This is a genomic window from Halorhabdus amylolytica (genome assembly GCF_004944975.1).
In the GTDB taxonomy this organism is placed as follows: Archaea; Halobacteriota; Halobacteria; order Halobacteriales; family Haloarculaceae; genus Halorhabdus; species Halorhabdus amylolytica.
In genome coordinates this window covers 1-54003 of record NZ_SPQG01000009.1, presented here as the reverse complement: position 1 = coordinate 54003, position 54003 = coordinate 1, and the positions used below count along the sequence as shown (strand labels likewise).

The following is a 54003-nucleotide window of genomic DNA, read 5'->3' as shown; positions in this document are numbered from 1 at the left end:
AGGCGCTGGTAGATCTCTTCGACCTCCTCGACGCTGAGGCCGACGAAGTCGGCCATCTCGAACGGTGAGACCCCCGAGTACAGCGCCATCAATACCTGGCTCTCGGTCTCGCTGAGTTCGTACTCGCCGTCGCGTGCGTCGACGATCCGTTCGAAGAGCGTCCGGAGGACCGACGTGTGGCGCTCGGTCCCGGAAAGATAGGTCTCGACGCTCCGTCCCTCGGCGTCGGTGTGTTCGATCTCGACGACCCGACGTTGGGTGTCCATGACTGTCCGGGACTCGACCTCGACGGTCCCCACGTCATCGAGCGTACAGGAGACCTGTCGTCCATCGGGATACTGCAGGGTAAACGATTCGTCGTCGAGGAGAAAACGTGCCTTCGTCCACTCTGCGTCGTCCTGAACGACGCCGCCGACGACGGCCGGGTGGCGGACAAGCAACACGGCGCCGGCGATGTTAGCCCGGCAGTACGCCAGGGTGACGTCCTCGGAGTCAGGGGTCGAGACGACGATCACGTTCGATCCGATCCGGAGCGGAATCGACCCCGCTACGTCGTCGACGAACTCCGCCGGGTCGTCCGGGATGGTGACTTTTCCGTGCGGGATCGAGCGGTTCGATCCGTCCGCGGCCAACACCAGTCGCTTGTCGGTCAGCACCACTCGACAGGACTGCCAGTCACTTTCGGAAACACGCTCACCGTCCCTGATGGCGTGGCGGTAATCCCCGGCCGCATCCAGCAGTTTCCGTTCCTCCTCGCTCATACCCCGTGCGTGCCCTGACGTTCGGGAGTGAGGTGCATATATGTTCTCACCGTCCACTCGTCGGGAAAAACTGCGATATACGTCACCGTGGGAACCTTTCGGCGATCGCATTGCGGTACCGCCCGGCGAGTTCACCGACGACCAACCGATCGCGTGGATCGACGCCGAGGACGGACAGAGCCCAGACGTACGCGATCAGGCCGGCGACAGTGCCGATACCTACTGCCTGAAGCCCGCCGATCGAGACCCGAACGCCGAGCATGACGGCGCTCATGACGATTCCGGCCTCCAACGGCTTGAGGAACGCCGCCTCGAACGGCCACAGTCCCTCGAAGCGCCGGAGGAGAAGTACTTGCAATCCGTTCTGGATGGCGATTGCGAGGGACGTACCCAGTGCCGCACCCGAGAGACCGAGAGTCTCGATGAACGCGTACGTCAGGAGTACGTTGAGGACGGCCAACAGCCAGTCCAGTGCCATCCGGGCGTACTGATGGTCGGTCATCATCAGCAACCACCCGGTCGCGCCGACCGCGCTCCCGACGAAGACCCCACCCAGATAGACCACCAGCGGGACGTATCCCCGGACGAACGCCTCCCCGAAGACCCCAAGCAGCGTCTGACCGTAGACGGCCTGGACAGCGAGGATCGGAACCACCGTGGTGACGATCAGTCGCGTGGCAGACGAATAGACGGCATTGAGCGTCACCATCCGATCGTTCGCGTACAGATCGGTGGCCACAGGCGGTAACAACTGGTTGAACGAGAGCAACGGGATCCACGCGATCGCGATCAACACGAGGACGACGTTGTAGATGCCGGCAGCCACGGCAGTCAGCAACGCGCCGACCAGCAGCAGGTCGATCCGGTTCTGGAAGACTTTCCCAAGGCTGCTCATCGCGACCGGCGCGGCGTGATTGTAAAAGCGTCGCCCCTCCCGGCGGGCACTGCGAAAGGTCGGCCTGATCCCAGTCACCCGGATCGTGGCCGGCACGCCGAGGACGACCAACAGCGCCGTCGCGCCCACGATAGCACCGGCAACACCGACGACCGAGTATCCCAGCGCCAGTGCCAGGAACGCGCCGCCGAGGCGTACAACCGGTCGGAGGATCTTATTGAAAAGGACCTCGCCCCTGGCCGACCCCACAGCCCGGAATACGGCAGCGGAGATCATCACCAGACCGAACAATCCCACGAGCAGGCCGAACAGCCCCATCGTCGACGGGAACGCGGGATGGGAAACAGTGAGGGCGTTTATCGTCGGGGCCGCCAGCCACACGCCGACGGCGATCAAAAGTCCGAACCCGAGGGTGGTCGCGTAGGCCAGTCCCGCGACCCGCGACTGGCCCCCGGGCTCGCCTTCGTAAGCGGGCAGGTACCGCTGGAGCGTCGGGACACTGCCGAACGTGACCAGCCGGATCAACAGCTGGGCGATCCGCCACGCGAGTGCGTAAACGCCGTAGACGGCGGGAGGCAAGCCGCGTGCGAGGACGAACTCCGTCGCCGTCGAGAGCAAGCGCTGGACGGAGACGCCTCCGGACGTCACGGCGGCACCGTGAACGATCGTGAGCAACGCCTCGCGTTCCTCGTCGGGAATCTCGTCGGTCACGGGCAACCCTACCCGACGGGAATCCGCTCCCGGAGGTAAACTGTTCGGTCCGGAACGGGACAGCCCGTGGTAGAGAACAGTTCACGCCGGGAAGATCCCATCGACGGTGACTCGAAAGGGAATTACGGCCCCCTCGCCACACCTCGCGTATGAACGTGCTTGCGTACGCCCGGGACGCGCTTTCGACGGGGCCGCTGTGTGACGCCTGTCTTGGCCGCCCCATCGGCGACCGAAGTTTCGGGCTGGGCAACGCCGAACGTGGCCGTGCGCTCCGGACGACGGTCGCGCTCGAAGACGACGAGCCCTACGAGCCGGGTGAGGCGGGGGAGTGCTGGGTCTGTGCGGGTGTCTGTGACTCCTTCGATACGTGGGCCGATCGCGTGGCCGAAGCCCTGGCCGGCGACGAGTTCGACACCTACCAGGTCGGAACGCGAGTGCCGGCCCTGCTCGAAGAGAACGAACGCCTGCTCCGGGAAGACGCCGGTCTCGACGCCGAGGCGGGCGAACCGCTCAAGCGGGAAGTCAACCGCGAGGTCGGCAAACGCGTGGGCGCCCGCGTCGAGGCCGATGTGGACTTCGAACGCCCGGACGTCCAGGTCACGCTGGATCTCGACACCGAGACCGTCGACGTCCAGATCAACTCCGCGTTCGTCTACGGCCGGTACCGCAAATTGGAGCGGGACATCCCCCAGACGGAGTGGCCATGCAAGGAGTGCAACGAGACAGGAGTGATCGACGGCGAGCCCTGTCCGGGCTGTGACGGGACGGGGTATCGCTACGACGAGAGTGTCGAGGAGCTCACTGCGCCAGTCGTCCGGGAGTCCATGGACGGCGCCGAGGCAGTCTTTCACGGCGCCGGCCGCGAGGACGTCGACGCCCTGATGCTCGGGACCGGCCGCCCGTTCGTGATCGAGGTGAAAGAGCCACGGACGCGCGACGTAGATGTCGAGAGTCTGGAGAGAGAGATCAACGACTTCGCCGACGGGAAGGCCGAGGTCGAGGGGCTCCGCGTGGCGACCCACGATATGGTCGAACGCGTCAAAGAACACGACGCGAGCAAGACCTACCGGATGACTGTCGCGTTCACGGAGCCGGTCGGGAACGAGACGCTTTCGGACGCACTCGAAGAACTCGAAGGCGAGACGATCGAACAGCGCACGCCCAACCGCGTCGCACACCGGCGTGGCGATATCGTCCGCACGCGCGAAGTCTACGAAACGAGTGGCGAACTCGACGATGATGAAGCGAGTGGCGAACTCGAAGATACCACCGACGGGGAGCGTGACGGTACCCTGGGGGACAGCGACGACGCGGCGCGAGCCACGATCGACATCCACGGCGAGGGTGGACTCTACGTGAAGGAACTCGTCTCGGGCGACGAGGGCCGGACCGAACCCAGCCTCGCCGGACTGCTCGGGGTCGACGCCGAGGTGACGGCCCTGGACGTGCTGGCCGTCGAGGGCGAAGAGGAACCGTTCGCGGACGAGACGTACTTCAGGGACGACGGCGAGGAATGACAAGCGACAGCGAGCAACCGGGCGGTGACCGATCCGATGGGCTGCGGGCGGGCGTCGACGAGGCCGGCAAGGGGCCGGTCCTGGGATCGATGTTCGCGGCCTGCGTGGTCGCCGATCCCGCTGACCTCCCCGAGGACGTCGGTGACTCGAAAGACATCGCCCCGGAGCGACGCGAGGAACTGGCGACGGCGATCCGGGAGTGTGCGGCGGCGGTCGCCGTCAGCGAGATCAGCGTCGAACGGATCGACGATCCGGAGACGGACATGAACACGCTGACCGTCGTCGCTCACGCCGAGGCCCTCGGGGCGGTCGCCCGCGACGGGTTGGCGACGTACCTCGACGCCGGGGACACGAACGCCGTCCGGTTCGAACGCCGCGTCGCCGAACGGGTCGACGCCGACCTCGACCTCAGGGCCGAACACGGCGCGGACGAGTCCTACCCGATCGTCGGCGCAGCGAGTATCCTCGCCAAGGTCGCTCGCGACGCTCACGTCGCGGAACTGGCTACCGAGTACGGCGACGTCGGCAGCGGCTATCCGGGCGACGGGACGACTCGGGAGTTCCTGGAGGACTACGTCGACGAGCAAGGACGCCTCCCGGCCTGTGCCCGGGAGACCTGGCAGACCAGCCGGGACGTGCGTCGGCAGGCCGATCAGGCTGCGCTCGTGGATTTCGAGAAGGGCGACGATCTGAATGCCCTCGACGACGAGGACGACGACCAGGCCGCGCTGGACGACTTCTGATCGGACTCGCCGAAGCGATCCGCGTTCACTTCTCTCCGACGAAGACAGTCTTCAGACGGTTACCACAATCCGGACAGCAGAACGTCTGCCACTTCTTCGGATCGAGCCCGCCCATCGTCTCCGTGCGGATCACGTCCTCGCGGGCTACTGACTGCTCGCAGGTCTCACAGTAGAACCCGTCGCTGTCGTCGGTCATCGGCGATCGTTCGTGGCCGTCCGTGAAAAGGCCGCCGGCCCGTTCCCCGGTTGCGAGACCGCCGGCCTACTCCTCCAGAACGAGGTTCCGGAGGATGTCCCCGTAGGCCGGGCGGGTAACGAGGACACCGATGAGGACGCCGACGATCGTCACGATGGCGAACCCGGTCAGGTCACCCAGCGAGAGGACCGTCAGCGGGCTCATCGCGATGATCGTCGTGACGGCGGCGACGCCGATCACCCAGAAGGCCTTCCGGAAGCGATCCTGGAAGACCCTGCCGGTGGCGATCTCACCCCGCTGGAGGATCTCGTCGGCGATTATCACGAGGTCGTCGACCCCCGTCCCGATCACGGCGATGAACCCGGCGATGTGCGAGAGGTCAAGCGCCAGTCCGATCGAGGCCGCGAATCCGAGCAACAGGTACACCTCGGCGGTCGCCGTCGCAAGCATCGGGATCGCGATTTCCTTGCGGCGATAACGAATGAAGACGACGATACTGACCGCCAGCCAGGTGACGAGCCCGGTCACCAGCGCCAGGCTCTTGAAGCGCTCGGCCAGGCTGGGCTGGAGATAGTAGGTCGTCCCCGAACTGAGGTTGACGTTCGTCGGCATGGTCCCGACCCGGAGGCTGATCGAGAGCTGGCGGGCGTCTGAGTAGTTGCCCGTCTCCATGACGAAACCCGGATTTTCAGCGAACGTCTCCTGTCGGAACTCCCGAGCGAGTCCGTCGCCGAGCGGTGCCGTGTAGATTACCTCGCCGTCCAGCGTCGTGACAAGACAGTAACTCCCGTCGCCGCCGGTCGCGGCGCCGTAGTCACAGTTGCCGACTCCTTGCGTCGAGAAGTCGAGGCGGTTCATGACGTCGGTAAAGTTCCTGGCCGCGTCGGGCTCGATACTCACCGGCACATACGGCCGCTGAACACCCTCAGACGGGTTCGCCTGCTGGGCGATGCCGGGGTTCGTGAAGTCTTCGCCGTAGAGGACCGTTTCGCTGGTCGTCTCGTTTCCGACGCGACGCTGGGCGATCACCTCGATGACACCCCGCGTCCCGATGAGCCTCTCGACCTCGGACTGGGTGGCGCCCGGCACCTCGACGACGGCGAAGTACTCCTCGCCACCGGCCGTGGAAATGACGCTCACGGTCCCGCCGGTCAGTCCACCCTCGTTTATCTTGTTCGTGAGGACATCGACAACCTCGCTACGCGTCTGCTCGGTGACGCCGTCACGGACGGTCTCGGGATCGGGATCGTAGCCGGCATCCTGGAGGGTCGCTTCGAGTTCTGCGGGACTCACGTCGCCAGAGAACACTTCGACGGTCCCTGGCGCGTTCTGATAGGGCGTCACGCTGACGTCGATCGGGTCGACGCCGAGTTTCGAGGCGAGCGAGCGTTCGAGAGCGTCGGCCTCTTCGGCAGCGATCGAGATTTCAGCCGTCACGCCGACGAACGGCGCCCGGATGCGGGTCCCGCCCGCCAGGTCGAGACCGTAGTCGAGGTTGGTGAAGTCACCGCCCGGTTGGGTCCCGTACGTCTCGTTGGCTACCCCTCCGTCGGTGCCGTTGACCAGCGTGTCGTTGACGGCCGTCGGTCCGTCGCTGGCACCGTCGCCGCCGGCCAGTAGCGATCCGAACGGGAAGAGTGCGATCGTGCTGAGGATCAACAGCGCCACGAGCATCCAGACCCGCCAGTTTTCCCTGAGGCTCAGGTCCATGGTTATCGGGCCACCCCCTCGTACTTGTACCAGCGAAGCAGGCTGACGTTCATCATATAGGTGTTCATCAGGTCGGCCGCGAGTCCGAAGACGAGTATCAGTGCGATGTCGGGCAACAGTGGAATCCCGAACAGCCGCGAGACGATGGCCATCACGATCATCGCCGACAGCGAGGTCAGCGTCATCGTCACACCGGTCCGCATTGCCCGGTAGGTACTCTCGTAGAACCCACCCCGCCGTCGAAGAATGTGGTTGTTCAACAGGATGTCCGAGTCGACGGAGTACCCGATCAACATCAGCAGTGCGGCGACCGCACCGAGCGAGAGTTTGATCCCGAAGACGTTCATCAGTGCGACGGGGATCATGATGTCGGAAAACGCCGAAGCGACGACCGCGATCGACGGCACGAACGACCGGAAAACGACGAAGATGAGGATACTCATACCGACGAACGCGGCGGCGACGCCGAGCAGTGCCGTCTGCTGTGCGCGCTCCCCGAACGCCGCCGAGCGTTCGCTGATGGAGCATATCGTCCCGCCACCGGTGGCAATACACTGTTCGCCCGTGGTGTATCCCGCGTTGCGGAGCGCCGATTCGACTGCCTCCGTCCGATCGGGCTGGACCGTGATGATATACTCCTCGCCACCGAGACCGACGGGTCTGATCTCCGCCGTTTCGCCGGCGAGTCCCTGAAGCGTGGCCTGCGTGTCCTCAGTTGCGACGTGGAACTCCGTCCCGCCCGTGAACTCGACCCCAGGCGTCACGGGTGTGCCGGTGAGGAAATACGCGCCGACGATGATTGCCAGCGCGATCCCCAGGACCGCCAGCGGAACCGCGAGCAACTGGCGGTTGGAGTACCGGGTGTAATCGACCTCCGGGACCTCGAACTCGACCATGGCCGTGGGTGTGGCACGGCCCTGAATAAGCCTTCCTAAAGCGTCCCGACCGTTCGCTCGCTACAGCCCCCGCGTCGACTTCCGGTCGAACAAGGAACCCGACGGAGTTAATTGGCGCCGCCTCATGGTTCGCCAGGGATGAACGACCTCACCACGGGACGTTCCTATGGGGACGTCCTGCTCGTGCCACAGCGCTCGCCGGTCGACAGCCGCGACGACGTCGACCTCGCGACGCGACTGACGCCCGGGATCGAACTCGATCGGCCGTTGCTCTCGGCGCCGATGGACACCGTGACCGAACGAGAAACGGCGATCGCCCTCTCGCGGGCCGGCGGCTTCGGGACGATCCACCGCTTCCTTTCGATCGACGAGCAGGCCGCCGAGATCCGTGCGGTCGTCGAGGCGGGCGAGCGCGCCGGGGCGGCCGTCGGGATCAGCGAGGGGTATCTCGAACGGACCGAGACGGCACTTTCAGCCGGTGCGGACGCGATCGTCCTGGATGTGGCCCACGCCCACCTCGAACGCTGTCTCGACGCCGTCGAGACCCTCGTTGCCGAATACGATCCCGAAAACCTCGTCGTGGGCAACGTCGCGACCGCCGACGCGGTCGAGGACCTCTACGCCGTCGGTGCGGACGCAGTGAAGGTCGGCGTCGGGCCGGGCTCCCATTGCACGACCCGGAAGGTCGCGGGCGCTGGCGTCCCGCAACTCACAGCCGTCGATCAGTGTGCCGACGCCGCCGATCCTCTCGATTTGCCGGTGATCGCCGACGGCGGGATCCGCAGTTCCGGGGACGCCGTCAAGGCCCTGATGGCCGGTGCCGACACGGTCATGATGGGAAGTCTCTTCGCCGGGACTGCGGAGTCACCCGGCGAGGTCATCGAAGTCGACGGCGAGCGCTACAAGCGATCGCGAGGGATGGCGACGACTGCCGCTGCCCAGGATCGCACCGACAAGGATACCGACGGCCCCGCGGCCGACGAGGGCGTCGAGGCGATGACGCCCTACAGCGGGCCGCTCGCGGATGTCGCCGACGGGTTCGCCGCCGGGATCCGTTCGGGGCTGAGTTACTGTGGCGGGCACACGATCGCCGAGGCTCGGGAGAACGCCGAGTTCATGGCCGTCGAGGCCAGCGCCCGCGAACGCGAGGGCGCACACTTCGACCACGACTGGGAGAGCGTCGTCGGCGACGGCACGGAGTGACTGTTCGTTTCGAGTAACTGTCCATTCCCGAAAACGCTACGGCAAGTACCGCACGCTGAGGACCCCATCGTCGGCCCGTATCTCGACGCGGTCGACGCCGAGTCGGGCGGCCCGCCGCAGGGTCGCGTCGTCTTCACGGACGTCGACGACTGCCTCCTCGGTCCGCTCCCCGGGGACCGTCAGCACGTGGAGTTCACCTTCGCCGGCCCGTTCGCGTGTGGTCACTTCGCCGACATCCTGGGCGGCGGCTATCTCTCGGGCCTGCTTCGTCGGCCGCTCGGGGCTGCGCTCGATCGGGATTTCCCGACGCTCGGAGACGGAAAGCAGTTCCCAGGTCACCTCCATCGGTGGTTCCGGCCGGATCGTCGCATCCAGCACTTCACCGACGGAGAGGTCAGGGTGGGCCGAAAGCGTGTGGACCTGCGCGTCCGTGACGTCCCGCAACACGGCCGACTCCTCGTCGGCGTTCGTGACGACGAACGTCCCCGTCTTCTCGCTCATACCTGTCGTGAGAGGCTCGATCCCCTTTGTTTCACCGATGGCGGCGGTATCGGGTCGAACTCCGCTTCACCGATAACGGCGGTCGCTTCACCGGTAGCGGCGGTGAACGAGCAGCATAACAGCCCCGGCGGCGGCCGGGACGGTCGGCCAGGCGGACTCCGGCATCGCATAGAGCAGTTCGATCACAGGTGCGAACAGCCCCTCGGCGGCCGGCCGGGTAACGGTCTCGCCGTCCAGTTCGAAGCTGGGCGGCATCGAGGCGACGAGTCCGAGATACAGCGACAGGACGAACAGGAACCCGGTGGCAGCGATCGCTCGATCGTACCGGGCGTCGGTACGGCCGTGGCGATGCCGACGGGCGACCGACAGTATCGGGGCGAGCAGCGGCACGACGGCGAACAGCGCAACGACGACGTAGAACGTCCGGGCACTCGTCAGGAGACCACCGGGATTGCCGACACTCCGTCCGATGAGCGTCACGACGCCGAGAGCGAACACCAGCGTCACGAGTCCCGCGACCACCGTGCCGACGACCACGTACAGCCGGCAAAACCGGGAACCACTCGCCCGGAACGCGTATGGGATCGCACCGAGGAATCCGCCGTAGGCGTCGTCGGCAGTCGTGTCGGTCACGACTCGTTGTTGGGAGGGGGCGGGGTTAAACCGACTGGTGTCCGGTTCGGTCTGGTCCGGCGTCGCCGTTGCGACCGGCCAGAGACGGCTGTCGCAGTCGGTGCTATAATACGGATCCGCGTCGAACGGACCCCTATCCATGGACGACCTGACCCGCTACGCGGACTTCCGGACTCGGCTACGCAGCGTCGCCCACGCTCTCGGCGTCATCATCGCGGCGTTCCTGGTCGGTGCGCTGGTCCTCCCGGTCGCCGTCCTCGTACTCGTCAACCCGTTCTATCCGCTTCGCGTCAGCGGTGGCCTCACGATAGCGGGGAACCTTCTGTTGACGATGACACAGTTCGTCGGCTTCGTGCTCGTCGCGGTTGGCTACGTCAAGTGGCAGGACGTCGACCTCTATGACCTCTCGCTTCCATCGCTTCGGGATGTCGGTTGGATGGGTGGCGGCTTCGTCCTCCTGTTCGTGGTCGCCTACGGGCTGTCGATCGTCATCACAGTGCTGGGCCTGGAGACCGCGACGAACGCCGTCGTTAAACTCGGTCAGGAGAACCCACAGTTCTTCCTGTACATGATTCCCGTCTCGCTGCTGTTCATCGGCCCCGGCGAGGAACTGGTCTTTCGCGGCGTCGTTCAGGGGCTGTTCCGGAAGGCCTACGGTGTCGTCCCGGCGGTCGTGATCACCAGCGTCCTCTTCGGCGTCGCCCACTACCTCGCCCTGGTCGGCGAGGGGCAGGTGACCTACATCGCGATCGCGACGGGGCTCGGACTGGTGCTCGGGGCCGTCTACGAGCGCACCGAGAACGTCGTCGTTCCGATCGTCATTCACGGCGCGTGGAACGCAATGCTGTTTACCGTCCAGTGGTACGCCGCGACCAATCCAGAAATGATGGAATCCCTCACCCTCCTCCGCTGAGCCCGAAAGAAGTCGATCCCGTTCCCGCGTCGTCCGACAAAAGTCTGACGTGGTTTTATGAACTGATACTGACTCTCGATACGTATGCCGACCCGTTTCTCGGTCGTTCTCGACGACGACCGGGCGCGCGAGATCGAGACCCTCGCCCGGCAGTACGATCTGACCGAGGAAGAGGTGTTGGGGCAGTTACTGAGCCTCGGACTGGACGCACTAGAAGGCGAACACAGGGACGACGAGGGACGATCACCCCGGAGCGACGATACACGGATCTAGGGGCAACGGCGACGTCACCGGCGTCGGATCGGCCCGACGAGACCGAAGCCTAAGCGCTGGACGGGTTCTTCTTCGAAAGCGGGCTCCCACAGATCGGACAGCGGTCGTGCTGTTCGTCGAACTCCCGGCCGCAGCCCTGACACTGGAAGTGCCACTCGCGTTGTTCCTCGATGCCGTCCCTGGCGATCACTTCGACGTCGATGTCGAGCTTCTCGGCGACGTTCTGCATGGCGTAGTCGTCGGTGACCAGCCGGCCGTCGAGTTCGAAGGCGGCCGCGACGAGCCTGATGTCCGTCGTCGAGAGTCCGTCCAGGTCGCCGGTCTCCCCGGCGGCCCGGCGGATCTGTTCGACGGTCTCCTCGTCGGGGATGTGCAAGTGCATCCCCGATCCCTCGAGGGCGTCGAAGCGATAGGCGCTCTCGTCTTCGAGTTCCTCGCGGACGAGCGGGATGGTCGCGATCCGGTCGTCGGTGTGATACTCGTTGATGAAAGCCGAGGCGTCGAGAACGTTCATTTAACGCTGGATGATCATGTGGTCTTTGACGGCCTGTACGCGACTGACCGGGACGTGGACACGCCCCGCCTCATCGACGTCGAAAGACGCCTCACCCAGGGACTCGTCGGGTTCGATGACGAGGTCGACGAGTTTCCCCGACTCGATGTCCATCGTGATGTTGTACAGCATACCCATCTCGGCCCCGTCCGAGCCCATGACGTCCTTCCCGGAGAGGTTCTCGGCGAGTATTTCGGCCATACCGCCGTGTACCCGGTCCTGTTACATAAACTCCACGGGCCCGTCTGACATCTGACCGTCGAACTGTCGGTCTGTTGTACTGTGCTGTCTCGTCTCCCCCAGAACTCCCCGTCCACTCACCCCTGTGCTGATCCACACCATCGCGTCACGACCGAAACGAGTCCATCGACGGGGATACGACCCATCGGAGAGAATGGAACGTCTCGATCGGCGTGGTTCGTACCATTCACTCGTCACGTCGGGTTTACACCATCCCGAACATCTAAGCGCATTGGGAGGGCGGTAAAGAGCATGCGAGTCACGATCATCGGAGCGACCGGACACATCGGGACGTATCTCGTTCCCCGACTGGTCCGTGCTGGCCACGAAGTCGTCTCGGTCAGCCGTGGAGAGAGCGATCCGTACCGAGACGACGGTGCGTGGCAGTCCGTCGAATCGGTCGAGATCGATCGCGAGAACGCGGAAGAACGTGGCGAGTTCGGTGAAGAAATCCTCGCCACCGACCCCGATGCCGTGATCGACCTCATCTGTTTCGACCGGGAGAGTGCGGAGAATCTGGTATCAGTACTCCGGGACAATATCCAACACTTCCTGCACTGTGGGACGATCTGGGTTCACGGCCATAGCGACGTCGTCCCGACGACCGAAGACAATCCCCGGACTCGTCGCCCGATCGGCGAGTATGGTCGCAAGAAAGCGGAGATAGAAGAATACCTCCTCGAAGAGGCCCGCAAGAACGACTTCCCGGCGACGATACTCCATCCCGGCCACATCGTCGGTCCCGGCTGGACGCCGCTGAATCCGGCGGGCAACTTCGATCCCGCCGTGTTCTCGAGACTTGCGGAGGGTGAGGAAGTTGCACTGCCGAACTTCGGGCTAGAGACCGTCCATCACGTCCATGCCGACGACGTGGCCCAGGGCTTCCAGCGGGCTCTAGAGAACTGGTCGGCCGCCGTCGGGGAAGCCTTCCACGTCGTCTCGCCACGGGCACTCACACTCAGAGGATACGCCGAAGCCGCGGCTGGCTGGTTCGGCCGGGAAGCCGATCTCACCTTCCTCCCCTTCGAAGAATGGGCTGGCCGTCCGGAGTACGACGAGGATGCGATCGAGGCGACTGAGGATCACATCCGCCACAGCCCGAACGTGAGCATCGAAAAAGCCCGCGAGTCCCTGGGATACGAACCACGGTACACGTCGCTGGAAGCCACCCGCGAAGCTGTCGAGGCACTGGTCGAATCGGGCGAAATCGTCATCGACGACGACAGACAGTGAACTGCCTCGGCCTATCCGCCGACAGACAGTAGATCGAACGCGTTCGCGCGGCGGGAAACGCTTAAGAAGAGGGGTAGAGATCGGTACCCATGACGTCGAACGTCCACGCGTATCCCGAACCAGTGAGTGTCGAGGACGCGACGATCGATGACGAGTTCTGGACCCCCCGGATCGAGACGGTCCGGGAGACGACGATCGACTTCGTGTACGACCGACTGGTCGAGTCAGGCCGCATCGAGAACTTCCGCGTCGCTGCTGGCCACGTCGACGGGGAGTTCCAGGGCCGGTTCTACAACGACTCGGACGTCTACAAGTGGCTCGAGGGGGCCTGTTACTTCCTCGCGACGGACGAGGATTCGGAACTGCGCAAGCGCATCGACGAAGTGGTCGACCTGCTAGTCGACGCCCAGGAGGACGACGGCTATCTCAACACCTACTTCCAGCTCGTCGAGCCGGAGATGAAGTGGACCAACCTTCACGTACTCCACGAGCTGTACTGCGCCGGTCACCTCTTCGAGGCGGCGATCGCCCACGAGGAAGCGACGGGCGAGGAGCGGTTGCTCGATGTCGCGACGGCGTTCGCCGACCACATCGACCGGCGGTTCGGACCTGACGGCAAAGACGGTGTGCCGGGTCACGAGGAGATCGAACTCGCGCTGGTCAAACTGTATCGCGTCACCGGCGAGGAGCGATATCTCGACCTCGCGCAGTACTTCGTCGACCGGCGAGGCGCCGCGGACTCGCGGCTGGCCTACGAGGTCTCCCATCCCGAGGAGATCGCGGGTGAACCGTCCGACCACGTCGTCGATGACGGCGAGTACGACGGACGCTACTTGCAAGACCACGCACCCCTCCGCGAGCAGGAGACCGTCGAGGGACACGCCGTCCGGGCGATGTACTTCTACACTGGGGCAGCCGACGTGGCGCTCGAAACCGACGACGAGGAACTGCTCGATGTCCTCGAAGGATTGTGGGAAAACATGACGACGAAGCGGATGTACGTCACCGGCGCCGTCGGCTCCTCGCACGTCGGCGAGCGGTTCACCGAGGACTACGACCTCCCCAACGACACCTCGTATGCTGAGACGTGTGCCGCCCTCGGGAGCATCCTCTGGAACCAGCGTCTGCTTCAGTTGACCGGCGAGGCGCGCTACGGCGACCTGCAGTCCCGGACGCTTTACAACGCGTTTCTGGCGGGACTCTCGCTCGACGGGCGACGGTTCTTCTATGCCAACCCACACGAGATGGGGACTGACGGTCACCCGCTCCATGACGAGGATCCCAACCGGTTCGCGGCCCAACGACAGGGCTGGTTCGAGACCGCCTGCTGTCCGACGAACGTGCCGCGACTCGTCGGGTCGCTTGGGAGTCACGTCTACGCAGTCGGCAACGCCTCGCTGTACGTCAACCACCACATCGGCAGCGAGGCGACGGTCGAACTCGGGGAGACGACCGTGACCGTCGACCAGGAGACGGCGTTCCCCTGGGACGCCGAGACGACGATTTCAGTGACGCCCGAGGAACCGTTGACGTTCGAACTCGCACTCCGGATCCCGTCGTGGTGTAGCGATGTTTCCGTGACTGTCGCGGCTTCGGACGGCGAGCGTACCGAGGAGTCCGTCGAAGCGTCCCCCGGCGAGTTCTGTCGGATCGAGCGTGAGTGGGCGCCTGGCGACGAAGTCAGGTTCGGGGCCGGGTTCCCGGTCCAGTTCCTCCGGGGGCATCCAGCACTCGAAAGCGACGCCGGCCGCGTCGCCGTCCAGCGGGGCCCGATCGTCTACTGTCTGGAAGGGACTGACAGTCCGCGGCCGCTCCACCAGGTCGAGCTCGATCCCGACGGGGACGTCGGCATCGAACACGACGACGAACTGCTCGACGGCGTCACGACGCTGGATCTCGACGCCCTCGTCCCCGAGGAGTCGTCCTGGACCGACGAAGAGCTCTACAAGCCGGATTCACAGGTTGACACGGAACCTGTGACCGTCCGTGCGATCCCCTACTACGGCTGGGCCAACCGCGGCGAGGACGAGATGCGCGTCTGGGTCGAGGCAGCGTCCCGGCGGTCGGCGGGACCGAAGTGATCGTCCCTCGTCGCCGACACCAGATCGGAGTGATCGTCCCTCGTCGCCGACACCAGATCGGAGTGATCGTCCCTCGTCGCCAACGCGGGATCGAAGTGATCGCATCCGATCGTCGATGGGGCCGGAGTCGCAGACGCAGTATCTATTAGTTCGTCGCGCTCGCTTATGAGGGACGTATGCCCGCAGGACCCAGAGCGACAGCGGAGTCAGTGCCGATCTCGGACGTTGAACTCGACGACGACTTCTGGACTCCGCGCGTCGAGACCAACCGCGAGGTGACGATCGCCCACCAGTACGATCAGCTGGAGGCGAACGGCTGTCTGGCGAACTTCCGGCGCGTCGCCAGGGGTGCCACAGCGGACGAGACGAGCGGGGGCCAGGAAGGCGATTCGTCCGGAGAGGACGGCGCTTTCGAGGGACCGATGTTCATCGACTCGGACGCCTACAAGTGGCTCGAAGCGGCGAGTTACGTCCTCGCGACGGGCGAGGAACCGGACCTTCGCGAGCGCGTCAACGAGGTGATCGAGCTGCTAGCCGACGCCCAGGAGGACGACGGCTACCTCCACACCTACTTCCAGCTCGTCGAGCCGGAGATGAAGTGGACCAACCTCGCGGTGATGCACGAACTGTACTGCGCCGGTCACCTGATCGAGGCCGCTGTTGCCCACTACCGCGCTACCGGGTCCGAGGGCTTGCTCGACGTCGCGAGGGCGTTCGCCGACCACATCGACCGGCAGTTCGGACCCGACGGGCAAAACGGCGTACCAGGTCACGAAGAGATCGAACTCGCGCTGGTCAAACTGTATCGCGTCACCGGCGAGGAGCGGTATCTCGATCTCGCCGAGTACTTCGTCGACGCGCGCGGACAGGACCCGTCGCCGCTTGCGGACGAACTCGCGAACGTCGAGGAGATCGCCGGTGCCGACTTCGTTCACCACGGTCAGACCGCCGCCGAGGGGGCCCGTAATCATTTCCTCAGGGACGGCGAGTACGACGGCAGCTACGCCCAGGACCACCTCCCCCTCCGTGAGCAGGAGACCGTCGAGGGACACGCCGTCCGGGCGATGTACTTCTATACGGGCGTGACGTCGCTCCTGCAGGAACGCGACGACGAGGAGCTGTGGACGGCGATCCAACGGCTCTGGGAGAACATGACGACGAAACGGATGTACGTGACCGGTGGCATCGGTTCCGAACACGAACACGAGGGGTTCACTGAGGACTACGACCTCCCCAACGACACCGCTTACGCCGAAACGTGCGCCGCCATCGGCAGCATCTTCTGGAACCACCGCCTGTTCGAGTTGACCGCCGAGAGGGACTACGCCGACCTGATAGAACGGACGCTGTACAACGGCTTTCTGGCAGGGGTTTCCGTCAGCGGCGACCGCTTTTTCTACGTCAATCCGCTGGAGACGACGGGCGATCACCACCGCAAGGAGTGGTTCTACGTGGCGTGCTGTCCGCCGAACGCCGCACGGTTGCTCGCCTCGCTCGAACGGTACATCTACGCGCGGGGAACCGATGGCGAGACGCTGTACGTGAACCAGTTCGTCGGGAGTTCGATCGAGACGGAACTGGGTGAGGATACCGTGGCGCTAACGCAGTCGACCGCGATGCCCTGGGAGGGCGAGACCAACATCAAGTTCACTCACGACGACCCTGGGGCATTCGAACTCCGCGTCCGAATCCCGGAGTGGGTCACGAACGTCGAGGCCACCGTCAACGGTGAGACGATCGCCGAAACGAATGTCCCGTCCGCGAGCGACGACTACCTCTCGGTCGAACGAACGTGGGAAGCAGGCGACGAGGTCGCGCTCTCGTTCTCCCAACCGGTCGAGGTGCTCGCGGCGGACCCGCGCGTCAGGGACGACGCCGGCCGCGTCGCCGTCAGGCGGGGTCCGCTCGTCTACTGCGTCGAGGACGCCGACCACTCCGTTCCGGTCGAGACACTCGCGGTGTCGGACCCCGACGACTTCGATCCCGACCCCGAGCACGACCCGGACCTCCTCGGCGGGACGACCGTTCTCCGGGGCGAGGGGACTGCTTCTGACCTGGACACGTGGACGGACTCGTTGTACCGCTCGGTCGATAGAGTCAATCGGACGGAAACGGAGATCGTCGCGATCCCCTACTTCGCCTGGGACAACCGCGAGGACGGGGCCATGACGGTCTGGATCCCGACCACGTAGATCCGAGCGCAGTCCCGAAATCACGGGTACCCTCGCGTTCCCCAATCCGTGGATTGATTTCAGGCCCCGATCAATTACCATTATGGAGTATGTCAGACTCGGCTCCACTGGCCTGGAAGTATCGCCGATCGCGCTGGGAACGTGGCGCTTCGGGATGGAACACGAAGAGACGGGGATCGTCGAGACCGGTCGCGAGGAGGCTCACGAACTCCTCGATGCCTACGCCGACCGCGGCGGGAATTTCATCGACACCGCAAACGTCTATGGCGGTGGCGACAGCGAGCGCTGGATCGGCGAGTGGCTCGCCGAGCGCGATCGTGAGCAGTTCGTGGTTGCCTCGAAGGTCTACTGGTCGGACGTCTCGCGGTTCGACGACAACCTCTCGCGGAAGAACGTCCGTGCTGAAGTCGAGGCATCTCTCGACAAACTCGGGACCGATTACCTGGACATCCTCTATTTGCATCGCTTCGACGACGAGACCCCGATCGAACGAACGCTCCGCACGATCGACGACCTCGTCAGCGAGGGGAAAGTCCATCACGTCGGCCTCTCGACGGCTGAAGCCTGGAAACTGACCAAGGGTCTCTGGAAGGCGGACGTCAACAATTACGAGGCGTTCACCGTCACCCAGCCCGAGTACTCGGCGGTGTACCGCGAGCCGATCGTCGACGAACTGGATCAACCGCCGGAACACAAAGAACCGATCGCGGAGTACCTCGACGTGTGCAGAGACCAGGATCTCGCCGTGTGCCCGTACTCGCCGCTGCACGGCGGGTTCCTCACCGGCAAGTACGAGCGCGTGGACGGCGAGATCCGGGCGCCCGACGGGTCCCGCGCCGAGATCGATCAGGCGTTCGAGAGCGACTACGTCGCGGACGCGGCGTGGAACGTCCTCGAAGAGGTTCGTGCGGTCGCCACGGAGGTCGAGGCGACGCCCGCACAGGTCTCACTGCGCTGGTTGATAGACCACGACGATCTGACAATTGTTCCGATCATCGGTGCCCGAACTATCGACCAACTCGACGAGAACCTGGGTGCGGTTGACGTCTCCCTCTCCGAGGACCAGTGGGAGCGCATCGACGCCGCAGTCGACGCCTGATCGTCTCACACAGCCGTTTTTTGTGTTCATCTCGCTGGCGATCCTCGCCACCGCGCGATCACCGTGAGGAGACCGCCAACGATCAGTGTCGGAACGCCGATGGGAAGCAACAACCCGCCGAGCGTGGCCGGAAGGCCGCCCATCGCCCGCCACCCCAGCATCCGTAGCCCGTTCGAGAGCCCCAGCAAGGCGATCCCGAAAAGCACCATGCCAGCGCTGATCCGAACCAGCGTCCGCCCTGGCGGGGCATGCCCGTCCCTTCTCGTCGATGCGACGACCAGGAGGAGGCCGGAAACGGCGAGGATGAAACCCAAAGGCAGGAAGGCCGCCCCGATTTTGGCCAGGATCCCCAGAATGACCATCCAGGTTCTCCTCGGATACTCGACCGGAACGTACCAAAGAAATGCCAAATGGAGGTGGACAACGAGGACACCGATGGCCAGCATACTCGCACCGCCGACGAGGAGCTTTCGCTCCGTACTGGAGGGCGAGAGGAATCGTTCGACGGCAAGCAATGCAACCGCACACCCCACGGCGACGACGCCGGACGCGATACCGACCATCGCGAATATCCATCGCCACCCGGCGACAAATCCCGATCCTTCGGCCCACGGCGTCGAAAGCGCGTATATCCAGCCTGCCACGGTCGCGACGCCGATCAGGAGGGCTCCGATGCCGATCGCGAGGGAAGGGCGACGTATCGATCGCATGTGATACAGAATTGAAACAACATGCTGTAAAATTTTCCGGTATTTGGTTTCAGGACAAAGGTTAGGCGAACGTGAACAGGACGACGGAACGGGCTGTAGTCGAGCATGATGAAACGGCAGAAGTGCCGACCGGGAGACTCCCAGCGGAATCACGGCGACTGACTGACAGCGTCCCAGTCGGTCACGTCCGTGACGGTCCCGATCGCCAGATCGACCTTGACCCAGTATCGGGAGCGTTCGCGGGCGGAAGATCCGATCCGGACGACCGCCTCGTCCTCGACGTAGGACGGTTCGCGATCGATCTTCACGGAGCCGTCCGATTCCTCGACACTGACGTTCACGATCTGAACGCCCTCCCCGGACGCGATCGTGTCGTTCGTCCCGTTCACGTCGAACTCGACCGTGGTGCTCTCGGACGCTTCCAGGCTCAACTTCTCGATCGGTTCGACACTGATATCGGGGGTTTCGATCGTTTCGAGGTACGACTCGACGGTTCCGTTTGTTCGGGCTATCTCGACGGCTCGCTCGCGTTCGGAACGGGTGAAGGGGCTGTCGTCGCGTTCCGCGACCGTGATCCCGCCCCCGTCCTCCGTAATCTCGATGTCGCTGACGTCCGAGAGATTCTCCATCAGTACGACGTCGCCGTCGCTGCTGGAGACGGTCACGTTGGTCCCGGTGACACTGACTTCCCCCGTCCGGTCGCCAGCCGCGAGGCGATCTCCGACTCCGAGAGCGACACCTGCGCCCGCGAGACTGACACCGATCGCCGTCAGCCCGACCAGCAGGAAGAGCCGGACTCGGGCGTCGTCGTTCATGTGTCCCCGTTGGGTGAAAACCCTCATCAGCGCTGGGGAGAAATGCGTTCGAAACACGTTTCACGGGCGTTTCAACCCTGTTTCACGCCGATTTTTGCTCGACGAATCGACGCACATTAGGGGGTCGAATCCGGAACGTCCACTCATGGATCTGCGGGCCCTCCACGGCAAGCAACTCCTCGCCGCGGTCGCCTTCGTCGCCGCCACGCTCGTGCTCGCGATTCAGCTCATCACGCCCTCGCCCGTCGTGGTCTCCGTCGGCGAGAACGGCGCGGACGTCGCGGAACTGGGCGGGTACTTCCGGTACCGCGACGTGGCGATCATCGCCGGATCGGCAACGCTTCTCGGTTCGAGCGGGACCTACCTGTTGACGAGCAGCCACCCGACCGCCGCCGGTCGAGCGGACGAACGGACTGCCGCCAGTCGGTCGATCGAACGGACCGCTGCCGACGCTTCAGCCGCGACAGTTCGAGCTGACGGGTCGGACAGCGCCTTCGAACCGAGCGACGATCTACTCGAATCGCGCCGTGCCGAGTGGGAGGAGACGGCCGAGCGACTTGCGGACAACGAACAGGAGATCTACGAAACCGTCCTCGAGGCGGACGGCGTCATGGCCCAGAGCGACATCGTCGAGACGACCGACCTCTCGAAGGCGACGGTCAGCCGGACGCTGGACAGCCTGGAGACGAAGAACCTCCTCGAACGCAAGCGCCGCGGCATGGGGAATACGGTGTTACTGCTGTGAACCGCCTCGGGGCCAAGTGGTTCGAGAATCTTCGATTCTCGTGATCTGCTCACGGCGCTTGCGCCGTTCGCAGGTTCGTGGGACTTCGTCCCACGCCCATCACGGAAATCTCCGATTTCCGGACGACCCCGAGGCACTCGGCCTGCTCAGCCTGTAGAAACGCGTTCCGAAATCCGTTTCGAACGCCCTCTCAACGGATCTCTAAGGGGCTTTTCTCACAAGGGTCGATCGGAGCGATCCGGGGACGGCCCCGACGCTCCGGAAAGACTATGCGAAACAAGCTACTCGCGCTCGCACTCGCGGTGACCCTGGCGATCGGTGCCAGCGGCGTCGTCGCCGCGGATGCGGGCTCCGCCGAGCGCTCAGGGGTACAGCTTCCCGACGAGTACGGGGTCGACGTGACTGATTCCGAAGACGTGTTGAACGACGCGGACGTCGATCGCGCGATCGCGACCGCATGGGACGACGAGGCGTTCCGCAGTTACTTCGAGACGGGTGAATACGTCCACTTCGACGTGTGGGCGCCGGGACCGGACGAGCATGTCCACGTCTCGGCCGGCCCCTCGTCCGACACGGGTGACGACCGAGTCTACGCTACGGTCGATCTGGATGCCGGCGTCGTGACAGAGGTCGACGAACCGATGACGGTCAACGCTTCCGAGATGACAACTATCGAACTTGACGGCGACGAGATCGAAGTCGTCGACACGACGGACGAAGGCGACGACGGAACGGTCGAGTTCGAGGTCACGGAAAACCAGACCGATGCCGACGTCGAGTACGACGAGAAACTCATTGCAGAGGAGTCGTTCACCGTCGGTCTGGAACTGGTCAACGACGCCTTCAGGACGGATGGGATCGCCCTGTTCGACGTGAGCAGCGTCGCCGCGTGACGTGCCCGGCTAACACTCACCAGACACTCCCGTGTCCGCCGCTCGGACACCAGGCCCGGCGGCGATACGAACCCCTTAAATGGCGAGAACGCCGAAATTCGACAACCACTTCTCAGGGTGAGACGGGATGTCCGAGGAAACACCACACGATACAGACGAGTCGTCGTCGCTCCGGACCCCGATCGTCGCGGTCCTGGGTCACGTCGACCACGGCAAGACGACGCTACTGGACACGATCCGCGGCTCGGCGGTCACCGAGGGCGAAGCCGGCGCGATCACCCAGCACATCGGTTCGACCGCGGTTCCGCTCTCCGTGATCGGCGAGATGGCCGGCGACCTCGTTGATCCCGCGGACTTCGACCTGCCCGGCCTGCTGTTCATCGATACGCCTGGCCATCACTCCTTTTCGACGCTGCGCTCTCGTGGCGGTGCTCTGGCCGACATCGCGATCGTCGTCGTCGACGTCACCGACGGGTTCCAGCCTCAGACCGAGGAGGCGTTAGATATCCTCAAGCGAACACAGACCCCCTTCGTCGTCGCGGCAAACAAGGTCGACACGATCCCGGGCTGGAACCCGAACGACGACCAGCCAATCCAGGTGACCAAGGAGCGCCAGCCCGATCGTGTGCAGTCCGATCTCGATGACCGGCTCTATGAACTCATCGGCCAGTTGAGCGACGAGGGGTTCTCGGCGGACTTCTACTGGCGCGTCCAGAATTTTCAGAACAACATCGGGGTCGTCCCGCTGTCGGCGCTGACCGGCGAGGGCGTCCCGGACCTGCTGACTGTGCTGATGGGGCTGTCCCAGCGCTACCTCAAGGAAGAGATGGCCATCGACGTGACGGGACCGGGCGCGGGCACGGTGCTGGAAGTCACTGACGAGCGCGGGTTCGGGGCGACTATCGACGCCGTCGTCTACGACGGGACGATCCGGGCGGACGATCAGATCGTCGTCGGGGGATTGGAGGAGTCGATCGTCACCGAAGTCCGTGCGCTGCTCCAGCCCCGCCCACTCGCGGAGATCCGCACCGAAAAGGAGTTCGAGAAGGTCGACTCGGTGGCGGCCGCCGCGGGGGTGAAGATCGCCGCGCCGGATCTGGACGACGCGATGGCCGGCGCGCCGGTCCGCGTCGTCCGCGACCGGCCGGTCGGGGAGGTTATCGCCGAGGTCGAGGCCGAACTCGCCGAGATTGAGGTCGGGACCGAAGAGGAGGGCGTCGTCGTCAAGGCCGACACGCTGGGTAGCCTCGAGGCGCTTTCCGGGACCCTCGCCGAGGAGGAGATCCCGATCATGCGCGCGGAGGTCGGCGACGTCGCGCCGCGTGACGTCCGCGTGGCAGAGACGGCCAACGAGCCGATCCACCGGGCGATCCTGGCGTTCGGCGTCGACATCCTCGACGACGCCGTCAGGCTGGCCGAACAGGAGGATGTCCGGATCTTCGAGCACGACGTTATATATCAGCTCGTCGAGGACTACAGCGAACACGTCACGGCGATCGAGGAGTCCCAGCAGGAACAGATCCTCGAAAACATCACTCGCCCGGCGCGCTTCCGGATACTCGAGGATCACACGTTCAGGCAGTCCGATCCCGCGGTCGTCGGCGTCGAGATCCTCTCGGGGACGATCGTGCGCAACTCCAACGTTGTCCTCTTCGAAGGGGCCGAACCCGAACGCGTCGGGGGGCTGAAGGGCATTCAGGACGAGGGCGAGGATGTCGATCAGGCCCGGGCGGGCGAGCGCGTCGCCGTCTCGATCGACGGCCCGACCGTCGGACGGGACATCGAGGAGGGCGACGAACTCTGGATCGAACTCCCGGAGAAACACGCCAAGATCTTAGAACAGGAACTCACCGAGGAGATCCCTGCCGACGAGCGCGAGGCGCTGTCGATGTATCTGGACAAACACCGGAATCGGGACCCCTTCTGGGGCAAGTAGGTGATTCTACCGGCGTTTCCAGATAGCCAGAACTATCAGCTGCTCGAACTGTCGTACATCGCGTCGAACGCCCCTTCGCCGCGGATCAACGCCTCGACCCCGTCAGTGAGTGTCACCTTGCCGAAGACGGTCGCCCGATAGTAGGTGTACAGTCCGTCCTGGCCCCGCTCGGTACGCTGTCGTTTCTCGACGAGACCGACGTCGAGCAGTTCGTTGAGGTGGTAATGGAGCGTGCTGTCGTCGACATCGAGGGCTGCTTCGAGTTCTTTCGGGCTCATCTCCCCGCCGTGGACGAGCCGATAAAGGATCCCGTAACGGGTTCGGTGGCCGACGGCGGCGTGCATGTCGAGGTACTCCTCGAGCGTGAGGACGCTATCCTCGGGCAACAGGTCCCCCGGATCGTCCGGGACATCACTGCCGGCCGTCCGCGTTTGATCCGTCGCCATCGTAGCTCCGACTACGACGGGGAAACGTTTAGTCGTTGTCGAGCCAGGATCTCTCGAATACACCGCTCTTTAAATACTTGTCCGCGAACAGGGGTATCCATGACTGCAACGATCACGCGCGACCTGCTCACCGATCGGCTCGGGGATGTGACGTACGATCGGTTTCTCTTCTATCTGATGGGGCCGTACAAGTCGTTCAACCTCAACTACGTACTCAGCGAGGAAGAACGGCGAGACATTGACATCAATGACCTTCCGGGTCCTTTGCGCCACCTCTTTCGTAACAAGGACGACATCGACGAAGCCCAGGCCCTCCTCCGACGTGTTCAGGGGAAGCTCCGGGCGGATCCGGGCGTGAATGCGTTTCTCGCGATCGACGCGGACATCGATACCGAAAATATAGATGTAGTGACACAAAGCATCGAATATACCCGGCATAGCAACGCGACGGCGTTCGTGGTACCGTTCCTCGGCCACAATTTCGGTGTCGGGGAAGAAGCCGGCAGTGTCCTCGAGAACGTCTCCGAAACACACGGCGAGCGGGTGATTTTCATCCACGAGGACGACGTGACGAGTGCGATGATCCGGTCGGCGTCGGTGCGGTGGGATCTACGGGTCGTGGCTTACGAAAGCGAAGATGAACTCGTGGGCAAACTTCGGCGATTCGCGGGTGAGATCATGCACCGTGAGCGGCGCGGAGATCTGCCTCGGCTGGAATAGGGGGTGGCAAGCTCGAAGGCGCTGTCAATGTATCTGGACAAACACCGGAATCGGGATCCCTTCTGAGGCAAGTAAAGGGCCCTCAGGGAGACTGAAGAAACTGACCCGTCCGCGAAAGAGTCGCGTTATTGGGCGGCGGGCGAGTCGTTGTTGCCCATCGCCTGCTTGACCTGGAGAGCGGCGCTGGCGGCCAGCCCCTGTGCGAGTTCCGTACACTCTCCCTCGTCGATACGGAGTTCGGCCGTCGAATCAGGCGTGTAGCCGGCACTGACGGGCGAGCCGATCGGCGGTTGGACGGCGATCATCGCCTGCGGGCCGTCGTTGCCGGTCGTGAGTTCCGAGCCGACCACGAAGTCCGCGGGGAGCAGTTCCCGCGTCCGTGCCGCGACGCGGGTAAGGTCGCTCCGGAGCGCTCGACGCTCGTCCGGCGAGAGGTCTACTTCGTTACCCGGCTGTCCGGCGAACGACGTGTTTCCGTACATTTGGATGTCTCGGTGAGTATGCGATAGTCCCTAATAAAGGCGCCGGCCGTGCCATGACTATGGTTGACACTCTCGAACGGGAAGATTCCGTTCACCGAAGCTTACCACGATCACCGAAGCCTACCATGCGGGCGAGACCGGACGGTCGTGAACGCAAACGCACTCAGACGAGGACCTGACTCCGGCCGTAGACCGCCAGAACGAGCGCTGTGGCGTACTCGGTCTCGCCCCCGTCCGGGCTCGCGGTCTCGACTTCGACGTGCTCGTCGCCGAAATCCCACTCCCGGAGGCCCGTGCCGGCCGCCAGTCCCGCCCGGACGTCCGCCCGGACACGGTCCTCGTTCGCTCCCGAGACCTCGTAGAAGATGCCCGGTCCGTCGGGTTCGCGAGTCCAGCCGATCGCCGCCGCTGCCTCGCCCGCGTCGGTCGTCGCGGCGGCCTCGACGACGTACAGACCCTGCCCTGTGGGACCCAGCTCCGGGGCCGTCCCGGCGCGCTCGATGGTCGCATCGGCGGGGATAACTGACGACAACGTCACGAGGTTGTAGTTGTGGACGCCAGCCTCGGACAGGGCCGCGTCGTAGGCGGCCGTCGGCGTCGGCCCGTGGCCCGAACCCGAAACGATCCGGATCGTTCCCATCACCGGGAAATCGGGCGAGAAGAGGGTAAAGTGCTTCGTTCGGGATCGACGGCCGGCCACAATCTTCGAGTAACAAACATTATAATGATAGATTCCCGCAAACTGGGAATTGCCAGGGGAACTAATTCGGATACTCCCACTCCTGATGGGCGAGAGACGAGTGAGCGACGATCTCGCGTCGTCTCGGGGAGCACCACTATGAAAGTCATCGATCGATCGGACCTCGATGCCCTGATCGAGGAGTTGATCGCGTCCGATCCGCGGGACGTGGTCGGGGTACAGGAGGACGGCGAACAGTACGTCTTCGATCATCTGGAATCGGCCGACGAACTCACATTGGACTACGACCTGACAGCGCTCTCTCCGAAGAAGTACGTCATGCCACAGCGGGAGACGCTGCTGACCTACGACCGGACGGACGACGAGTACGAGATGCGGGCGGAGGCTGATCCGACGGGACACATCGTCGTCGGCGTCCACCCCTACGACCTGGCGGCGATCGAGCATCTCGACAAGATATTCATCGACACCTTACAGGACGAACCGTACCGCCGCAAGCGTGAGAACTCCGTGTTGATCGGGGTGACCATGCAGGACGTGGCCGACAACTGCTTCGCCGCGAGCATGGGGACGGCCACGGTCGACTCGGGGTACGACCTCATGGTAACTGATCTCGGCGATACCTTCGCCGTCGACATCGGAACCTTCGAGGGCGACCGGTTGCTGGAGTCGACGAAAACGCGGAACGCGACTGCCGAGGAGATCGAACGTGTCGCAGAGATCGAGGCGGACCTCAAAGACGGGTTCGACCGGGAACTGGCGTTCCCGCCGGCGGAACTCCCGACGTTGCTCGAAGCCAGTTACGACGACATGGACTTCTGGGAAGATTACGCCGAGCAGTGTCTCTCCTGTGGCACCTGCAACGTGGTCTGTCCGACCTGCTTCTGTTTCAGCGTGGACATGGTCCGGGATCTCGACGGCGACAGCGGTCGCCAGGAACGCCGGTGGGACGGCTGTCTGCTGGAGGACTTCGCGACGGTCGCCCAGGGCGAGAACTTCCGTGAGGAGGTCGCTCAACGGCACCGTCACCGGTTCATGCGCAAGGGCTGGTACATCTACGAACGGTACGGCGACGTCGCCTGCGTCGGCTGTGGTCGGTGTACCCGACATTGCGTCGCCGACGTAGCCGATCCCTGTGAGGTCTACAACGAACTTCGGGAGGCCCAGCATGCGTAGCGCTGCCCGGACGCACTTCGAACACGGCGAAAGCGAGTACCAGCCGATCGAAGGACAGATCGTCTGGATCGATCGCCACACCGACGACGACAAGCTGTTCGTCATCGACCTGCCCGACGGCGTCAGTCTCGATCACGACCCCGGCCAGTTCGTCCAGCTATTCGTCCCCGGCGTCGGCGAGGCACCGTTCTCGATCGCCTCCTCGCCGACCAAAGAAGGTCCCTTCGAGTTGTGCATCCGCGCGGTTGGCAACGTGACCAACGCCATCCACGATCTAGAAGCCGGCGACGTGGTCGGCATCCGTGGCCCGTACGGTCAGGGCTTCGACATCGACGCGATCGCCGGTCAGGATCTGCTCTTTATCGCCGGCGGGATCGGCCTCGCACCGCTCCGGTCGGTGATCAACTACGCTCTGGACCGGCCCGCGGAGTTCGGCGACCTGACGACGCTGTACGGCTGTACCGAACCCGCAGAGCAACTGTTCCCGGGTGAACTCGACGAGTGGGCTGATTCGGACGTGATGGACTACCGCGAGACGGTCGACGAGGTTCCGGACAGCCAGGAGTGGGACGGCGATACGGGCGTCATCACGTCGCTCATTCCGCCCCTCGAATTCGATCCCGAGACGACAGTCGCACTCGTCTGTGGTCCGCCCGTGATGTATCGGTTCGTCATCAAGGCCTTGCGGGAGAAAGGGCTGGCCGACGACCGCATCTACCTCTCCCTGGAACGGAACATGCACTGTGGCCGCGGGCTCTGTGGGCATTGCCAGCTCAACGAACTGTACGTCTGTCTGGACGGCCCGGTGTTTCACTATCCGACCGTCCGGGACAAGGAGGAGGCCGAAGTATGAGCGACGCGAGCGCGCCATCGGTCAGCGACGGGCGACGACCGCGCGTCGCCTTCTTCGACTTCACGGGGTGTGAGGGCGATCAGTTGCAGGTGATCAATCTCGAAGACCGTCTGCTCGACCTCGTCGAGGTCGTCGAGGTCGTCAGTTTCCGCGAGGCGATGACCGAGCACGGAGACGACTACGAGATCGCCTTCGTCGAGGGCGGCGTCGCGACGGCCCACGACGAACGCCGGCTGACCCGGATCCGCGAGAACGCCGACATCGTGGTCGCGCTTGGCTCGTGTGCCGCCTTCGCGGGGATCAACGCCCTACGAAACGACCAGGAATTCGAGACCGTCAAGGAGCGGGTGTACGGCGAGGATAGCGATTCGATCACGTCCTATCCGATCGCCCGGCCGATCGACGACGTCATCGAGGTCGACTACGAGATCCCGGGTTGTCCGATCGATCGCGAGGAGTTCGTCGGGGCCGTCACGGCGCTGGTCAACGGTGCCGAGCCGTCGATCCCCAACTATCCCGTCTGCGTAGAGTGCAAGTTCGAGGAGAACACCTGTGCGTTCGAGCGCGGCGAGACTTGTCTCGGACCGATCACGCGCGGCGGCTGTTCGGCGACCTGTGTCTCGGCGGGCACCCACTGCTGGGGCTGTCGGGGCATGGTCGACGATCCCAACGAGGGCGCCTACACGGACGTTCTCGAGGACCACGGACTGACTACCGAGGAAATCATCGAGGAGTATCAACTGTACTGGAACTGGCAACGGGATTCACGAGCCGTCGCCGATGGAGGGAACCGATGAGCCACACCGTCGACGTCGAGGGAGACCTCGTCACGCGCGTCGAGGGGCACGGCTCGATCGTCGTCAACGTCGCCGAGGGCGACGTAGAGACCTGTGAATGGCACGTCGTCGAGTCACCACGGTACTTCGAGTCGATGCTCGTCGGCCGGTCGTTCAGGGAAGCCCACCACGTCACCTCGCGGATCTGTGCCATCTGTTCGGTCAGCCACACCATCGCGTCGTTGCAGGCGACCGAGGCCGCCATGGGAGTCGCTGTCTCCGAGCAGGATCGGCGACTGCGTAAGCTCGCGCTCTACGGCGAGACCCTCCAGAGTCACGTCTTGCATCTGGGCTACCTCGCGCTGCCGGATCTGGTCGGCGAGAAGTCCGTCCTGCCGCTGGCCGATACCCACCCTGACGAACTGGAGACCGTGATCGACCTCCACCGACTGGGCAACGAGCTGACCGAAGTCGTCACCGGTCGGTCAGTTCACGCCCAGCGGTTGCTCGCCGGTGGGTTCTCCCAGCTTCCCGAGGAGAGCAAACTCGAAGAACTGCTCGATCGACTCCTCAACAGCTGGGACGCGGTCGCGGAACTCGCCGACCTGCTCGCGGTACTGGCCGACGAACTCCCCGACTTCGAACGGGAGACCGAGTACATCTCGCTCACCCATCCCGAGGAGTACGCCTTCGCCGAAGGATCCATCTATTCCTCGGACGTGGGCGAGATCCCCGTTTCCGACTACCGCGACGTCGCCAACGAGTATGTCGTCGACCATTCGACGGCCAAGTTCGCCCGTCACGAACGCGATTCGTACATGGTCGGCGCGCTCGCTCGCTTCAACAACAACGCCGAGCAACTTGCCCCACGAGCGACGGAGATTGCCGATCGCTTCGGCCTGGCCGCGCCTGTCCACAATCCCTATCTGAACAACGTCGCCCAGCTCGTCGAGGTGGCCCACCTGCTCGCCGAGTCTGTCCGGCTGATCGAGGCGTTGCTTGCCGACGGGCTCGCCCCCCAGTCGGACTATCGCGTCCCCGAGATCGATCCGACTGCCGGATCGGGAATCGGTGCCATCGAGGTACCCCGTGGTGTGCTCTTTCACGAGTACGACTACGATGAGGCGGGCAAAGTGACCGCGGCCAACTGCGTCATTCCGACCAACCAGAACCACGGCAACATCCAGCGCGACATGGAAACGTTGGTGCCGACGATCGTCGATCGGGACGCCGAGGAGATCGAACACACCCTGGAAATGCTCGTGCGGGCCTACGACCCCTGTATCTCCTGTTCGACGCACTACCTCGACGTGGAGTTCGTCGGTGAGGAGAGATGATCGGAGGCTCCGTCGACAGGTGACCGGATCGAACATGACCGCCGAACTGGCCGTCGTCGCACTGGGGAATCCCTACCGTCGTGACGACGGCGTCGGCCCGGCGCTGGTCGCGCGGTTACGTGACCGTGACCTCCGGGCTGACTGCCTCGACCTCGGGGACGCGGGGTTCGACCTGGTGCACGTCGTCGTGGACTACGAGGCCATCGTGATCGTCGACGCCGTCGATTTCGGCGGCGACCCTGGCGAGGTCGTGGTGTTCGATCCGACGGACGCAGACGGGACCCGCGATCGGCGGGCGAGTCACGGGACCGACGCGTTCGAACTCCTCGCGATGGCCGAACGGCTGAGGGAGACCTCTCCGACAGTCCGCGTTGTCGGTATCCAGCCGGTTGAGACGGGGTTGGGCGAGGGATTATCTCCACCGGTTGCGGATCGAATCCCCGGGGCGATCGACGCACTCGAAAGGGTCCTTGGTGGGGTCTGACTGCCCCTCGATCGCCGGCCGGCCGGTTCCGGGGTGAACGGCGATGCGCGGATTTCCGAAGGATGGATACTGGACCTCACGGCAATAGTCCGGACGGTCAGCTCTGAGATCGAACGGACGTCGAAGGAGAGATACTGACCCTGCAATCCATACCCAGGATTGAAGACGAGCTATCACGACCGTATTCCTATGAAGGTCGTCCTGATTGGTCTCGGGCAGGCCGGGGGAAAGATCGCCCAGGCGCTCGCAACCCACGATTACGAACAGGAGTTCGGTGCCGTCCAGGACGCGATGGCCATCAACACGGCCAGAGCGGATCTGCAGTCACTCGACATCGACACGATGTTGATCGGGCAGGACCGCGTGAAGGGCCACGGCGTCGGCGGCGACAACGAACTCGGCGCCGAAATCATGCAGGCCGAGAGCGAGGAGGTGTTCGACGGATTGGACGGACGGGTCACCTCTCGGGCCGAGGCACTCGTTGTCGTCGCCGGACTGGGCGGCGGTACGGGCAGTGGCGGCGCGCCGGTGCTGGCGAAGGAACTCAAACGCATCTACGACGTTCCAGTCTACGTCCTCGGCGTCCTTCCGGGCCGGGGCGAAGGAGCAATCTATCAGGCCAACGCCGGGCGATCGCTGAAGACCGTCGCGCGGGAAGCCGATGCAACGTTGTTGATCGACAACGACGCCTGGAAGAGTTCCGAGGAGAGTATCGGAGAAGGTTTCGAGACGATCAACGACCAAATCGCCCAGCGCGTGGGGCTGTTGCTCGCCTCAGGGGAGGCCGTCGAGGGAGTCGGCGAGAGTGTCGTCGACTCCAGCGAGATCATCAACACGCTGAACCCCGGCGGAATCGCTGCAGTTGGCTATGCCAGCGCCGAGGCGAGCACCGACGGGAGTGACAACGTAAACACGATCACGAGTCTGGCGCGCAAAGCTCTGCTGACGGGAACGAGTCTGCCCAATGCGGTCAAAGCCGAGACGGCGTTGCTCGTTATCGCGGGCGAACCCAGTCGCATCTCCCGGAAGGGCGTCGAGCGGGCACGTCGATGGGTCGAAGACGAAACCGGCAGCCTCGAGGTACGGGGCGGGGACTTCCCGCTGGAGACTGACCGGCTAGCCGCACTCGTGTTGCTCGGGGGCGTCGAGCGTTCACAGCGGGTTCAGGAGTTCATGGACCGGGCGGCCGAGGCCGCAAAGGAAGCCGAGAAACCCCGGGAGACGACGGACTTCCGCAACGAGGAACTCGAGGATCTCTTCTGATCGACACTCACGTGTCGGGTTCGCTGTCGCTCCCGTCGTCCTCGCTCGTGTCGTCGGCCACGTCTTCGTTCTCGTCTTCGAGTTCGACCTCCGCGAGCGCCTCGGCGATTTCGTCATCGTCGGCCGCGTCCGCTGACTCCCCCTCGATCGGCGGTTCCGGCGGCGCGTCCTCGGCCGGTGGTTCCAGGGAATCAGAATAGGCGAACTCCGAGACGCTATCCGCCGGAGCGGAATCCTCGATATCGTCAGCGGACCCCTCACCGAACTCGTCAGCGGATGCCTGTTTGCCCCCTTCGCCCGACGCACGGTTCTCGTCGAACCACTCGCCCTCCGCACTCGCGTCCGGCAGGCCGCCGGCGCCGGACTCGACGGTGATCTCCGTCGCGAACCCGTCCTCGAGTGTCCGACGGAGACGCTGTAGCTGTCCCTCGACGCGTTCGAGGCGGGCTGCCAGCTGTTCGCCCGGCGGCCGGAGGATCGACTCGCGGTGTTCCAGCAACCAGCTGGCGTAGGCCTCCGGCGACTCGAACCCACGCTCGTCGGCTTCCGCCGCCAGCGCGTCGACCGTCTCCGGGTCCAGATCGATCTCCATCTGCCCCCCGGTAGGGAGTCTCACTGCAAAAAACTGCCCCCCCGATACCGCGATCCCGTTGCGGCCCGCGAGTGATAATTACGGCGGTAGCAAGGCGAAAGCCCACCCGTTCACACGAGACTCGCGCCGTCGAAGTCCGCCCGATCGTACTCGACGTCCATCAGCGAGAGGATCGTGGGCGCGATGTCGTACAGATCGACGTCGTCGATCCGAGCGTCGTCGTCGACGAACAGACAGGCGTTGTCGAAACTGTGCATCCCGTTTCGGGGCCCGACATCGAAGATATCCTCGTTCCCCTTGAACCCCGCCTTCAGGTCGAAGCCGTGGTTCGGGATCACGACCAGATCGGGCGCGATGTCGGAGTGGTCGCCGCGGAACGCCTCTTCTCTGGTGACGACTCGTTCGGCGACTGGCGTCCCGTCAGGCCCTTCCCAGGCCTCCAGTTTCGCCTTGAGTTCGTCACGGACCTCGTCGTACTTCTCCTCCGGGACGCCACCGTTGGCCTCCCGATCCTCCAGATTGACGTAGAATCGACCCGGGATCAGCGAGTAGGCCTTCGTCGACTCGTCTATGTCGGCCAGTTCCTCGGGTTCCTCGGCGTCGAACTCGAGCCAGCCCTCCTCCCGGAGCCACTCGTTGCAGTGGACCTCGTGTTCGAGTGTGGTGAACCCGTGATCGCTCGCGACGATCAGCGTCACGTCGTCGGGTAACTGCTCGCGCAGGCGGCCGATGTACTCGTCGACCTGCTCGTAGAACTCGAGGAACTCCTCTTCGTACTCCCCCTCGGTCTCGTAGTCCTCGAACAGGAAGTGATTGACCCGGTCGGTCGTCATGAAGACGCCGAAAAAGAGGTCCCAGTCGTCGGTCTCGACGTACCGCTGGAAGGCCTCGAAACGCTTCTCGATCGTCCTGTGGGCATCTTCCAGGAAGTCAGTCTTGTCGTCGTCGTGACCGAGTTTCGCATTGACGTCGATCCGGTAGTCCAACTCCTCGAGGGTATCACGGAGTTCGTCCGGATACGCCGCCTTTTCGACGCCGGGTGAGAGAAAGCCCGAGACCATCCGCTGGACGTCGCGCTGGGGCGGGAACGTGACGGGGACGTTCATTACGGTCGCGTCCCGACCCGCAGACTGGACACGGTCCCACAATCGCGTCGCCTGGACGTCCCGGCCCATCGGGACGTACGTCTCGTCGGACCCGATCTCCCGATCCTGGAACCCGTAGACACCCGTCTGGCCGGGGTTGACGCCCGTCGTCAGCGACGGCCAGCAGGCCGAAGACTCCGGCGGGACGATGCTGTCGATGGCGCCGGCGGCGCCCTCCTCGGCGATAGCGGTGAGGTTTTCGAAGCGATCCTCGTTGTCGGCGATCAGACTATAGGGGACGCCGTCGATACCGATGAAGGCGACCCGTGGATCGTCGTCGCCGCGTATCCGATCGAACAGACCCATACCTCGCGGTACTTGGGACTGACACAAGAAGGTTCTTCTAGGGGCCCAGGCCGACGGCTCACCGCGACGCCGGCAAATCTCGCGTCTAGTCGTCCCGGTCCGGACGGTTCTCGGGGACGGGACCCGATTCGCTCGGTTTGAAGTTCTCCGGGACGACCGTCAAATGGGCGATCCCGACCGTGGAACGTTCGGCAGCCATTACACTCAAAGCCACGGGTGCCACGCTCAAATAATTACCCATAATCATACCGCATGGGGACACAATCAGGTATAACCGGTGAGAATGACGGTGGTTCGAACAGTCCGAGTCCGTCGCTTCACTCGAACGACCTCCCTGGGGAAATCCTACTCGAACTCTTCCTCGTAGAGATCCTGGGCGTGTTCGATGGCGTCCATCGCAGCTTGCTTGTCCTCCCAACCCAGCGTCTCGACTTCCTTGTCTTCTTCGAGGTTCTTGTAGGTCGCGAAGAACTCGTCGATTTCGTCGAGCGTCTGCTGTGGGATATCCGCCAGATCCTCGATGTGGTCGTACCGGGGGTCCTCGATCGGGACGGCGATGACCTTGTCGTCCTGCTCGCCGTCGTCGTCCATCTTCATCAGTGCGACCGGACGCGCCTCGATGACACAGCCGGGGAACGTCTGATCCTCGACGAGAACGAGTACGTCGAAAGGATCCTCGTCGTCGTAATAGGACTGGGGAATGAACCCGTAGTCGGAGGGGTAGTGGACGTTGCTGTGCAGGACGCGGTCGAGCACGACGCCGGGGACGTCCTTGTCGTACTCGTACTTGTTGCGCTCGCCTTTGAGGCACTCGACGACCGCGTAGATCTCCTCGGGTGGGTTCGGTCCAGTCTCGAGATCGGTCCAGAGGTTCGTCATCACGCCCCTCTCCGGCAGGCCGGAAAAAATGCCTTTCGAGTTACGAAACGAAGCCGAACCACCTGACATCTTGACGAAAACTGTCAGAAGAGAAATTTCGCGTACTGTCGGGACAGTTGACAAAGGTTAAATGTCGTGATGACATTCATCTAAGCATGTCAGAGGCGCAGAGCGAAACCGAGGCTCCGAGCATCGCACGAGAACTGACCGCTTTCCAGCAGAACATCCTGGTAATCCTGGCCGAAGAGGCTCGCTACGGCCTGGCGGTCAAACGCGAACTTGAGACCTACTACGATTCGGACGTCAACCACGGGCGGCTCTACCCCAACCTCGACGATCTGGTCGAGATGGATCTGGTAGAGAAGAGCGAACTCGACAAGCGGACCAACGAGTACGGCCTCACCGAGAAGGGCTACGAAGTCCTTCTCGAACAGATCGAGTGGGAGTTCTCGAAGATCATCCAGACCGAGGACCGCGCGGCGGACTTCGAGGAACTCCTCGAAGCGACCCGGTAGAATCGACGTCCCGTTTTCGCCACATCGCGTGGCGGTATTTCTCACACGAACAGCTACTGGTATCACTTCACCCACCAGCTACCGCATAACGCACTCGCCAGTGACCGGTATTAATCGATCGGCGGCCGGTCGACGCCCGCTACTTCGAAAGCCACACGGAGCGACTCCTCGACGACGGCTCGCTGTTCGTCGCTCGGCCAGGCGTTTCGCGGGTGGTATTCCACGAGGAACTCCGTGACGTGCTCCTCGGTCGCGTCGACGATCCGGGTGGCGTGGTGATTACCCATGAAGTCGGCGAACGCGCGGACGTTCGCCCCGTGGATCGGGCCGTGTTCGTCCTCGACCGCCTCGACGATACTGCGGTTGTCCCGTTCGACGACTTCCCAGTCGGCAACACTCGTATCCAGCGGCCGTTCGACCGCACGCGATCGATCTTCGATCCGTTCGAGGACGACTTCTCCGTCCTCGAGCCACTCGGCCGGATAGCAGACGAGCACGTCCCCGTCGCTCCCTTCGCGGACGCGTGCCTCGAAGCCATGCCTGTCGAGGATCTTCTCGCGGCGCTTGCAGTGCTGTTCGGCCCACTCGGCGTCGGTGCGACGGGCCTGTCGAGTCAGCCGTTCGACAGTCTCGATCACGTCGGCCGGGAGTTCGTCCGCGGTCGGGTTCTCGTCCGGCTCAGTCATCTTCGAACGCCTCGTTGGCCAGCCGATCGGCCCGCTCGTTGACCTCCCGCGGGACGTGTTCCAGTGACCAGTCGTCGAACTCGGTCAACAACTCCCGGACACGAACCCGTCGCTCGCGCAGATCGGGATCGTTGGCATCCCATTCCCCGCGGACCTGCCGGACGATCAACTCGGAATCGCTACGGACCTCGACGGCATCGAAGCCGTACTCGGTGGCGAGTTCCAGCCCGTGAATCAGCGCCTCGTACTCCGCACGGTTGTTGGTCGTGCGCCCGATCCGCTTGCCGCCCTCGGTGACGATACCCCCATCACCGGTGAGGAGTACCCAGCCGATCGCCGCCGGGCCGGGATTACCCCGGGACGCACCGTCGACGTAAACGTGGGCGCGACCCCCACTGTCGGACAACAGCCCCGCGAGGCGTTCGGGATCCCCACCCTGGACGACGACCTTCCCGTCGTAGGCGACAGCGGTCGCACCCGCATGACTCGCCCGCCAGCACTCGTGATCGGTGTTACCGGGTTCGATCTCGACCCCCGCGTCCCGAAGGCGATCACGGGCGGCCGACGGATCGCACTCGATGACTGGCATCGATCGAGGCTATTCCGTCGACGGGTTAGACCTTTCCGGTCAGGACGCCCGATGCAACCGCCCCACGCCGGCCATGAATACGGACTCTCATCCCGGTCGTTCCCCCATCTCCCGGGAGGACATGACAACTGGCGTCGACGAATGCCAAGGATTTAAGTCGGGCGAAGCTGCTACTATAAAAGTGCGATGACACGGTCCACCCGCCAGCGGGAGCGCGAGCGAGAATCCGAGACCGAACAAGACGAACAAGAGGGGGTGCGGGCATGTCCGGAGTGTGATTCTGAGAATCTGGTAAAGGACGGAGATCGCGGCGAGATCATCTGCGAGGACTGCGGGCTGGTCGTCGAGGAGGAGAGTATCGACCCGGGACCGGAGTGGCGGGCGTTCAACCACCAGGAGCGCCAGGAGAAGTCCCGCGTGGGTGCGCCGACCACCCAGACGATGCACGACAAGGGGCTGACCACGACCATCGACTGGAAGGACAAGGACGCCTACGGTCGCTCTATCTCCAGCAAGAAGCGCAGTCAGATGCACCGCCTGCGAAAGTGGCAAGAGCGCATCCGGACCAAGGACGCAGGGGAGCGAAACCTGCAGTTCGCCCTGAGTGAGATCGACCGCATGGCCTCCGCACTGGGCGTCCCCCGCTCTGTACGGGAGGTCGCATCCGTCATCTATCGCCGGGCGCTGGATGAGGACCTCATCCGCGGGCGCTCGATCGAGGGGGTTGCCACCTCGGCGCTGTACGCGGCCTGTCGCAAGGAAGGTATTCCTCGCAGTCTCGAAGAGATCAGCGAAGTTTCCCGCGTCGAGCGCAAGGAGATCGGCCGTACCTATCGATACATCTCACAGGAACTCGGCCTCGAAATGGAACCCGTCGATCCCAAGAAGTACGTCCCCCGCTTTTGCTCGGAACTCGAACTCTCAGAGGAAGTTCAGTCGAAAGCCAACGAGATCATCGAGACGACTGCCGAGAAGGGGCTGCTCTCGGGGAAGTCCCCGACGGGCTACGCCGCCGCCGCGATCTACGCCGCCTCTCTGCTGTGCAACGAGAAGAAGACCCAGCGTGAAGTCGCTGACGTCGCTCAAGTGACGGAAGTCACGATCCGCAACCGCTACCAGGAGCAGATCGAAGCGATGGGCATTCACAGCTAGGCCGGCCCAAGACCATCGTCCCACGCTTCGTCTCGAGTCCCATCACTGTCTGGAATCTGTTGGGCAGAGATCCGATACACGACGAAATATCCGGGAAATTATTCGAGGGATTTCGCCCGGTTGTGATAGTCGCCGCCGCAGTCACAGGTTCCGGGATGGGTCTTGGAGTCGACGATGTCGCCGCACTGGAGGCACTCGTAGGTGGAGGTACTCGTCGGGTCGTTTGCCGCTTCGACGTCTTGCCCGTGTGGCATGACCGAACGTTGACCGTCTATCCTTAAGTATTAATCGTAAGAGGAATGCAAGGACGTTAGAATGCCATTGTGTAACACAGGAAAGGCGGGGGCCGTAGAACACTCCCAGACCAGTTGAGAACGATCAGCAGCCGTCAGAGAGGCGACGAGGGCCGACTGACGACATTCCGACTCATACGGATTAGTGTCGTGATGTACCGGTATCCGTCGACCCCCGGGTCGGCGTCATTCGGAAATAATCTACACTAATCCGTATCAGTCGTCCTCGGCGGGATCACCGGGATCGGTCTCGCGGACACTGGTAGGTTTGGTGCTTTCGAGTTGTCCCGTTGTGTGGCCGTGCCAGTCGATCGTGCGCTGGAGCCACAGTGCGACGGACACCAGCGAGAGCAGGACTGGCACTTCGATCAGCGGGCCGATCACGGTCGTGAAGGCGACGCCGGAGCCGACGCCGAAGACCGCCACGGCGACCGCAATTGCCAACTCGAAGTTGTTCGAGGCAGCCGTGAACCCGATCGCCGTGGTCGTCGAGTAGTCCGCGCCGATCCGGTGGCCCATCGCGAAGCTGACGACGAACATCACGAGGAAGTAGATCGTCAGCGGCACGGCGACAAGCAACACGTCGGTGGGCTGGCCGACGATCCGCTCGCCCTGCATGGCGAACATCACGACGACGGTAAACAGCAACGCGACCAGCGTCAGCGGATCGATCGTCGGGACGAACTCCTCGTCGTACCACTGGACGCCCTTCGTTCGTGTGCCGACGTACCGTGAGGCGATGCCGGCGGCGAAGGGGACCCCGAGGAAGATCGCGATCGCCGTGAACACGTCCCATGGGCTGACGTTGAACGCGTCGATACTGGCTGCGAGCGACTCCAGGCCGAGCACGTCGGGCAGGACGAGCGCGAAGAACGTGATATAGACACCGTAGGTCAGGATCTGAAAGACGCTGTTGAACGCGACCAAGCCAGCGGCATACTCACTGGACCCATCCGCGAGATCGTTCCAGACCAGCACCATCGCGATACACCGGGCCATCCCGATGAAGACGAGGCCGAGGAAGAACTCGGGGCGGGCCGGCAGGCCGGGAACGGTTCCGCCGAAAAAGAGCAGTGCAAGCCCGACCATCAGCGTCGGTCCGATCAGCCAGTTCTGGAGCAGGCTCAGACCCAGGACGCGCCACTGGGCAAATACTCGCGGCAACTGGCCGTAGTTGACCTTCGCCAGCGGTGGATACATCATCAGGATCAGGCCGATCTCGACGAGGTGGAGGTCCTGAATCGGCTGAGTGACTTCGGGAGCGACGTACCCCAGCCCGACGCCGATCGCCATCGCCCCGAAGATCCAGACGGTGAGGTACTTATCCAGAAAGTCCATCGAGCGCGGATCCCCGCAGTCCGGACAGTCACAGTCCGGCCCGTGCTCGTGAGCGACGTCATCCGGCCCGTGTTCGTTGGCGACGTCACTCATCGGCCGTCCCCTCGGAACTCGTCCCGTCGTCGCCGCTCCCATCGAGGGGTCCGTCGTCGCCCACGGTCCCTTCGAGGACCGTTACGATCGCGATCGCGCGGTTGGTCGCTTGGTACTTCTTCCAGCGACCGTCCTTGCGCCCATCGATCAGTCCCGCCTCGACGAGTGCCGAAAGTGCGTGACTCAGGCCGCTCTCGCTGACCCCGACCAGCGGCTGAAGTTCACAGACGCACAGTTCCTCTCGGGCCGCGACCAGTGCCCGCACCAGCCTGTACCGCGTCTCGTTGGCGAGCGCGGCGAGGACATCGAGTTCAGCCTCGACCCGCGACTCCCCGATCGCTGCCTCCAGCGTGTCGAGTTCTGCCAGGCGCTGTTCGACCTCACCGTCACGACACTCCCCCAGTTCGTCTTCGAGATATCGCCGGATCCGGGCTGTGGTCTGACTCATCCACCCTTACTTGAAGAGAAATTCAATTAACACTGTCGATGCACTCGGACGGATGACCGAGTTTAGCGTCATTTTAGATGGGAATAGAAGTCGTAGTACGTCAGCTCGGACAACAAGAAAATTGAGATATCACTAAAGCATTCGTGATCACGAGTCGGCGAACTGATCGCGGCCGGGGCCTCACTCCGCGAGGTCGTCGATCCAGGTTAGCGCGGCCATGGCCTTCGGGAAGCCGATAGTCGGGATCGCGAGGATCGCGACCTGTCGAAGGGTCTCGGGGTCGACGTCCTCTTCGAGACCACGCCGGACGTGTGAGTGAACGGCACCCTCCGACTGGGCTCCGATCGCCATGGCGAGTTTCACGAGTCGTTTCGTCTCACCGTCGATCCCGCCGGCCTCCGAGCAGGCCTTCCCCAACTCGGAATAGGCGTCCCACACCTCGGGGAACTCCTCGGCCAGTTGCGCGGGTGCGTCCGGTAATTCCTCGGGGCCGTCGATCTCGTCCACCATAATAGCCCCTTCAGACGGAGGTAGATTAACTGTTGGGCCGTGGTAGTGACCGAAAGAACGGGTGGTTATCGGCCTTCCAGTCGATCGACGACTGCCTCGGCCAGCGCTTCGAAGTCGGCCTTGCGGGGAACCACATCGACGTCGATCCCGCGTTCCGCTGCCGTCTCGCGGGTCGGCTCGCCGATCGTTCCCACGACCGCCTCGCTCAGCCCGTCGATCACCGTCGCCCGCTGCTTGCGCTCCTCGGCGATCCCGAGAAAGTGCTCGACAGTCAGCGAGGAGGTAAACAGCGCCGCGTCGAGATCGCCTTCAGTGGCCAATCCGACTGACTCGCCAGCGTCCTGCGGGCGGGTCAGTCGATAGAGCACGGTCTCGTGAACGTAGGCACCGGCATCCCACAGGCCCGCGGGCAACGCGTCGCTGCCGTGGTCACTCCGTGCGATCTCGACTCGCTCGCCGTCGACGCGTCCGGCAAACGTCTCGACCAGTCCCGTCGATGAGTACGTCTCCGGGACGACGTCGACGGCGATCCCGCGTTCCCGGAGTGCCGCCGCGGTCGGCTCGCCGATCGCACACACTGTCGCCCCGCCCGGCGTCCATTCGCCAGCGACGAGTTCTGCACCCGTCTTGCTCGTGAACACGACGAACGCGGCGTCCTCGCGGGGGAGCGACCCGCTCGGATCGACAGCCAGCATGGGATCCGCGACCGGCTCGACGCCGAGCGATTCGAGCGTGGCGACCGCCTCGGCGAGCCGTTCGTCGTCGGGCCTGAAGACGGCGACACGAGGGCGTCGGGCTCCTGGGCTCTCCCCGTCGTCCACGCCTTCAGTGTCGACGCCGTCGTCGCGTTCGGCAGTCACTCGTATCCCTCCAGCCACTCGCGGACGTCCTCGCGGACGCCGGCAACCTCGCCGATGACCGTCACTGCCGGCGGTTCGACCCCGACCGAATCACGGGCGTCGACGATCGTCTCCAGCGTCCCGGTGGCGACCTGCTGACCGTCCCAGGTCGCACGTTCGACCAGCGCTACCGGCGTTTCGGGATCCATCCCTGCGTCGATCAGCGCCTGCGTGTACTCGGGCAGCCGAGTGACACCCATCAACACGACGATCGTCCCGCCGGTCGCGGCCAGCGCCTCCCAGTCGACGGCCGACTCCGCCTTGGTGGGGTCCTCGTGGCCGGTGACGACCGTGACGCTCGAAGCGAACTCCCGGTGGGTCAACGGGATTCCCGCCACTGCGGGGCCGCCGGTCGCCGAGGTCACACCCGGGACGACCTCGAATGAGATGCCGTGATCGGCGAGGTGTGTCATCTCCTCGCCACCGCGGGCGAAGACGGTCGGATCGCCCCCCTTCAACCTGACGACTGTCTTGCCCTCCCGGGCACGTTCGACCAGCCGGCGGTTGATCTCAGACTGGGGCGTCCGATCGCCGTGGGCCCGCTTGCCCACGTCGACGCGGGCCTCGGCGGGCACAAGTTCGATGACGTCCTTGCCGGGAAGCCTGTCGTGCATCACGAGGTCAGCCTCTTTCAGCAACCGTCGGGCCTTGACCGTCAGGAGTTCGGGATCGCCGGGACCGCTGCCGACCAGGTAGACCGTGCCGACGTCACCCGTCACGTCGAGTCCCCCTCCGCGTCGTCACGGGCTCGGTCGATCAACTCGGCCGCCCCGCGGTCAGCGAGATCCGCGGCCATCTCGCGGGCCGCCTCGGCGTGGCGCTCGACCGGTAACGTCCGTCGATCGGCCACCTCCTCTTCGCCGTCCGGCGAGAGAACCCGGGCAGTCGTCGTGACGACCCGGCCCTGGAAGAGCGCCCGGACGCCGATCGGGGCGACACAACCTCCACCCAGTTCCTCGAGGATCGTCCGCTCGACGGTCGCCTCGACGCGTGTCCGGGGATCATCGAGCGTCTCGTGAACCCGCTCGACGACTGCCTCCTCGCTCGCGACGACGGCGAGAGTGCCTTGCCCCGGCGCGGGGACGAACTGTTCGGGCGGCAGGCGCTGGTACTGGACGTGATGGGTCAAGCCCAGTCGATCCATCCCTGCCTCGGCGAGGACGATCGCGTCGTACTCGACATCGACCTCACGCTCCAGCGCCCGGCGTTCGACCTCGGCGAGATCCGAGAACCACTCCTCGACGGTCCGCTCGAACTGAGGGGCCTCGTCACCGTCTTTTCCGCCTTCGTCTTCTGTATCGCTCTGTTCTTCGGCTTCCTCGGCCTCGACGCGTGCTTCGTGTTCCGCGTGAAGCGTCGGGGCGAGGAGTTTCTCGACGCGGGTGTCCACATTACCCCGGAGCGGCTGGACATCCAGGTCCGGCCGTTCGGCCAGCAACTGGGCACGTCGGCGCAGGCTCGACGTCCCGACGGTCGCCCCCGCCGGCAGCCCCGACAGGGAAACCCCCTCCGGGGAGACCAGCAGGTCGCCCGCCGGACCGCGTTCGGGGACTGCCGCGACGACTAACCCCTCCCGGTCCTCGGTGGGTACGTCCTTCAAAGAGTGGACGGCCGCGTCGGCCTCGCCCGCGAGAACGCGCTCGTCGAGGCTGTGGACGAACGCGCCCGTCTTTCCCAGGCGGTGGATGAGTTCGTCGTCGATCCGGTCGCCGGCGGTCTCGACCTCCCGGAGGTCGACCTCGTGTCGGCGGTCCGCGAGCGCCTCCCGGACGGTCGCGGCCTGCCGGAGCGCGAGGTCCGACCCCCGTGTGGCCAGGGTCAGCGTGCTGGCTCGGCTACTCATTAGGTCGGTCTCCACGGTCGAGCGGGATAACCCCACCGCTCGACTCTCGGGGCGCGCGTCGCGGAACGTCTCTGCCGCCCGGTCTCAGTACGGCTCGTCCTTCAGGCCGAGACCGTACGCGATCGCGTTCGTCGAGACGTGCAAAAGCGGCGTCGCGACGATCACGACGGCCAGCACCGGGAGTGTGAACGTATCGACGAACCAGCCGGGCGCGGCGACCGCCGTCACGACCAGCGAGCCGACGACGAAGTCGAGCTGGTCGAGCCCGGGCACCGGCGCACCGCGTTCACGGTCGAGTCGGCGTTTGACGAACGACGCGGCGACGTCGCCGAGCATGGCGCCAACTGCCAGCGTAACGGCCACGACGATCGGGAACTCGGGAAGAGTCACTCCCAGTACGTCGCTCACGGCCGGGGCGAGCGCGTCGAGAACGAGTGCCAGTGCGGTTCCGGCGGCCGTCCCCGCGGCCGTCCCCCGCCAGGTCTTGCCATCGCCGAGTATCCGCCGTCCCCCCCAGGACCGGCCGCCATCGATGGGGCGACCGCCGCCGGCCAGCACCGCGGCGTTGTTCGGGACGTAGGCAGGCAACATCGCCCAGAGAGCCGTCGCGACGACGGAGAGCCAAGTCATCGTATCCGGCGGTTCGGACGCCGACGCTTAAGTGATGGTCATTCGTGCCGCCGATGGGCCTTCCGGAACGCGGCAGCAGATCACACCGACGCGAGCGAATTTCCCCAAAGCGTTGAAACGTCCACCCGATCAATAGAGCGTATGAGCGTCACGGGACTATGCACGGTCTGCGGACGCGAGGGCGTCGAGTACACCTGCGATCGGTGTGGCTCGCTCGTCTGTGATCGCCATTACGAGCCGTCACTCGGGTTCTGTGTCGAATGCGCCGGCGAGGTCGGCGGTGGCGGGCGGTTGGGCGAGGACAACCAGCCGGAAGACGACGACACCTACCGTGTCTGATCGAGCCGGAAGACGACGACACCTACCGATTCTGTCCGGTGGAATCGAAGATGGCGACCGTGAGCCGTCCCAGCAGGCGAGCGACGCCGTTGAACAGGTGCAGAGCGATCAGCAGGACGAGGGCACCGACGACTGACGCGACGAGGGCCTCCGGCAGCGTGTCGATGACGATCATGTCGAACCCGCCGGAACCGACGGACGTCTCCATCGACATCGGTCCGAGCGTGATCATCGAGCCGTCACCACCCAGCAACTGGTAGCGCACGCCCGGCAGCCAGTAGACCAGTGGCGCGACCAGCAGTGCCAGCGGGACGATCAGTCCGGTCGTGAGCGCAACGAACGCGACAACGCCGACGAGAAACTGCGCCAGGAAGTACACCACGAGGGCGTAGTGACGGGGTGAGGTCACGACCGCCTTCGCGTACTCGATCATCGATAGTTCTCCGGCGTCGGTCGGCTCCCAGACCGCGTCGACATCCAGCAGCGCCGTGGCGATCTGCGCCTCGATCACGCCCGCGTAGTCGGCGGCCCCGAGAACACCGATCAGTATCGGGATCCCGACGAGCAGCGGGATCAGGACGATCCCGAGGGTCAGCCCGGTGAGGAACAGCGAGAAGTACGCGATCCCCAGCGGAAACCGCAAGAAGAGGTACGCCAGGTTGCGGTACGTTCGTTCGGCAGCCACCACGCCTACGATCCGGCGTGGCACCGACCGGGTGGAGGGAGTTGTCATCGATCAGCCGAACGACCGGTCGGGATACTAATGGGCGTGATTGACTGCAAGCCGGGTAACTCGACGTAACGTTTTTACGTGTCTCGGAAGCGGTTCAGCCGGCGTTTGAGACGCTTGGCGGCCTCACCCGCGGCCTGGTAATAGGCGTCGGGATCCGCCTCACCCGGCCCGCCCGCGTCTTCGCCGGCGAAGATGATTCCCCGTGAGGAGTTGACCAGCCCGACGCGTGTATCGAGATCCGGTCGGTCGGCGAGACCGTGTTCGACCGCCGCCTCGCTATCCCCACCCTGTGTGCCGACACCCGGCACGAGGAACGGCAGATCGGGAACCTGTTGGCGGAGGGCTTGGAGTTCGTCGGGCGCGGTCGCGCCGACGACCAGTCCGACGTTATCGTTGCGGTTCCAGAGATCGGCCAGCGCGGCCACCCGCTCGTAGACGGCCTCGCCGTCGGCGAGTTCGAGGTCCTGGAGATCGGCTCCACCGGGATTCGAGGTCCGACAGAGGACGAACACGCCTGCGTCCTCGCGCCCCAGGAACGGTTCCAGGGAGTCCCGGCCGAGGTAGGGGTTGACGGTGATCGCGTCGGCGTCCAGCCCGTTTTCGTCCAGTGCGGTAGCGTACTGACGGGCCGTATTGCCGATGTCCGCCCGTTTGGCATCAAGCAGGACGGGCACGCCCTTGCCGTGAGCGTAGACGATCGTCTCTTCGAGGGCGCGCCAGCCGTCGGCATCCTCGTAGAAGGCCGCGTTGGGCTTGTAAGCCGCGGCGTGTTCGTGGGTCGCGTCGATGATCCGGCGGTTGAACGCCCATCGCGGGAGGTCCTTCTCGGAGAGGTGCTCGGGAAGACGGTCGGGATCGGGATCCAGTCCGACCGAGACGACGCTTTCGACCGCGTCGATCCGGGCGGCCAGTCGCTCGAAAAAGCCCATACCTGGGGCCACCGGCGCGGTCGACTCAAGTATTTCCATCGGTCACGATTGGTACAATCCCGTCAGTTTGACGTACAGGAAACCCATCGGTCGTGTGGACCGCTAGCGAACCGTTGTCCGATCGGCACGAACGGGAAGACTCAATTAGGCCCATCGGGTTAGGAACACCTGATGACACTCGCGGCGGTGGTGTTCGACCTCGACGAGACGCTCGCCGTGACCGCGCGCGATCGCCAGACGTTGCTCGCGAACACGGTCGGCGAGGCGGGGCTAGAACCGATCGAGTACGGGACCTACGAACGCGCCCACCGCGAGGCAGTGACGGGCGAGACCCGTGCGCGCATCTTCGAAACCATCTACGAGGACGAACCCGTCGATCCCCACGACCTGGCCGAGGCGTACCGTGGCGTCGTCAACGAACACTTAGAACCGGTCGAGGGGGCCGAGGAGTTGCTGTCGACCCTCGCGAACGGCGCCGGCTACCGCGTCGGCCTGTTGACCGACGGCCCGGAACGTGCCCAGTGCTCGAAGCTCGACGCGCTGGGGTGGACCAACCTCGTCGACGCGACCGTCGTGACCGGGACGATGGAGACCCGCAAGCCGGACCCGGCCGCTTTCGAGGCGATCCTCGCAGCGCTTTCAGTCGAGCCCAGTGAGGCTGTCTACGTCGGCGACAAACCGGAGGCCGACGTGGAGGGGGCGCTCGCGGCCGGCATGCGAGCCGTCCAGATCCTCTACCCGGGCGGTCCGGATCCACACCCGCGGGCCGATGCGCACATCGATCGAGAGCGACTCCACGAAGAACTCCTCGACGTGCTCGAAGGACTGTAGCTGTCAGTTGTCCGTAGCTGTTAGTCGGCCGTACTGTTAGTCGGCCGTACTGTTAGTCGGCCGTAGCTGTCAGTCGTCCGTAGCTGTCAGTCGTCCACGGCGGTAACGCAATCGATCCGGCTCGCGACGGTCGCCAGTAGATCCACCACACGTTTCGTCCCCGCCACGGATTCGACGAGGACCGTCACCGACTCGCCCTCCGGTCGCGTTTCGAGTCCCACGTCCCTGCCAGTCGCCCGAGCAGCGTCCCGCGCCAACTGGAATCGGATCTCCAGACTGGACTCTCCCGGTTCGAGCGTGGCCAGCGGTTCCCCATCGAGGAGGACAGTCATCGTATCGTCCCCCGCGTCGATCGATAATCGGCCCAGTCCGTTCGTCTCGCGGCCCTCGATCTCCGCACGGAGCACTTCCGCAATCCGTTCGGCGTCAGTGATGCGATCCTCGACCATCTCAGAGCTCCTCGATCGCGCGCCGGGCGGCCGTTCCCACGTCGATCCCCCGTCGGCGGGCGTACAGGACCGCCGCGGTCTCTAGGGAGATCGCTAGCTCGGACTGGAGGCCGTTGATCGAGGCGACCGCCTCCTGTTTGTCGATCCCTTCGGCGACGACCGCGTCCAGCACCCGCTCGAAGGTCGATCGCTCCCGGAGTATCGACTCGTCGGGGACGTAGTCCGGCGGGACCGTCACCGAGGAGAGATCGAACTGGAGCGAGAGGGTGTCCCCCTCGACGGCAAGTAGTCCTTCGCTGGCGGCGACATCGATCAGTCGCTTGGCCTGTTCGGGTGAGAACCAGTCGCGGTCGAGCGAGAGGTCGACGACGAAGTCGCTGCGGGCGAGCGTGTCGGTCCCCTCCCCGACGAACGGTGCGGCAACGGCCGTCCGGAGACTCATCGTCCGGAGGTGGACCGCTCGCGCTCCTAAACCTGACGATCGCGGCCCGGATTCGAGGGGTTGAAGTACGCCCTGGCACTTCTCTCGAGTATGAAATTCCAGGGACGCTCGACGCGCAAGCGAACTGGCGGCCGACGCCGCCACGCCCGCAACAAGCGCAAGTACGAACTCGGTGACGAACCGACGGAGACACAGGTCGGCGAGCAGAAACTCAAGGTCGTCGATGCGCGGGGCGGCACCGAGAAGGTCCGGGCCGTCACGACCGATGTCGCGAGCGTCGCAACCGAGGACGGCACCGTTGCCGCCGAGATCGAGAACGTCGTCGAGAACGCCGCCAACCCCAACTACGTCCGGCGGAACATCATCACCAAAGGCGCGGTCATCGAGACCAGCGAGGGCGAGGCCCGCGTCACCTCCCGACCCGGCCAGGACGGCCAGGTCAACGCCCAACTGATCGCGTAATTACGTCTCGTTTTCGCTACACTCGTTTCGAAGGTAGCGACGTCACTCCCAGAACGACGTGACCGCGGTAGCGACGCGTTCGGGCGCGGACTCGATGCCCATGTGCCCGATGCCATCGAACTCCTTGACCCGCGCGTCCGCCAGTCGGTCCTCGAGCGTCCACACCGCGTCGCGGAGATGTTCCGGTCCACGTTCCCCCGTCAGCAGGAGTGTCGGAACGTCGATTTCGGAGTCTGCCGGCAGTCGATATCCCTCGACAGCCCGGTTCTCCCTGACCACGGTCTCGACGCGATCGAGCGGTGCCTCCTGGGGCCACCACGGTAATGCGGTCGCGTCGGGCACCCTGCCGGCCTCCTCGATGAACAGCCGGAACGCCACGCGACGTTCGCCCGCCTCGAGACGGTCCTGCATGCGGTCGGCCAGGTCATCGCCCCGATGATCGCCGACCAGCACGGCGGGCTCGTAGAGTACGAGTCGCTGGATTGGGAGGGCCGGTGCGGCCGCCAGAACGCGTGGAACTCCGCGACCGTCGCGCGATCGGCGAACCGACCCGACTGGATCCAGCCGGTTGGGGTCACGCGGATGTCCTCGATAACCGAGTCCGTGTCCGCCAGCGCCTTGAGCCCACCCACGTCGAAGTCCGTGGGGTACTGCTCGCCCATGCTCCTGGCCGGCAATACCTTGTACTGTGGCTCGCCTGGCTGGCCCAGGGAGGTGTATCCGGCGACGAAAGACGAATCGTCGAAGGCGTCTTCGACAGCCCCGGCCGCCCCCTCAGTCACGGTGACGACGAACGGCGTGTACTCGTCCTGGCTGGGGACCAATCGCACTGACAGGGTCGCCGCCGGCACCCGTTTGGCGAGGGAAACGAACGGCAGCTGCTCACAGGTGATCTCGTAGACGGCACGCACGGCCAGAGAGCGGCCAAACGCTGGGAGTCCAAATGTGTGTTGAAACGCATTCGAGACGTCAGAGAGAGTTCGGAGTCGGTCGTTCCCGGCTTACGACGGCCGTGGTGCGGCCTTCTGTAGCGCACTCTCGGCGATGTTGCTCCCGTAGTCGGCAGTCCGGGTCAGCGAGTCGACGACGAGCCCGAGCCGCTGGGCGCGCTGTGGGTCGTCAAACTCCCGGATGAGGTTGTCGACCTCGCGAGCCTTGCTGTCGACCTCGTCGATGCGACTCCGCGCCTCGTTGGCGAGGGAAACCGCCTCGTCCGGGTCCTCGCTCAGCAGGGCGTCCATCGCAGTCTCGGGCACCGAGACGGCGATCTCCTGGAGTTCCTGGAGAGCCGCAGCCTCCTCGTCGGGGACCGAATCGATCTCCTCGGCGATCCCGGCGATCTTGGTCGCGTGGTCGGCGATACGCTCGAGTTGTCGGGCGCCCGACTGATAGTCGAAGACTGTCTCCCGCGGGAATCCGATCTCGGTGGCCGTCGTCGGGTCCCGCAACACCGTCCGGAACACCCGCGAGACCATGTACCACAACCGGTCGACGTCGTCGTCCCGTTCCATGACGTCCTGGGCGAGGTCGTCGTCGTCGGTGACCAGCGCCTCGACGGCGTCGCCGGACATGGTCAGCGAGACCAGCCGCATACGCGTGATGGCGTTGTGTACCGACAGCTCCGAGGAGTCCAGCAGGTCCTGGAGGACGACGCGTTCGCCGGTCTCCTCGATGACCTCCAGGCCCACGAGCCCCTGAGTGGCGTCACGGACGACGCGACGCTGGGCGGCCGTGATCCGGGTCGCCCCCAGTTCGATGATGTCGAACCCGCTGACGTACATCGTCATCACCGCGCGGGTCAACTCGGTTTCCCCGGTCAACCCACTCACGTCGAGAGTCCCTCGCGTTCGTTCCTCCTCGTCGCGCGGCGAGAGCAACAGGAAGTCCTCCTCGGAATGGAACTCGACGATGCTACCGGCGCTCACCTCGTTGTCCGTCGCCCAGTCCTTCGGCAGTGACACCGTGTACGTGGAGCCGCCCGTGACCTGGACCTTGCGGGTCTCCATGTCTCGCGTGTCGTCCCCGGGCCAATATAAATCCACCCATATCTATTTATCTTACGGAGCAATAGTGATACACAACCGTCGACGACCTGATCCACCCGGACTCGATATTTTTTGGTCTCCTGATGATAGAATATAATCGATATAAGGAATGCTAACCACGAAAGGGAGGCAGGAATATCGGAGTTTGACGCCTTGAGAAGGTGATATCCCAGACACGTCGATATCCCCGGAATGGAAGTACAAATACTAAATAGACCTATATAGATAAAATACTGGGCAATAGAGATAATAGTAGGGTATTTACTTTCCCTTCGGGTATGGACGTCTCAATGTGGGACGGCTCCGTCGACCGTCGAACGTTCCTCGCAAGCACAGCAGGGGTCGCCGCGGCCACCCTCTCGGGGTGTATCACGACGAGCGCACAACCACCCGACGTCGCCGGTAACTGCGAGTCCGGAGCGGCCGGCGGGCCGACGCTGCGCTCCGGCGGTTCCTCGACGTTGTTCCCGATCGTCCAGCGAGCGGCGTCCTTTTGGATGTCGAACTACCCGCCGACCGACCGGGAATACTGGGGCCCGAGTCAGTACGGGATCGAGACGGACCAGCGTCTGGCGGACTACTGGGCGGGCAAGTACGGCTTCGAGCCGACCGGGAGTTCCTCGCCACCCTTCCAGGTGACCGTCGGATTGAGCCACTCGGGGACGGGCCTGGAGAAGCTCATGAACGGCCAGGTGGACGTCGGAAACGCCAGCGCGCCGGTCGCCGCGGAGTTCCCGGAGATGAGCGAAGACGAGTTGGCGTCGTTCACCAACCACGTGGTCGGCGTCGACGCCCAGCCGCTGGTGGTCAGTCCGGCGGTCTACGACGCCGGGGTCACGCAGTTGACCGCCGAGCAGGTCCGGGCGATCTACCGGGGCGAGATCACCGACTGGAGCGAGATCTCGACCTACGACGGACCCGAGCGCTCGATTCAGGCCGTCGGACGCGCCGAAGGGTCGGGTACCGACACGGCCTTCCGGGTGAACATGCTCGGGAGTGCTGATGCCAGCATGGACGGCGTCGACGTCCGGCGCGGGCAGAACCAGCAAGTGAAGAACACCGTTGCCAACTCCAACAACGCGATCGGGTACATGGCGCTGGCCTTCGTCGACCAGGACAGCGCGCCGGCGATCGCCCTGGAGTTCGAGGAGACGGTCTACCGTCCCGGCGAGAACCTCGCCGAGAAGTCCTACCCCCTCTCGCGTGACCTGCACTGCTACACCTGGGAGGGGACCTCGGCCATGGAGGCGGCGTTCCTACACATGATCGTCAGCGAGTTCGGCCAGCGGAACTTCGTCAGTAACGCCGGCTACGCGATGCTGACGGACGAACGACGGGCCGAAGAACTGGACAAACTCCCCGACACGCAAGCATGAACGTCAGGGCACGCACGGCCGCGTTCGACCCCGAGACGACGGCCATCGCGGGCGTCGTCGGCGGGCTCGCGGCACTGACGGTCCTTGCCTTCGTCACGGGCGTCGTGAATCCGGCCTACGCCGCCGGCTTGTTCTGTCTCTCGGCGCTCGTGGGCGTTCTCACCCGCCAGGGACCGACGATGAAGGTCCTGCTCGGGCTGGCGGCGCTGTCGACGGTGCTGGTCCTCGGACTCATCATGGTCTATCTGTTCGTGAAGGCCTGGCCCGTACTCGAGAAGATGGGGCCGGACCTGCTGGTCAAGACGAGCGAGCCGCTCTGGGACACGAGCGGGCACGTCTACTCACTGACGCCGATGATCTGGGGGACAGTCGTGACGACGGGTATCGCCGTCGCGGTCGCCGGCCCGCTCGGCCTCGCAGGCGCGGTGTTCATCAGCGAGATTGCGCCGGGCTGGGCCCGCGAAATCATCAAACCCGCAGTCGAAGTTCTGGCCGGCATCCCCTCGATCGTCTATGGCTTTCTCGGGTTCATGGTTCTCAACCCGTTCATGATGTACGAACTGAGCGTGCCACAGAACGGGACGCTGCTGATTGCCGGGCTTGTCATCGGCGTGATGGCGCTGCCGACAGTCGTCTCGGTCGCCGAGGACGCCCTGGCGGCCGTCCCCGAAGAGATGAAAAGCGGGTCGCTCGCGCTCGGGTCGACTGACTGGCAGACGACGACCGCCGTGACGATCCCGGCGGCGCTGTCGGGCATCTCGGCGGCCGTCCTGCTGGGCGTCGGCCGGGCCGTCGGCGAGACCATGGCCGCGGTAATCATCCTCGCCAACGTCACGGAGTTCCCCGTGCCCGGATTCAACGTCTTCGACAGCACGGTGTCGCTGACGAGTCTGATCGCCAGCCAGTACGGGAATGCGAGCGGGATGCACCTCTCGGCGCTGTTCGCCGCGGGCGTCGTACTGTTCGTGACGGTCATGCTGCTTTCGGTCGGCTCCCAGCTCATCGAACGCCACATGGAGCGGAAACTGGGAGGGAACCAATGAGCGCCGACACGATGACCGGGACGCTCGTCCGCTCGGAGTCGACGACGATCGAGCGCCTCGGCGCGGTACTGACAGCGCTGGCGGCGCTGACGATCGCACTCTCGATCCTCGGGCTGTTCGTCATAGTACCTGTCTCGACGACGGTCGCCGGCGTCGCAGTGTCCCGGTTACTGGGCGCGGGACTGCTCGCGGTCGGCCTCGGCGTGATGGCCGCCGGAGTCGGTTCACAGTGGGGTCCCCTCGACGCCGACCCCAACCGCCACGGCAGTCCGACCGACGGCGTCCTCGTCGGGCTCGTCTGGCTGGCGACGGCCGGACTGGTCGCCGCGCACGTCGCCGGAACGCCCCTATGGCCGCTGATCGCCGTCGTCTTCGGCGGCCTCGCGGCCGCGGGGGCGACCTTCTCACAGGAGGACATCGGCGTCCCGCTGATCGGCGGCGGCTTCGTCGCGTTCGCCGGTGGGGTCCTCGCGACGGGGACCATCGGGCCCGGCTGGCAGTTCGCCCCCGCGGGCTTTTCGGTGACGCTGACCGGCACGGTCGGCGCCCCGCTGATCGCGTTCGGCGGTGGCCTCCTCGGCGTGTGGATCGCCGCCAGGGTCGCGGGCGGATTCGGCGCCCGTGGCCGGCAGAACGGTGCTTACGGCCTGATCGGGGCGAACGCCCTCGGCATGCTGTCGCTGTTGCTTGCGCTGGTGGGGTTCATCGTCTCGAAAGGGATCGGTCCCGCGACCGAGGGGATCCGTTACGGACTCTTCTGGCAGCCGCAGTTCTGGTTCGAGGCACCGATCATCGACGAGTACGTGATCGTTCACGGCCCGGAGCTGTGGTTTCACTGGCCGTTCGTGATGAACGGCTACACGCAACTGTCCGACGCGATCAACGGCGTCCTGCCGGCGATCGTCGGCACCGTCTGGCTGGTGATCGGGACAGTCGTCTTCGCGGTCCCGCTGGGCATCGGCGCCGCGGTCTTCCTGACGGAGTACGCCGAACAGGGCCGGTTCACCAGTCTGATCGAGATCGCCACCAACGGCCTCTGGAGTACACCCAGCATCGTCTTCGGGCTGTTCGGACTGGCCTTTCTCGTCCCCCGGCTGGGCAACACGCCGTCGCTGCTAGCCGGACAGTTGGTACTGGCGTTCATGCTGCTGCCGGTCGTGGTGATCACGACGCGGGAAGCACTGCTCGCAGTCCCCGACGAGTACCGTGACGCCAGCGCAGCACTCGGGGTGAGCAAGTGGGAGACGATCAGGAGCGTCGTACTGCCGGCGGCGATGCCGGGGATCATCACCGGCGTCATTCTGGGCGTCGGCCGGATCGCCGGCGAGACGGCACCTATCCTGCTGGTGCTCGGCAGTCAGCCGTTTCCGCGGGACGCACCGGAGATCTTCTCGCTGACCGGCGGGTTCCCGTTCGTGGAACTGAACCTCGTCCAGCCGGCCAGCGCTCTGCCCTACCAGCTGTACGCGGTCATCTCCGGCGGCGTCGGCGACGACGCCGCCTTCGCGTGGGGGACCGCCTTCGTCCTGCTGTTGGTCGTACTGAGCTTCTACGCGATCGGGATCGCCTCGCGGGCGTTCTTCAGGAGGAAACTCGACCAATGAGTTACACAGCACAACCCCAAGCCGAGTCAGACGCCGACGCACAGACAGACCGACAGACGACTGCCGGGGAGACCGACGAAGCAGTCCGCGACGAGTGGATCAGCTACGACTTCGACGGCGAGACGAAACTCGCCGTGGAGAATCTG

At 64.5% G+C, this 54003-nt stretch carries 61 protein-coding genes (1 of these 61 only partly in view); 28 read left to right on the top strand and 33 right to left on the bottom strand.

Annotation, left to right across the window (positions count from 1 at the left end):
• Together E3374_RS11810 and E3374_RS11805 are read right to left on the bottom strand one after the other, a co-directional pair.
• Nucleotides 1–761, bottom strand: partial view of a CheF family chemotaxis protein gene (locus E3374_RS11810; protein ID WP_136689268.1) — the 5' portion only. Its footprint begins 100 nt before the window's first position; the window shows 761 of its 861 coding nt (coding positions 1–761); its start codon is at nucleotides 759–761; the stop codon falls past the left edge of the window.
• A gap of 82 nt (nucleotides 762–843) precedes the next feature.
• Nucleotides 844–2373 carry a lipopolysaccharide biosynthesis protein gene (locus E3374_RS11805; RefSeq protein WP_211194964.1) on the bottom strand — a complete coding sequence of 510 codons (1530 nt, stop codon included), beginning with the start codon at nucleotides 2371–2373 and terminating at the stop codon, nucleotides 844–846.
• Between the two features lie 143 nt (nucleotides 2374–2516).
• Here E3374_RS11805 and E3374_RS11800 point away from each other — a divergent pair, with 143 nt between their 5' ends.
• Both E3374_RS11800 and rnhB read left to right on the top strand, forming a co-directional pair.
• Nucleotides 2517–3884: a tRNA pseudouridine(54/55) synthase Pus10 gene (locus tag E3374_RS11800; protein ID WP_136689266.1), complete on the top strand. Its 1368-nt coding sequence runs from the start codon at nucleotides 2517–2519 to the stop codon at nucleotides 3882–3884.
• Nucleotides 3881–4627: a ribonuclease HII gene (rnhB, locus tag E3374_RS11795; RefSeq protein ID WP_211194963.1), complete on the top strand. Its 747-nt coding sequence runs from the start codon at nucleotides 3881–3883 to the stop codon at nucleotides 4625–4627. Before E3374_RS11800 ends, rnhB begins: the two co-directional genes overlap by 4 nt.
• A 25-nt stretch (nucleotides 4628–4652) precedes the next feature.
• Here rnhB and E3374_RS17195 read toward each other — a convergent pair whose 3' ends face one another.
• The 3 genes from E3374_RS17195 to secF form a co-directional block, all read right to left on the bottom strand.
• Nucleotides 4653–4823 (bottom strand): hypothetical protein, encoded by a 171-nt coding sequence (locus E3374_RS17195; RefSeq protein ID WP_169051841.1) that lies wholly within the window; start codon nucleotides 4821–4823, stop codon nucleotides 4653–4655.
• 66 nt (nucleotides 4824–4889) lie between these two features.
• Complete coding sequence (locus E3374_RS11790; RefSeq protein ID WP_136689265.1) at nucleotides 4890–6533, bottom strand: preprotein translocase subunit SecD; 1644 nt, start codon at nucleotides 6531–6533, stop codon at nucleotides 4890–4892.
• A 2-nt stretch (nucleotides 6534–6535) separates the two neighbouring features.
• A complete protein-coding gene (gene secF, locus E3374_RS11785; RefSeq protein ID WP_136689264.1) occupies nucleotides 6536–7429 on the bottom strand; it encodes a protein translocase subunit SecF in 894 nt (297 codons plus the stop codon).
• Between the two features lie 138 nt (nucleotides 7430–7567).
• Between secF and E3374_RS11780 the strand changes: the two genes are divergently transcribed.
• Nucleotides 7568–8632: a guanosine monophosphate reductase gene (locus tag E3374_RS11780; protein WP_136689263.1), complete on the top strand. Its 1065-nt coding sequence runs from the start codon at nucleotides 7568–7570 to the stop codon at nucleotides 8630–8632.
• A 36-nt stretch (nucleotides 8633–8668) separates the two neighbouring features.
• Here E3374_RS11780 and E3374_RS11775 read toward each other — a convergent pair whose 3' ends face one another.
• Nucleotides 8669–9133, bottom strand: a complete 465-nt coding sequence (locus E3374_RS11775; protein ID WP_136689262.1) for a DUF5812 family protein — start codon at nucleotides 9131–9133, stop codon at nucleotides 8669–8671.
• A gap of 87 nt (nucleotides 9134–9220) precedes the next feature.
• Entirely contained in the window at nucleotides 9221–9907 is a 687-nt protein-coding gene (locus E3374_RS11770) for a hypothetical protein (RefSeq protein ID WP_248299477.1), read from the bottom strand.
• Here E3374_RS11770 and E3374_RS11765 point away from each other — a divergent pair.
• Both E3374_RS11765 and E3374_RS11760 read left to right on the top strand, forming a co-directional pair.
• Nucleotides 9906–10679 carry a CPBP family intramembrane glutamic endopeptidase gene (locus E3374_RS11765; RefSeq protein ID WP_136689261.1) on the top strand — a complete coding sequence of 258 codons (774 nt, stop codon included), beginning with the start codon at nucleotides 9906–9908 and terminating at the stop codon, nucleotides 10677–10679. The genes E3374_RS11770 and E3374_RS11765 overlap by 2 nt on opposite strands.
• Before the next feature lie 84 nt (nucleotides 10680–10763).
• Complete coding sequence (locus E3374_RS11760) at nucleotides 10764–10952, top strand: hypothetical protein (RefSeq protein WP_136689260.1); 189 nt, start codon at nucleotides 10764–10766, stop codon at nucleotides 10950–10952.
• A 49-nt stretch (nucleotides 10953–11001) separates the two neighbouring features.
• On the opposite strand, the gene E3374_RS11755 is transcribed toward E3374_RS11760, so the two are convergent.
• A complete protein-coding gene (locus E3374_RS11755; RefSeq protein ID WP_136689259.1) occupies nucleotides 11002–11466 on the bottom strand; it encodes an NOB1 family endonuclease in 465 nt (154 codons plus the stop codon).
• Entirely contained in the window at nucleotides 11467–11706 is a 240-nt protein-coding gene (locus E3374_RS11750) for a PRC-barrel domain-containing protein (protein ID WP_136689258.1), read from the bottom strand.
• Between the two features lie 291 nt (nucleotides 11707–11997).
• Between E3374_RS11750 and E3374_RS11745 the strand changes: the two genes are divergently transcribed.
• From E3374_RS11745 to E3374_RS11730, 4 genes are all read left to right on the top strand, one after another.
• Nucleotides 11998–12978, top strand: coding sequence for an NAD-dependent epimerase/dehydratase family protein (locus E3374_RS11745; RefSeq protein ID WP_136689257.1), 981 nt, complete (start codon nucleotides 11998–12000; stop codon nucleotides 12976–12978).
• An 89-nt stretch (nucleotides 12979–13067) separates the two neighbouring features.
• Nucleotides 13068–15059: a glycoside hydrolase family 127 protein gene (locus E3374_RS11740; protein WP_136689256.1), complete on the top strand. Its 1992-nt coding sequence runs from the start codon at nucleotides 13068–13070 to the stop codon at nucleotides 15057–15059.
• Between the two features lie 176 nt (nucleotides 15060–15235).
• Nucleotides 15236–17251 (top strand): glycoside hydrolase family 127 protein, encoded by a 2016-nt coding sequence (locus E3374_RS11735; protein WP_136689255.1) that lies wholly within the window; start codon nucleotides 15236–15238, stop codon nucleotides 17249–17251.
• An 82-nt stretch (nucleotides 17252–17333) separates the two neighbouring features.
• On the top strand, nucleotides 17334–18350 hold the full coding sequence (locus E3374_RS11730) for an aldo/keto reductase (protein ID WP_136689254.1): 1017 nt from the start codon (nucleotides 17334–17336) through the stop codon (nucleotides 18348–18350).
• 26 nt (nucleotides 18351–18376) lie between these two features.
• Here E3374_RS11730 and E3374_RS11725 read toward each other — a convergent pair whose 3' ends face one another.
• Both E3374_RS11725 and E3374_RS11720 read right to left on the bottom strand, forming a co-directional pair.
• Nucleotides 18377–19060 (bottom strand): hypothetical protein, encoded by a 684-nt coding sequence (locus E3374_RS11725; RefSeq protein ID WP_136689253.1) that lies wholly within the window; start codon nucleotides 19058–19060, stop codon nucleotides 18377–18379.
• Nucleotides 19061–19209: 149 nt separating this feature from the next.
• Nucleotides 19210–19875 (bottom strand): hypothetical protein, encoded by a 666-nt coding sequence (locus tag E3374_RS11720; RefSeq protein WP_136689252.1) that lies wholly within the window; start codon nucleotides 19873–19875, stop codon nucleotides 19210–19212.
• A gap of 145 nt (nucleotides 19876–20020) precedes the next feature.
• Here E3374_RS11720 and E3374_RS11715 point away from each other — a divergent pair, with 145 nt between their 5' ends.
• From E3374_RS11715 to infB, 3 genes are all read left to right on the top strand, one after another.
• Entirely contained in the window at nucleotides 20021–20620 is a 600-nt protein-coding gene (locus tag E3374_RS11715) for a helix-turn-helix transcriptional regulator (RefSeq protein WP_136689251.1), read from the top strand.
• A gap of 269 nt (nucleotides 20621–20889) precedes the next feature.
• Nucleotides 20890–21513, top strand: a complete 624-nt coding sequence (locus tag E3374_RS11710) for a hypothetical protein (protein WP_136689250.1) — start codon at nucleotides 20890–20892, stop codon at nucleotides 21511–21513.
• 127 nt (nucleotides 21514–21640) lie between these two features.
• Nucleotides 21641–23449 carry a translation initiation factor IF-2 gene (gene infB / locus E3374_RS11705; RefSeq protein WP_136689249.1) on the top strand — a complete coding sequence of 603 codons (1809 nt, stop codon included), beginning with the start codon at nucleotides 21641–21643 and terminating at the stop codon, nucleotides 23447–23449.
• A gap of 35 nt (nucleotides 23450–23484) precedes the next feature.
• Here infB and E3374_RS11700 read toward each other — a convergent pair whose 3' ends face one another.
• Complete coding sequence (locus tag E3374_RS11700; protein ID WP_136689248.1) at nucleotides 23485–23895, bottom strand: ArsR/SmtB family transcription factor; 411 nt, start codon at nucleotides 23893–23895, stop codon at nucleotides 23485–23487.
• Nucleotides 23896–23994: 99 nt separating this feature from the next.
• Here E3374_RS11700 and E3374_RS11695 point away from each other — a divergent pair, with 99 nt between their 5' ends.
• Nucleotides 23995–24615, top strand: coding sequence for a DUF7509 family protein (locus tag E3374_RS11695; RefSeq protein WP_136689247.1), 621 nt, complete (start codon nucleotides 23995–23997; stop codon nucleotides 24613–24615).
• A gap of 125 nt (nucleotides 24616–24740) precedes the next feature.
• Here E3374_RS11695 and E3374_RS11690 read toward each other — a convergent pair whose 3' ends face one another.
• Both E3374_RS11690 and E3374_RS11685 read right to left on the bottom strand, forming a co-directional pair.
• Nucleotides 24741–25097: a DUF5811 family protein gene (locus tag E3374_RS11690; RefSeq protein ID WP_136689246.1), complete on the bottom strand. Its 357-nt coding sequence runs from the start codon at nucleotides 25095–25097 to the stop codon at nucleotides 24741–24743.
• Between the two features lie 163 nt (nucleotides 25098–25260).
• Complete coding sequence (locus E3374_RS11685) at nucleotides 25261–25737, bottom strand: pyruvoyl-dependent arginine decarboxylase (protein ID WP_136689245.1); 477 nt, start codon at nucleotides 25735–25737, stop codon at nucleotides 25261–25263.
• 198 nt (nucleotides 25738–25935) lie between these two features.
• On the opposite strand from E3374_RS11685, the gene E3374_RS11680 reads away from it, so the two are divergent.
• From E3374_RS11680 to E3374_RS11655, 6 genes are all read left to right on the top strand, one after another.
• Nucleotides 25936–26973: a 4Fe-4S dicluster domain-containing protein gene (locus E3374_RS11680; RefSeq protein WP_136689244.1), complete on the top strand. Its 1038-nt coding sequence runs from the start codon at nucleotides 25936–25938 to the stop codon at nucleotides 26971–26973.
• A complete protein-coding gene (locus E3374_RS11675; protein WP_136689243.1) occupies nucleotides 26966–27826 on the top strand; it encodes an FAD/NAD(P)-binding protein in 861 nt (286 codons plus the stop codon). Before E3374_RS11680 ends, E3374_RS11675 begins: the two co-directional genes overlap by 8 nt.
• Nucleotides 27823–28623: an NADH-quinone oxidoreductase subunit B family protein gene (locus E3374_RS11670; RefSeq protein WP_136689242.1), complete on the top strand. Its 801-nt coding sequence runs from the start codon at nucleotides 27823–27825 to the stop codon at nucleotides 28621–28623. Before E3374_RS11675 ends, E3374_RS11670 begins: the two co-directional genes overlap by 4 nt.
• Nucleotides 28620–29939, top strand: a complete 1320-nt coding sequence (locus E3374_RS11665) for a Ni/Fe hydrogenase subunit alpha (RefSeq protein ID WP_136689241.1) — start codon at nucleotides 28620–28622, stop codon at nucleotides 29937–29939. The genes E3374_RS11670 and E3374_RS11665 overlap by 4 nt, the downstream gene beginning before the upstream one ends.
• Before the next feature lie 34 nt (nucleotides 29940–29973).
• The gene (locus E3374_RS11660) at nucleotides 29974–30423 is read left to right on the top strand and encodes a hydrogenase maturation protease (RefSeq protein WP_211194962.1); all 450 of its coding nucleotides are present in this window, start codon (nucleotides 29974–29976) and stop codon (nucleotides 30421–30423) included.
• A 189-nt stretch (nucleotides 30424–30612) separates the two neighbouring features.
• The gene (locus E3374_RS11655) at nucleotides 30613–31686 is read left to right on the top strand and encodes a tubulin/FtsZ family protein (RefSeq protein WP_136689239.1); all 1074 of its coding nucleotides are present in this window, start codon (nucleotides 30613–30615) and stop codon (nucleotides 31684–31686) included.
• 7 nt (nucleotides 31687–31693) lie between these two features.
• Here the strand turns inward: E3374_RS11655 and E3374_RS11650 are convergent, their stop codons facing one another.
• From E3374_RS11650 to E3374_RS11640, 3 genes are all read right to left on the bottom strand, one after another.
• Nucleotides 31694–32278: a hypothetical protein gene (locus tag E3374_RS11650; protein ID WP_136689238.1), complete on the bottom strand. Its 585-nt coding sequence runs from the start codon at nucleotides 32276–32278 to the stop codon at nucleotides 31694–31696.
• A 110-nt stretch (nucleotides 32279–32388) separates the two neighbouring features.
• Nucleotides 32389–33729 (bottom strand): alkaline phosphatase family protein, encoded by a 1341-nt coding sequence (locus E3374_RS11645; RefSeq protein WP_136689237.1) that lies wholly within the window; start codon nucleotides 33727–33729, stop codon nucleotides 32389–32391.
• Between the two features lie 345 nt (nucleotides 33730–34074).
• Nucleotides 34075–34608, bottom strand: coding sequence for an inorganic diphosphatase (locus E3374_RS11640; RefSeq protein ID WP_136689236.1), 534 nt, complete (start codon nucleotides 34606–34608; stop codon nucleotides 34075–34077).
• 155 nt (nucleotides 34609–34763) lie between these two features.
• On the opposite strand from E3374_RS11640, the gene E3374_RS11635 reads away from it, so the two are divergent.
• On the top strand, nucleotides 34764–35123 hold the full coding sequence (locus E3374_RS11635) for a PadR family transcriptional regulator (RefSeq protein WP_136689235.1): 360 nt from the start codon (nucleotides 34764–34766) through the stop codon (nucleotides 35121–35123).
• A gap of 110 nt (nucleotides 35124–35233) precedes the next feature.
• Here the strand turns inward: E3374_RS11635 and E3374_RS11630 are convergent, their stop codons facing one another.
• Nucleotides 35234–35809 (bottom strand): DUF7108 family protein, encoded by a 576-nt coding sequence (locus E3374_RS11630; protein WP_136689234.1) that lies wholly within the window; start codon nucleotides 35807–35809, stop codon nucleotides 35234–35236.
• Nucleotides 35802–36398, bottom strand: coding sequence for a ribonuclease HI (rnhA, locus tag E3374_RS11625; protein WP_136689233.1), 597 nt, complete (start codon nucleotides 36396–36398; stop codon nucleotides 35802–35804). Before rnhA ends, E3374_RS11630 begins: the two co-directional genes overlap by 8 nt.
• Before the next feature lie 186 nt (nucleotides 36399–36584).
• Here rnhA and E3374_RS11620 point away from each other — a divergent pair, with 186 nt between their 5' ends.
• Nucleotides 36585–37550 carry a transcription initiation factor IIB gene (locus E3374_RS11620; RefSeq protein WP_136689232.1) on the top strand — a complete coding sequence of 322 codons (966 nt, stop codon included), beginning with the start codon at nucleotides 36585–36587 and terminating at the stop codon, nucleotides 37548–37550.
• A 98-nt stretch (nucleotides 37551–37648) separates the two neighbouring features.
• Here E3374_RS11620 and E3374_RS11615 read toward each other — a convergent pair whose 3' ends face one another.
• From E3374_RS11615 to E3374_RS11580, 8 genes are all read right to left on the bottom strand, one after another.
• Complete coding sequence (locus E3374_RS11615) at nucleotides 37649–37804, bottom strand: rubrerythrin-like domain-containing protein (protein WP_136689231.1); 156 nt, start codon at nucleotides 37802–37804, stop codon at nucleotides 37649–37651.
• A gap of 255 nt (nucleotides 37805–38059) precedes the next feature.
• On the bottom strand, nucleotides 38060–39274 hold the full coding sequence (gene arsB / locus E3374_RS11610) for an ACR3 family arsenite efflux transporter (RefSeq protein WP_136689230.1): 1215 nt from the start codon (nucleotides 39272–39274) through the stop codon (nucleotides 38060–38062).
• Nucleotides 39267–39722, bottom strand: coding sequence for an ArsR/SmtB family transcription factor (locus tag E3374_RS11605; RefSeq protein WP_136689229.1), 456 nt, complete (start codon nucleotides 39720–39722; stop codon nucleotides 39267–39269). Before E3374_RS11605 ends, arsB begins: the two co-directional genes overlap by 8 nt.
• A 180-nt stretch (nucleotides 39723–39902) precedes the next feature.
• Complete coding sequence (locus tag E3374_RS11600; protein WP_136689228.1) at nucleotides 39903–40232, bottom strand: carboxymuconolactone decarboxylase family protein; 330 nt, start codon at nucleotides 40230–40232, stop codon at nucleotides 39903–39905.
• A gap of 65 nt (nucleotides 40233–40297) precedes the next feature.
• Nucleotides 40298–41053: a uroporphyrinogen-III synthase gene (locus tag E3374_RS11595; protein WP_136689339.1), complete on the bottom strand. Its 756-nt coding sequence runs from the start codon at nucleotides 41051–41053 to the stop codon at nucleotides 40298–40300.
• A gap of 35 nt (nucleotides 41054–41088) precedes the next feature.
• Nucleotides 41089–41850 carry a uroporphyrinogen-III C-methyltransferase gene (gene cobA / locus E3374_RS11590; RefSeq protein WP_136689227.1) on the bottom strand — a complete coding sequence of 254 codons (762 nt, stop codon included), beginning with the start codon at nucleotides 41848–41850 and terminating at the stop codon, nucleotides 41089–41091.
• Nucleotides 41847–42974 (bottom strand): hydroxymethylbilane synthase, encoded by a 1128-nt coding sequence (hemC, locus tag E3374_RS11585; RefSeq protein WP_136689226.1) that lies wholly within the window; start codon nucleotides 42972–42974, stop codon nucleotides 41847–41849. Before hemC ends, cobA begins: the two co-directional genes overlap by 4 nt.
• A gap of 84 nt (nucleotides 42975–43058) precedes the next feature.
• The gene (locus E3374_RS11580; protein WP_136689225.1) at nucleotides 43059–43604 is read right to left on the bottom strand and encodes a CDP-2,3-bis-(O-geranylgeranyl)-sn-glycerol synthase; all 546 of its coding nucleotides are present in this window, start codon (nucleotides 43602–43604) and stop codon (nucleotides 43059–43061) included.
• Nucleotides 43605–43745: 141 nt separating this feature from the next.
• Here E3374_RS11580 and E3374_RS11575 point away from each other — a divergent pair, with 141 nt between their 5' ends.
• On the top strand, nucleotides 43746–43943 hold the full coding sequence (locus tag E3374_RS11575; protein ID WP_136689224.1) for a hypothetical protein: 198 nt from the start codon (nucleotides 43746–43748) through the stop codon (nucleotides 43941–43943).
• Nucleotides 43944–43965: 22 nt separating this feature from the next.
• Here the strand turns inward: E3374_RS11575 and E3374_RS11570 are convergent, their stop codons facing one another.
• Both E3374_RS11570 and pyrF read right to left on the bottom strand, forming a co-directional pair.
• Complete coding sequence (locus E3374_RS11570; protein WP_136689223.1) at nucleotides 43966–44676, bottom strand: sensor domain-containing protein; 711 nt, start codon at nucleotides 44674–44676, stop codon at nucleotides 43966–43968.
• 74 nt (nucleotides 44677–44750) lie between these two features.
• On the bottom strand, nucleotides 44751–45605 hold the full coding sequence (gene pyrF / locus E3374_RS11565; RefSeq protein WP_136689222.1) for an orotidine-5'-phosphate decarboxylase: 855 nt from the start codon (nucleotides 45603–45605) through the stop codon (nucleotides 44751–44753).
• A 171-nt stretch (nucleotides 45606–45776) separates the two neighbouring features.
• Between pyrF and E3374_RS11560 the strand changes: the two genes are divergently transcribed.
• Nucleotides 45777–46436, top strand: coding sequence for an HAD family hydrolase (locus tag E3374_RS11560; protein WP_136689221.1), 660 nt, complete (start codon nucleotides 45777–45779; stop codon nucleotides 46434–46436).
• Between the two features lie 86 nt (nucleotides 46437–46522).
• On the opposite strand, the gene E3374_RS11555 is transcribed toward E3374_RS11560, so the two are convergent.
• Both E3374_RS11555 and E3374_RS11550 read right to left on the bottom strand, forming a co-directional pair.
• A complete protein-coding gene (locus E3374_RS11555; protein ID WP_136689220.1) occupies nucleotides 46523–46885 on the bottom strand; it encodes a hypothetical protein in 363 nt (120 codons plus the stop codon).
• 1 nt (nucleotide 46886) lies between these two features.
• A complete protein-coding gene (locus tag E3374_RS11550; RefSeq protein ID WP_136689219.1) occupies nucleotides 46887–47327 on the bottom strand; it encodes a DUF2240 family protein in 441 nt (146 codons plus the stop codon).
• Nucleotides 47328–47417: 90 nt separating this feature from the next.
• Between E3374_RS11550 and E3374_RS11545 the strand changes: the two genes are divergently transcribed.
• Nucleotides 47418–47789, top strand: coding sequence for a 30S ribosomal protein S8e (locus E3374_RS11545; protein ID WP_136689218.1), 372 nt, complete (start codon nucleotides 47418–47420; stop codon nucleotides 47787–47789).
• 42 nt (nucleotides 47790–47831) lie between these two features.
• Here the strand turns inward: E3374_RS11545 and E3374_RS11540 are convergent, their stop codons facing one another.
• Nucleotides 47832–48200, bottom strand: coding sequence for an alpha/beta fold hydrolase (locus tag E3374_RS11540; protein ID WP_211194961.1), 369 nt, complete (start codon nucleotides 48198–48200; stop codon nucleotides 47832–47834).
• Nucleotides 48201–48283: 83 nt separating this feature from the next.
• Here E3374_RS11540 and E3374_RS11535 point away from each other — a divergent pair, with 83 nt between their 5' ends.
• Nucleotides 48284–48622 (top strand): hypothetical protein, encoded by a 339-nt coding sequence (locus E3374_RS11535; protein WP_136689217.1) that lies wholly within the window; start codon nucleotides 48284–48286, stop codon nucleotides 48620–48622.
• 168 nt (nucleotides 48623–48790) lie between these two features.
• Here the strand turns inward: E3374_RS11535 and E3374_RS11530 are convergent, their stop codons facing one another.
• Nucleotides 48791–49795: a phosphate signaling complex PhoU family protein gene (locus E3374_RS11530; RefSeq protein WP_136689216.1), complete on the bottom strand. Its 1005-nt coding sequence runs from the start codon at nucleotides 49793–49795 to the stop codon at nucleotides 48791–48793.
• 317 nt (nucleotides 49796–50112) lie between these two features.
• On the opposite strand from E3374_RS11530, the gene E3374_RS11525 reads away from it, so the two are divergent.
• Genes E3374_RS11525 through pstA form a run of 3 tightly spaced genes read left to right on the top strand, consistent with a single transcriptional unit; the run spans nucleotide 50113 to nucleotide 53857 of the window.
• Complete coding sequence (locus tag E3374_RS11525; RefSeq protein WP_248299476.1) at nucleotides 50113–51210, top strand: PstS family phosphate ABC transporter substrate-binding protein; 1098 nt, start codon at nucleotides 50113–50115, stop codon at nucleotides 51208–51210.
• Nucleotides 51207–52253: a phosphate ABC transporter permease subunit PstC gene (pstC, locus tag E3374_RS11520; protein WP_136689215.1), complete on the top strand. Its 1047-nt coding sequence runs from the start codon at nucleotides 51207–51209 to the stop codon at nucleotides 52251–52253. The genes E3374_RS11525 and pstC overlap by 4 nt, the downstream gene beginning before the upstream one ends.
• Complete coding sequence (pstA, locus tag E3374_RS11515; RefSeq protein ID WP_136689214.1) at nucleotides 52250–53857, top strand: phosphate ABC transporter permease PstA; 1608 nt, start codon at nucleotides 52250–52252, stop codon at nucleotides 53855–53857. Before pstC ends, pstA begins: the two co-directional genes overlap by 4 nt.
• Nucleotides 53858–54003: the final 146 nt, after the last annotated feature.

Excerpts from the sequence above, each read along its gene's own strand:
- E3374_RS11635 (WP_136689235.1), top strand. The coding sequence starts at position 34,764 with ATGTCAGAGGCGCAGAGCGAAACCGAGGCTCCGAGCATCGCACGAGAA.
- E3374_RS11550 (WP_136689219.1), bottom strand. The coding sequence starts at position 47,327 with ATGAGTCTCCGGACGGCCGTTGCCGCACCGTTCGTCGGGGAGGGGACC.
- E3374_RS11640 (WP_136689236.1), bottom strand. The coding sequence starts at position 34,608 with ATGACGAACCTCTGGACCGATCTCGAGACTGGACCGAACCCACCCGAG.
- pyrF (WP_136689222.1), bottom strand. The coding sequence starts at position 45,605 with ATGGGCTTTTTCGAGCGACTGGCCGCCCGGATCGACGCGGTCGAAAGC.
- E3374_RS11670 (WP_136689242.1), top strand. The coding sequence starts at position 27,823 with ATGAGCGACGCGAGCGCGCCATCGGTCAGCGACGGGCGACGACCGCGC.
- infB (WP_136689249.1), top strand. The coding sequence starts at position 21,641 with ATGTCCGAGGAAACACCACACGATACAGACGAGTCGTCGTCGCTCCGG.
- E3374_RS11750 (WP_136689258.1), bottom strand. The coding sequence starts at position 11,706 with ATGGCCGAAATACTCGCCGAGAACCTCTCCGGGAAGGACGTCATGGGC.
- E3374_RS11580 (WP_136689225.1), bottom strand. The coding sequence starts at position 43,604 with ATGACTTGGCTCTCCGTCGTCGCGACGGCTCTCTGGGCGATGTTGCCT.
- E3374_RS11605 (WP_136689229.1), bottom strand. The coding sequence starts at position 39,722 with ATGAGTCAGACCACAGCCCGGATCCGGCGATATCTCGAAGACGAACTG.
- rnhB (WP_211194963.1), top strand. The coding sequence starts at position 3,881 with ATGACAAGCGACAGCGAGCAACCGGGCGGTGACCGATCCGATGGGCTG.
- E3374_RS11615 (WP_136689231.1), bottom strand. The coding sequence starts at position 37,804 with ATGCCACACGGGCAAGACGTCGAAGCGGCAAACGACCCGACGAGTACC.
- E3374_RS11720 (WP_136689252.1), bottom strand. The coding sequence starts at position 19,875 with ATGAACGACGACGCCCGAGTCCGGCTCTTCCTGCTGGTCGGGCTGACG.
- arsB (WP_136689230.1), bottom strand. The coding sequence starts at position 39,274 with ATGAGTGACGTCGCCAACGAACACGGGCCGGATGACGTCGCTCACGAG.
- E3374_RS11540 (WP_211194961.1), bottom strand. The coding sequence starts at position 48,200 with ATGCAGGACCGTCTCGAGGCGGGCGAACGTCGCGTGGCGTTCCGGCTG.
- E3374_RS11790 (WP_136689265.1), bottom strand. The coding sequence starts at position 6,533 with ATGGACCTGAGCCTCAGGGAAAACTGGCGGGTCTGGATGCTCGTGGCG.
- E3374_RS11660 (WP_211194962.1), top strand. The coding sequence starts at position 29,974 with ATGACCGCCGAACTGGCCGTCGTCGCACTGGGGAATCCCTACCGTCGT.
- E3374_RS11755 (WP_136689259.1), bottom strand. The coding sequence starts at position 11,466 with ATGAACGTTCTCGACGCCTCGGCTTTCATCAACGAGTATCACACCGAC.
- E3374_RS11650 (WP_136689238.1), bottom strand. The coding sequence starts at position 32,278 with ATGGAGATCGATCTGGACCCGGAGACGGTCGACGCGCTGGCGGCGGAA.
- E3374_RS11575 (WP_136689224.1), top strand. The coding sequence starts at position 43,746 with ATGAGCGTCACGGGACTATGCACGGTCTGCGGACGCGAGGGCGTCGAG.
- E3374_RS11675 (WP_136689243.1), top strand. The coding sequence starts at position 26,966 with ATGCGTAGCGCTGCCCGGACGCACTTCGAACACGGCGAAAGCGAGTAC.
- E3374_RS11685 (WP_136689245.1), bottom strand. The coding sequence starts at position 25,737 with ATGGGAACGATCCGGATCGTTTCGGGTTCGGGCCACGGGCCGACGCCG.
- E3374_RS11680 (WP_136689244.1), top strand. The coding sequence starts at position 25,936 with ATGAAAGTCATCGATCGATCGGACCTCGATGCCCTGATCGAGGAGTTG.
- E3374_RS11645 (WP_136689237.1), bottom strand. The coding sequence starts at position 33,729 with ATGGGTCTGTTCGATCGGATACGCGGCGACGACGATCCACGGGTCGCC.
- pstA (WP_136689214.1), top strand. The coding sequence starts at position 52,250 with ATGAGCGCCGACACGATGACCGGGACGCTCGTCCGCTCGGAGTCGACG.
- E3374_RS11770 (WP_248299477.1), bottom strand. The coding sequence starts at position 9,907 with ATGGATAGGGGTCCGTTCGACGCGGATCCGTATTATAGCACCGACTGC.
- E3374_RS11695 (WP_136689247.1), top strand. The coding sequence starts at position 23,995 with ATGACTGCAACGATCACGCGCGACCTGCTCACCGATCGGCTCGGGGAT.
- E3374_RS11630 (WP_136689234.1), bottom strand. The coding sequence starts at position 35,809 with ATGACTGAGCCGGACGAGAACCCGACCGCGGACGAACTCCCGGCCGAC.
- E3374_RS11730 (WP_136689254.1), top strand. The coding sequence starts at position 17,334 with ATGGAGTATGTCAGACTCGGCTCCACTGGCCTGGAAGTATCGCCGATC.
- E3374_RS11665 (WP_136689241.1), top strand. The coding sequence starts at position 28,620 with ATGAGCCACACCGTCGACGTCGAGGGAGACCTCGTCACGCGCGTCGAG.
- E3374_RS11725 (WP_136689253.1), bottom strand. The coding sequence starts at position 19,060 with ATGCGATCGATACGTCGCCCTTCCCTCGCGATCGGCATCGGAGCCCTC.
- E3374_RS11715 (WP_136689251.1), top strand. The coding sequence starts at position 20,021 with ATGGATCTGCGGGCCCTCCACGGCAAGCAACTCCTCGCCGCGGTCGCC.
- hemC (WP_136689226.1), bottom strand. The coding sequence starts at position 42,974 with ATGAGTAGCCGAGCCAGCACGCTGACCCTGGCCACACGGGGGTCGGAC.
- E3374_RS11525 (WP_248299476.1), top strand. The coding sequence starts at position 50,113 with ATGGACGTCTCAATGTGGGACGGCTCCGTCGACCGTCGAACGTTCCTC.
- E3374_RS11760 (WP_136689260.1), top strand. The coding sequence starts at position 10,764 with ATGCCGACCCGTTTCTCGGTCGTTCTCGACGACGACCGGGCGCGCGAG.
- secF (WP_136689264.1), bottom strand. The coding sequence starts at position 7,429 with ATGGTCGAGTTCGAGGTCCCGGAGGTCGATTACACCCGGTACTCCAAC.
- E3374_RS11555 (WP_136689220.1), bottom strand. The coding sequence starts at position 46,885 with ATGGTCGAGGATCGCATCACTGACGCCGAACGGATTGCGGAAGTGCTC.
- E3374_RS11800 (WP_136689266.1), top strand. The coding sequence starts at position 2,517 with ATGAACGTGCTTGCGTACGCCCGGGACGCGCTTTCGACGGGGCCGCTG.
- E3374_RS11600 (WP_136689228.1), bottom strand. The coding sequence starts at position 40,232 with ATGGTGGACGAGATCGACGGCCCCGAGGAATTACCGGACGCACCCGCG.
- E3374_RS11740 (WP_136689256.1), top strand. The coding sequence starts at position 13,068 with ATGACGTCGAACGTCCACGCGTATCCCGAACCAGTGAGTGTCGAGGAC.
- E3374_RS17195 (WP_169051841.1), bottom strand. The coding sequence starts at position 4,823 with ATGACCGACGACAGCGACGGGTTCTACTGTGAGACCTGCGAGCAGTCA.
- E3374_RS11780 (WP_136689263.1), top strand. The coding sequence starts at position 7,568 with ATGAACGACCTCACCACGGGACGTTCCTATGGGGACGTCCTGCTCGTG.
- E3374_RS11560 (WP_136689221.1), top strand. The coding sequence starts at position 45,777 with ATGACACTCGCGGCGGTGGTGTTCGACCTCGACGAGACGCTCGCCGTG.
- E3374_RS11745 (WP_136689257.1), top strand. The coding sequence starts at position 11,998 with ATGCGAGTCACGATCATCGGAGCGACCGGACACATCGGGACGTATCTC.
- E3374_RS11655 (WP_136689239.1), top strand. The coding sequence starts at position 30,613 with ATGAAGGTCGTCCTGATTGGTCTCGGGCAGGCCGGGGGAAAGATCGCC.
- E3374_RS11765 (WP_136689261.1), top strand. The coding sequence starts at position 9,906 with ATGGACGACCTGACCCGCTACGCGGACTTCCGGACTCGGCTACGCAGC.
- E3374_RS11700 (WP_136689248.1), bottom strand. The coding sequence starts at position 23,895 with ATGGCGACGGATCAAACGCGGACGGCCGGCAGTGATGTCCCGGACGAT.
- E3374_RS11775 (WP_136689262.1), bottom strand. The coding sequence starts at position 9,133 with ATGAGCGAGAAGACGGGGACGTTCGTCGTCACGAACGCCGACGAGGAG.
- E3374_RS11545 (WP_136689218.1), top strand. The coding sequence starts at position 47,418 with ATGAAATTCCAGGGACGCTCGACGCGCAAGCGAACTGGCGGCCGACGC.
- E3374_RS11710 (WP_136689250.1), top strand. The coding sequence starts at position 20,890 with ATGCGAAACAAGCTACTCGCGCTCGCACTCGCGGTGACCCTGGCGATC.
- E3374_RS11620 (WP_136689232.1), top strand. The coding sequence starts at position 36,585 with ATGACACGGTCCACCCGCCAGCGGGAGCGCGAGCGAGAATCCGAGACC.
- E3374_RS11735 (WP_136689255.1), top strand. The coding sequence starts at position 15,236 with ATGCCCGCAGGACCCAGAGCGACAGCGGAGTCAGTGCCGATCTCGGAC.
- rnhA (WP_136689233.1), bottom strand. The coding sequence starts at position 36,398 with ATGCCAGTCATCGAGTGCGATCCGTCGGCCGCCCGTGATCGCCTTCGG.
- E3374_RS11690 (WP_136689246.1), bottom strand. The coding sequence starts at position 25,097 with ATGTACGGAAACACGTCGTTCGCCGGACAGCCGGGTAACGAAGTAGAC.
- E3374_RS11570 (WP_136689223.1), bottom strand. The coding sequence starts at position 44,676 with ATGACAACTCCCTCCACCCGGTCGGTGCCACGCCGGATCGTAGGCGTG.
- E3374_RS11530 (WP_136689216.1), bottom strand. The coding sequence starts at position 49,795 with ATGGAGACCCGCAAGGTCCAGGTCACGGGCGGCTCCACGTACACGGTG.
- pstC (WP_136689215.1), top strand. The coding sequence starts at position 51,207 with ATGAACGTCAGGGCACGCACGGCCGCGTTCGACCCCGAGACGACGGCC.